58 protein-coding genes, 1 tRNA gene, 1 pseudogene and 1 riboswitch are annotated in these 54470 nt (G+C 66.2%); of the genes and pseudogenes, 44 read left to right on the forward strand and 16 right to left on the reverse strand.

What is annotated here, in order from left to right:
- Positions 1-95 precede the first annotated feature (95 nt).
- The 4 genes from pncA to AC5JLE_RS07620 all read right to left on the reverse strand — a co-directional run bounded on the left by pncA (position 96) and on the right by AC5JLE_RS07620 (position 4512).
- On the reverse strand, positions 96-722 hold the full coding sequence (gene pncA, locus AC5JLE_RS07605) for a bifunctional nicotinamidase/pyrazinamidase (protein WP_014645585.1): 627 nt from the start codon (positions 720-722) through the stop codon (positions 96-98).
- Positions 723-777: 55 nt separating this feature from the next.
- Positions 778-1464, reverse strand: coding sequence for an epoxyqueuosine reductase QueH (locus tag AC5JLE_RS07610; RefSeq protein ID WP_080281917.1), 687 nt, complete (start codon positions 1462-1464; stop codon positions 778-780).
- 161 nt (positions 1465-1625) lie between these two features.
- Positions 1626-1855: riboswitch (cobalamin riboswitch) on the reverse strand.
- 133 nt (positions 1856-1988) lie between these two features.
- Positions 1989-3398: a nicotinate phosphoribosyltransferase gene (locus AC5JLE_RS07615; RefSeq protein WP_197561817.1), complete on the reverse strand. Its 1410-nt coding sequence runs from the start codon at positions 3396-3398 to the stop codon at positions 1989-1991.
- A 64-nt stretch (positions 3399-3462) separates the two neighbouring features.
- Entirely contained in the window at positions 3463-4512 is a 1050-nt protein-coding gene (locus AC5JLE_RS07620; RefSeq protein WP_014645588.1) for a bifunctional nicotinamide-nucleotide adenylyltransferase/Nudix hydroxylase, read from the reverse strand.
- A 193-nt stretch (positions 4513-4705) separates the two neighbouring features.
- Here AC5JLE_RS07620 and AC5JLE_RS07625 point away from each other — a divergent pair, with 193 nt between their 5' ends.
- The gene (locus AC5JLE_RS07625; RefSeq protein ID WP_241884580.1) at positions 4706-6598 is read left to right on the forward strand and encodes a patatin-like phospholipase family protein; all 1893 of its coding nucleotides are present in this window, start codon (positions 4706-4708) and stop codon (positions 6596-6598) included.
- Positions 6599-6730: 132 nt separating this feature from the next.
- Here the strand turns inward: AC5JLE_RS07625 and AC5JLE_RS07630 are convergent, their stop codons facing one another.
- Positions 6731-8098: a helix-turn-helix domain-containing protein gene (locus tag AC5JLE_RS07630; RefSeq protein ID WP_241884579.1), complete on the reverse strand. Its 1368-nt coding sequence runs from the start codon at positions 8096-8098 to the stop codon at positions 6731-6733.
- 115 nt (positions 8099-8213) lie between these two features.
- Here AC5JLE_RS07630 and AC5JLE_RS07635 point away from each other — a divergent pair, with 115 nt between their 5' ends.
- From AC5JLE_RS07635 to mmsB, 5 genes are read left to right on the forward strand one after another with little or no spacing between them, the layout of a single operon-like run.
- Positions 8214-9719, forward strand: a complete 1506-nt coding sequence (locus tag AC5JLE_RS07635; protein ID WP_014645591.1) for a CoA-acylating methylmalonate-semialdehyde dehydrogenase — start codon at positions 8214-8216, stop codon at positions 9717-9719.
- A 14-nt stretch (positions 9720-9733) separates the two neighbouring features.
- A complete protein-coding gene (locus tag AC5JLE_RS07640; protein WP_014645592.1) occupies positions 9734-10900 on the forward strand; it encodes an acyl-CoA dehydrogenase family protein in 1167 nt (388 codons plus the stop codon).
- Positions 10897-11694, forward strand: a complete 798-nt coding sequence (locus tag AC5JLE_RS07645) for an enoyl-CoA hydratase (RefSeq protein WP_005407685.1) — start codon at positions 10897-10899, stop codon at positions 11692-11694. The genes AC5JLE_RS07640 and AC5JLE_RS07645 overlap by 4 nt, the downstream gene beginning before the upstream one ends.
- Complete coding sequence (locus AC5JLE_RS07650; protein WP_197561482.1) at positions 11691-12866, forward strand: enoyl-CoA hydratase/isomerase family protein; 1176 nt, start codon at positions 11691-11693, stop codon at positions 12864-12866. Before AC5JLE_RS07645 ends, AC5JLE_RS07650 begins: the two co-directional genes overlap by 4 nt.
- Positions 12863-13753 carry a 3-hydroxyisobutyrate dehydrogenase gene (mmsB, locus tag AC5JLE_RS07655; RefSeq protein ID WP_032962101.1) on the forward strand — a complete coding sequence of 297 codons (891 nt, stop codon included), beginning with the start codon at positions 12863-12865 and terminating at the stop codon, positions 13751-13753. Before AC5JLE_RS07650 ends, mmsB begins: the two co-directional genes overlap by 4 nt.
- A gap of 302 nt (positions 13754-14055) precedes the next feature.
- Here the strand turns inward: mmsB and AC5JLE_RS07660 are convergent, their stop codons facing one another.
- Together AC5JLE_RS07660 and AC5JLE_RS07665 are read right to left on the reverse strand one after the other, a co-directional pair.
- On the reverse strand, positions 14056-14481 hold the full coding sequence (locus tag AC5JLE_RS07660) for an organic hydroperoxide resistance protein (protein ID WP_004153735.1): 426 nt from the start codon (positions 14479-14481) through the stop codon (positions 14056-14058).
- A gap of 111 nt (positions 14482-14592) precedes the next feature.
- Positions 14593-15549, reverse strand: coding sequence for a cation diffusion facilitator family transporter (locus AC5JLE_RS07665; protein WP_197561481.1), 957 nt, complete (start codon positions 15547-15549; stop codon positions 14593-14595).
- A gap of 378 nt (positions 15550-15927) precedes the next feature.
- Here AC5JLE_RS07665 and AC5JLE_RS07670 point away from each other — a divergent pair, with 378 nt between their 5' ends.
- The 26 genes from AC5JLE_RS07670 to AC5JLE_RS07795 all read left to right on the forward strand — a co-directional run bounded on the left by AC5JLE_RS07670 (position 15928) and on the right by AC5JLE_RS07795 (position 40464).
- Entirely contained in the window at positions 15928-16440 is a 513-nt protein-coding gene (locus tag AC5JLE_RS07670; RefSeq protein WP_014645595.1) for a head-tail connector protein, read from the forward strand.
- Positions 16437-16787, forward strand: coding sequence for a head-tail adaptor protein (locus tag AC5JLE_RS07675; protein ID WP_014645596.1), 351 nt, complete (start codon positions 16437-16439; stop codon positions 16785-16787). The genes AC5JLE_RS07670 and AC5JLE_RS07675 overlap by 4 nt, the downstream gene beginning before the upstream one ends.
- A gap of 23 nt (positions 16788-16810) precedes the next feature.
- A complete protein-coding gene (gene gp17 / locus AC5JLE_RS07680) occupies positions 16811-17167 on the forward strand; it encodes a tail completion protein gp17 (RefSeq protein ID WP_014645597.1) in 357 nt (118 codons plus the stop codon).
- 71 nt (positions 17168-17238) lie between these two features.
- A complete protein-coding gene (locus AC5JLE_RS07685; RefSeq protein WP_014645598.1) occupies positions 17239-17898 on the forward strand; it encodes a phage tail protein in 660 nt (219 codons plus the stop codon).
- Positions 17898-18206 (forward strand): phage tail assembly chaperone, encoded by a 309-nt coding sequence (locus AC5JLE_RS07690; protein WP_014645599.1) that lies wholly within the window; start codon positions 17898-17900, stop codon positions 18204-18206. Before AC5JLE_RS07685 ends, AC5JLE_RS07690 begins: the two co-directional genes overlap by 1 nt.
- Positions 18207-18256: 50 nt before the next feature.
- Complete coding sequence (locus tag AC5JLE_RS07695) at positions 18257-18514, forward strand: DUF1799 domain-containing protein (RefSeq protein ID WP_014645600.1); 258 nt, start codon at positions 18257-18259, stop codon at positions 18512-18514.
- Between the two features lie 75 nt (positions 18515-18589).
- Complete coding sequence (locus tag AC5JLE_RS07700) at positions 18590-19954, forward strand: phage tail tape measure C-terminal domain-containing protein (protein ID WP_197561479.1); 1365 nt, start codon at positions 18590-18592, stop codon at positions 19952-19954.
- On the forward strand, positions 19951-20280 hold the full coding sequence (locus AC5JLE_RS07705) for a phage tail protein (protein ID WP_049441818.1): 330 nt from the start codon (positions 19951-19953) through the stop codon (positions 20278-20280). The genes AC5JLE_RS07700 and AC5JLE_RS07705 overlap by 4 nt, the downstream gene beginning before the upstream one ends.
- Before the next feature lie 2 nt (positions 20281-20282).
- Positions 20283-21449: a hypothetical protein gene (locus tag AC5JLE_RS07710; RefSeq protein WP_241884578.1), complete on the forward strand. Its 1167-nt coding sequence runs from the start codon at positions 20283-20285 to the stop codon at positions 21447-21449.
- A gap of 61 nt (positions 21450-21510) precedes the next feature.
- Complete coding sequence (locus AC5JLE_RS07715; protein WP_197561478.1) at positions 21511-22662, forward strand: hypothetical protein; 1152 nt, start codon at positions 21511-21513, stop codon at positions 22660-22662.
- Positions 22663-22693: 31 nt separating this feature from the next.
- On the forward strand, positions 22694-23815 hold the full coding sequence (locus AC5JLE_RS07720) for a hypothetical protein (RefSeq protein ID WP_146257713.1): 1122 nt from the start codon (positions 22694-22696) through the stop codon (positions 23813-23815).
- Position 23816: 1 nt separating this feature from the next.
- Positions 23817-24269 carry a hypothetical protein gene (locus AC5JLE_RS07725; protein WP_075076396.1) on the forward strand — a complete coding sequence of 151 codons (453 nt, stop codon included), beginning with the start codon at positions 23817-23819 and terminating at the stop codon, positions 24267-24269.
- 12 nt (positions 24270-24281) lie between these two features.
- On the forward strand, positions 24282-25421 hold the full coding sequence (locus AC5JLE_RS07730) for a hypothetical protein (RefSeq protein ID WP_053494634.1): 1140 nt from the start codon (positions 24282-24284) through the stop codon (positions 25419-25421).
- Positions 25422-25461: 40 nt separating this feature from the next.
- Positions 25462-26598 carry a hypothetical protein gene (locus tag AC5JLE_RS07735; protein WP_496065176.1) on the forward strand — a complete coding sequence of 379 codons (1137 nt, stop codon included), beginning with the start codon at positions 25462-25464 and terminating at the stop codon, positions 26596-26598.
- 152 nt (positions 26599-26750) lie between these two features.
- Positions 26751-27446: a phage minor tail protein L gene (locus tag AC5JLE_RS07740; protein ID WP_014645608.1), complete on the forward strand. Its 696-nt coding sequence runs from the start codon at positions 26751-26753 to the stop codon at positions 27444-27446.
- A gap of 63 nt (positions 27447-27509) precedes the next feature.
- Positions 27510-28250: a C40 family peptidase gene (locus AC5JLE_RS07745; RefSeq protein WP_032956266.1), complete on the forward strand. Its 741-nt coding sequence runs from the start codon at positions 27510-27512 to the stop codon at positions 28248-28250.
- On the forward strand, positions 28243-28848 hold the full coding sequence (locus AC5JLE_RS07750; protein ID WP_041862966.1) for a tail assembly protein: 606 nt from the start codon (positions 28243-28245) through the stop codon (positions 28846-28848). The genes AC5JLE_RS07745 and AC5JLE_RS07750 overlap by 8 nt, the downstream gene beginning before the upstream one ends.
- The gene (locus AC5JLE_RS07755; protein WP_241884577.1) at positions 28845-32333 is read left to right on the forward strand and encodes a TipJ family phage tail tip protein; all 3489 of its coding nucleotides are present in this window, start codon (positions 28845-28847) and stop codon (positions 32331-32333) included. Before AC5JLE_RS07750 ends, AC5JLE_RS07755 begins: the two co-directional genes overlap by 4 nt.
- The gene (locus AC5JLE_RS07760) at positions 32333-32611 is read left to right on the forward strand and encodes a hypothetical protein (RefSeq protein ID WP_049405458.1); all 279 of its coding nucleotides are present in this window, start codon (positions 32333-32335) and stop codon (positions 32609-32611) included. The genes AC5JLE_RS07755 and AC5JLE_RS07760 overlap by 1 nt, the downstream gene beginning before the upstream one ends.
- Before the next feature lies 1 nt (position 32612).
- Positions 32613-33290 carry a hypothetical protein gene (locus AC5JLE_RS07765; RefSeq protein ID WP_032956264.1) on the forward strand — a complete coding sequence of 226 codons (678 nt, stop codon included), beginning with the start codon at positions 32613-32615 and terminating at the stop codon, positions 33288-33290.
- 465 nt (positions 33291-33755) lie between these two features.
- Positions 33756-34112, forward strand: a complete 357-nt coding sequence (locus AC5JLE_RS07770; protein ID WP_065428057.1) for a lysozyme inhibitor LprI family protein — start codon at positions 33756-33758, stop codon at positions 34110-34112.
- A 25-nt stretch (positions 34113-34137) separates the two neighbouring features.
- Positions 34138-36543 carry a VgrG-related protein gene (locus tag AC5JLE_RS07775; protein ID WP_496065177.1) on the forward strand — a complete coding sequence of 802 codons (2406 nt, stop codon included), beginning with the start codon at positions 34138-34140 and terminating at the stop codon, positions 36541-36543.
- A 94-nt stretch (positions 36544-36637) separates the two neighbouring features.
- Positions 36638-37669, forward strand: coding sequence for a tRNA dihydrouridine(20/20a) synthase DusA (gene dusA / locus AC5JLE_RS07780; protein ID WP_496065178.1), 1032 nt, complete (start codon positions 36638-36640; stop codon positions 37667-37669).
- A gap of 213 nt (positions 37670-37882) precedes the next feature.
- Positions 37883-38257: a hypothetical protein gene (locus AC5JLE_RS07785; RefSeq protein WP_014645619.1), complete on the forward strand. Its 375-nt coding sequence runs from the start codon at positions 37883-37885 to the stop codon at positions 38255-38257.
- A 73-nt stretch (positions 38258-38330) separates the two neighbouring features.
- Positions 38331-39014, forward strand: coding sequence for a response regulator transcription factor (locus AC5JLE_RS07790; RefSeq protein WP_004136763.1), 684 nt, complete (start codon positions 38331-38333; stop codon positions 39012-39014).
- A 25-nt stretch (positions 39015-39039) separates the two neighbouring features.
- Positions 39040-40464 (forward strand): ATP-binding protein, encoded by a 1425-nt coding sequence (locus tag AC5JLE_RS07795; RefSeq protein ID WP_014645620.1) that lies wholly within the window; start codon positions 39040-39042, stop codon positions 40462-40464.
- Between the two features lie 85 nt (positions 40465-40549).
- Here the strand turns inward: AC5JLE_RS07795 and AC5JLE_RS07800 are convergent, their stop codons facing one another.
- Both AC5JLE_RS07800 and AC5JLE_RS07805 read right to left on the reverse strand, forming a co-directional pair.
- A complete protein-coding gene (locus AC5JLE_RS07800) occupies positions 40550-41341 on the reverse strand; it encodes a M90 family metallopeptidase (RefSeq protein WP_195840011.1) in 792 nt (263 codons plus the stop codon).
- On the reverse strand, positions 41308-41592 hold the full coding sequence (locus tag AC5JLE_RS07805; protein ID WP_046428091.1) for a hypothetical protein: 285 nt from the start codon (positions 41590-41592) through the stop codon (positions 41308-41310). The genes AC5JLE_RS07800 and AC5JLE_RS07805 overlap by 34 nt, the downstream gene beginning before the upstream one ends.
- Before the next feature lie 144 nt (positions 41593-41736).
- Between AC5JLE_RS07805 and birA the strand changes: the two genes are divergently transcribed.
- From birA to AC5JLE_RS07835, 6 genes and pseudogenes are all read left to right on the forward strand, one after another.
- Complete coding sequence (birA, locus tag AC5JLE_RS07810; RefSeq protein ID WP_046428093.1) at positions 41737-42705, forward strand: bifunctional biotin--[acetyl-CoA-carboxylase] ligase/biotin operon repressor BirA; 969 nt, start codon at positions 41737-41739, stop codon at positions 42703-42705.
- Entirely contained in the window at positions 42702-43433 is a 732-nt protein-coding gene (locus AC5JLE_RS07815; protein WP_496065179.1) for a type III pantothenate kinase, read from the forward strand. Before birA ends, AC5JLE_RS07815 begins: the two co-directional genes overlap by 4 nt.
- A 9-nt stretch (positions 43434-43442) precedes the next feature.
- On the forward strand, positions 43443-44297 hold the full coding sequence (locus AC5JLE_RS07820) for an SPOR domain-containing protein (protein ID WP_496065180.1): 855 nt from the start codon (positions 43443-43445) through the stop codon (positions 44295-44297).
- A gap of 40 nt (positions 44298-44337) precedes the next feature.
- A tRNA-Thr gene (locus tag AC5JLE_RS07825) sits at positions 44338-44413 on the forward strand.
- A 207-nt stretch (positions 44414-44620) separates the two neighbouring features.
- Positions 44621-44907 (forward strand): annotated as a pseudogene (locus tag AC5JLE_RS07830) (type II toxin-antitoxin system RelE/ParE family toxin).
- A 58-nt stretch (positions 44908-44965) separates the two neighbouring features.
- On the forward strand, positions 44966-45268 hold the full coding sequence (locus AC5JLE_RS07835) for an addiction module antidote protein (protein ID WP_197557639.1): 303 nt from the start codon (positions 44966-44968) through the stop codon (positions 45266-45268).
- 57 nt (positions 45269-45325) lie between these two features.
- Here the strand turns inward: AC5JLE_RS07835 and AC5JLE_RS07840 are convergent, their stop codons facing one another.
- Positions 45326-45730, reverse strand: a complete 405-nt coding sequence (locus AC5JLE_RS07840) for a hypothetical protein (RefSeq protein ID WP_496065181.1) — start codon at positions 45728-45730, stop codon at positions 45326-45328.
- Positions 45730-46137 (reverse strand): hypothetical protein, encoded by a 408-nt coding sequence (locus AC5JLE_RS07845; RefSeq protein WP_197557638.1) that lies wholly within the window; start codon positions 46135-46137, stop codon positions 45730-45732. Before AC5JLE_RS07845 ends, AC5JLE_RS07840 begins: the two co-directional genes overlap by 1 nt.
- Before the next feature lie 595 nt (positions 46138-46732).
- On the opposite strand from AC5JLE_RS07845, the gene AC5JLE_RS07850 reads away from it, so the two are divergent.
- The gene (locus tag AC5JLE_RS07850; RefSeq protein ID WP_197557637.1) at positions 46733-47503 is read left to right on the forward strand and encodes a DUF3011 domain-containing protein; all 771 of its coding nucleotides are present in this window, start codon (positions 46733-46735) and stop codon (positions 47501-47503) included.
- Positions 47504-47527: 24 nt separating this feature from the next.
- On the opposite strand, the gene AC5JLE_RS07855 is transcribed toward AC5JLE_RS07850, so the two are convergent.
- The 4 genes from AC5JLE_RS07855 to AC5JLE_RS07870 form a co-directional block, all read right to left on the reverse strand.
- Positions 47528-47875: a hypothetical protein gene (locus tag AC5JLE_RS07855; RefSeq protein ID WP_197557636.1), complete on the reverse strand. Its 348-nt coding sequence runs from the start codon at positions 47873-47875 to the stop codon at positions 47528-47530.
- Between the two features lie 88 nt (positions 47876-47963).
- Positions 47964-48203 carry a hypothetical protein gene (locus AC5JLE_RS07860; RefSeq protein WP_496065182.1) on the reverse strand — a complete coding sequence of 80 codons (240 nt, stop codon included), beginning with the start codon at positions 48201-48203 and terminating at the stop codon, positions 47964-47966.
- A 152-nt stretch (positions 48204-48355) separates the two neighbouring features.
- On the reverse strand, positions 48356-49111 hold the full coding sequence (locus AC5JLE_RS07865) for an SGNH/GDSL hydrolase family protein (RefSeq protein ID WP_134967398.1): 756 nt from the start codon (positions 49109-49111) through the stop codon (positions 48356-48358).
- Between the two features lie 179 nt (positions 49112-49290).
- Positions 49291-49740, reverse strand: coding sequence for a hypothetical protein (locus AC5JLE_RS07870; protein WP_032956250.1), 450 nt, complete (start codon positions 49738-49740; stop codon positions 49291-49293).
- Between the two features lie 274 nt (positions 49741-50014).
- Here AC5JLE_RS07870 and rocF point away from each other — a divergent pair, with 274 nt between their 5' ends.
- The 3 genes from rocF to AC5JLE_RS07885 all read left to right on the forward strand — a co-directional run bounded on the left by rocF (position 50015) and on the right by AC5JLE_RS07885 (position 51658).
- The gene (gene rocF, locus AC5JLE_RS07875) at positions 50015-50935 is read left to right on the forward strand and encodes an arginase (protein ID WP_241884572.1); all 921 of its coding nucleotides are present in this window, start codon (positions 50015-50017) and stop codon (positions 50933-50935) included.
- A gap of 160 nt (positions 50936-51095) precedes the next feature.
- Positions 51096-51233 carry an entericidin A/B family lipoprotein gene (locus tag AC5JLE_RS07880; RefSeq protein ID WP_014035659.1) on the forward strand — a complete coding sequence of 46 codons (138 nt, stop codon included), beginning with the start codon at positions 51096-51098 and terminating at the stop codon, positions 51231-51233.
- 203 nt (positions 51234-51436) lie between these two features.
- Positions 51437-51658 carry a CsbD family protein gene (locus AC5JLE_RS07885; RefSeq protein ID WP_004153772.1) on the forward strand — a complete coding sequence of 74 codons (222 nt, stop codon included), beginning with the start codon at positions 51437-51439 and terminating at the stop codon, positions 51656-51658.
- 73 nt (positions 51659-51731) lie between these two features.
- Here AC5JLE_RS07885 and AC5JLE_RS07890 read toward each other — a convergent pair whose 3' ends face one another.
- Positions 51732-52538, reverse strand: a complete 807-nt coding sequence (locus AC5JLE_RS07890) for a hypothetical protein (RefSeq protein ID WP_241884571.1) — start codon at positions 52536-52538, stop codon at positions 51732-51734.
- Between the two features lie 108 nt (positions 52539-52646).
- On the opposite strand from AC5JLE_RS07890, the gene AC5JLE_RS07895 reads away from it, so the two are divergent.
- Positions 52647-53942, forward strand: coding sequence for a tryptophan--tRNA ligase (locus tag AC5JLE_RS07895; RefSeq protein WP_014645631.1), 1296 nt, complete (start codon positions 52647-52649; stop codon positions 53940-53942).
- A 204-nt stretch (positions 53943-54146) separates the two neighbouring features.
- Entirely contained in the window at positions 54147-54443 is a 297-nt protein-coding gene (locus AC5JLE_RS07900; protein WP_014645632.1) for a hypothetical protein, read from the forward strand.
- Positions 54444-54470: the final 27 nt, after the last annotated feature.

A 54470-nucleotide genomic window follows, 5' to 3' on the forward strand; every position in this document is an offset into this window, starting at 1 on the left:
GCAACGCACGGATTTTATCCGTTAGTGCCGGCCGTGGGCCGGCAACTGCAGGGATCCAGGCGTTGCCGGCCAGCGGCCGGCACTACCGTCGTGGGTCAGGCGGTCGCGATTCCCGCCTTGCCCAGCGCATCGCGCACCATCGCGTCGTTGGCTTCGGTCACCGGCCGGGTCAGGTCCCACAGGAACTTCACCCGGAAGCCGGACTTCACCGCATCCTGCGCGCTCCACAGCACGCAGTAGTCGCGGGCCAGGCCGCACACGTGCACTTCGCGGATGCGGCGCTCGTGCAGCCAGCCGGCCAGGCCGGTGGCCGGGCGCTCGCCATCTGGGCCATGGTTCTCGCGGAAGGCGCTGTACGAATCCACCTGTTGGCGCGTGCCCTTGCGCAGGATCAGGTCGGCCACGGTCCAGTCCACGCCCGGGTGCAGCGCGGCACCGGCGCTGCCCTGCACGCAGTGGTCCGGCCACAGCGTCTGCGGCTGCGCGTGCAGCAGGATGGTCTCGAAGGGGCGTTGGCCGGGGTGCTGGCTGGCGAACGAGGCATGGTCGGCCGGGTGCCAGTCCTGGGTCGCCACCACGGTGCGGTAGCGGCGCTGCGCCAACAGATCGGCGATCGGTGCCACCAGCGCATCGCCCTGGTCGCAGGCCAAGGCGCCACCGGGCATGAAGTCCGGCTGCAGGTCGATCACCAGCAGGGCGACATCGGCGGGCAGGGCGGTCATGGCAGGTCCGCTACAACAGAAGGGGCGACCAGCGTGGCCGCCCCATGCCTGCACGTCAATCGCCCTGTGGCGTCCCAGCGTCCTGCCCGTAGTACAGCAGGCCGATCCTGATCCGCTCGCGGCCATTCTCGCGGCGATGGCGGTTGGCATCGCGAAGCGAGTACACGCAGCCGCAGTATTCCTGCTGGTAGAACTGCTCGCGCTTGCTGATCTCGATCATGCGGCTGGCGCCGCCGCCCTTGCGCCAGTTGTAGTCCCAGTACTGCAGGCCTTCATAGCGCGACGCCGCACGGATCCCGCAGTCGTTGATCTGCGCCATGTTCTTCCAGCGCGAGATGCCCAGCGACGAACTGATGGTGTCGTAGCCGTGCTCGTGCGCATACAGCGCGGTGCGCTCGAAACGCATGTCGAAGCACATCGTGCAGCGGATACCGCGTTCGGGTTCGTTTTCCATGCCCCGCGCACGGCTGAACCAGTTGTCGGTGTCGTAGTCGCAGTCGATGAAAGGAATGCCGTGCTGCTCGGCGAAGCGGATGTTCTCCTGCTTGCGCAGCTCGTATTCCTTCACCGGGTGGATGTTGGGGTTGTAGAAGAAGATCGCGTAGTCGATCCCGGAGGCGGTGATCGCCTCCATCACTTCGCCGGAACAGGGCGCGCAGCACGAATGCAGCAGCAGGCGCTTGCCGTCGGCGGGCAGGGTCAGGGTGGGGCGTTGGAGCTCGGTCATCGTCAGGTACCGCATGGACCGCCGGCAACGGCGGTGGCCCATGCATCAGCGCGTGGGTGAACGGGTCTGGCCGGATACCGTGAACAGGACGCGCGCGGCCACACCGCCTGCACGCGCAGGACGACGACGGCCCCGGCAACCTCCCCGCGGAGATTCCAGGTCGAGTCAGGGGACGGTCGTGTCCCCCGGCCGGGGCCGGTATTCGGGCTGATGGACACGGGCCGCAGCCCACCTACTACCCGCCGCTTCCCAGGCGCGAGCCCAGTGCTGTTGGCAGGATTCGTTTCCATTCACCGCTGCGGGGCAGCTCCGGAATGGACGCGCGAGGCGCCTTCACCGGATTCCCGTTTAAATCCCTCCCCGCGCCGCAGCGATGGGAGGGATACCTTCGGCGTGTGCAAGGTGGACCTGTTGGTGGCGCCGGTCAAGAGCGCAGGGGTCAGAACCCGCTACGCTGCAACGGGATCCGACCCCAGCGGAAGGAAGGGGTCGGATCCCGCTGCCACGCAGCGGGCTCTGACCCCGGTCGGGATGCACCTTCAATGCCCCACGGCCGCCCGCGTGCGGATGTCGTCCAGCCGCTGGTCGTGCAGCAGGCGGCCGTTCTCCCACACGGTCACCATTGCGTCCTCGAAGCCGTCCGGCAGGGTGTCGTCGCCGTTGGCCGGCAGTGGCACCGTATGCAGGCTGCCATCGTCCAGGCGGCGCAGCAGGCGCATGCGGCCACGCTTGCTGGCCTTGCCGGCGTCGGTGACCGGATCCTTGTAGACGTCGATCCACTCACCCTCGACCCGCGCCGCCGAGCACTTCAGTGCGAACTTCTGCGTATCGCGGTCCAGCCGCTGCAGCAGCGCACCGCCCATGCCGAAGGCTACGTTGTCGGCGGCGTAGCCGTCGTCGGTGATGCGTTGCAGGATGGTGCGGATGGTATCCGGGTTGATGCCATCGCCCTGGATCACCCGCACGTGGTTGAGCACGCGGTAGCCCTTGCCGTTGAGGGTGTGGCCGAACGCTTCATCCAGCCGGCGCAGGCTTTCGGCAACCACCTCCACCGGGTCGCCCGAGTCGGGGCGGATGACCAGGGTGGCGCCCGAGGCGATCACGTCATCGCGCAGGGTGGTACCCCAGTGCTCGCTGATGGCGCGGTAGATGTCATAGCTGTCCGATACCACCGCCACGATCGCACCGGGCGTGCCGAACTGGCGCAGCATGTTGCGGTAGGCGTCCACCTCGCGCTCGCGGCCCCAGCTGGTGATGGTGCTGTGCTCGGCGGCGGGAATCGAATAGCCGGCCATCGGCGCGTGATAGTGCGCGCGCGCCAGGCACAGCGCCGATACGGTATCGGTGCCGAGGAAGTTGACCAGGTGTGCGGCACCGCCCAGCGCGGCCGATTCCAGGCTCGATACACCGCGCGCGCCGAAGTCGTGCAGCTTGAACGGTAGCTGCCCCTGCGGGTCGTCGCTGGTCTGCTGCAGGAACGCGGCGATGGTCTGCCGTGCGTGCCAGCTGATGGTGGCCACGGTGACCGGATACCACACGCGCAGCAGCAGCGTTTCCAGGTACGACGGCACCCAGAACGCGGCCGGATCGGTCGACTCGATGGTCATCAGTGCCTGGTGGGTGGGCACCACGCTGCCCTCGGGAACGGCGCGGATGCGCACCGGCAGGTGGCCGCCAAGCCGGTCGACGATATCGCGCCAGCCGGCCTCGTTGAACGGTTCGCCATGCGCGGCGAATACCGCCGCAGCGTCGTCGATGTCGGCGTGGGTGACCGGTCGTGCCAGCGCGTCCTTGAGGATCGCCTGCAGGCCGAAGAACACCGTGCGATCGTGCAGGCCGCCACGTGATTCGACGTAGAAGAACGTGGCATCGGTACCCGGCGGGTACTGCAGCCAATGGCTGGCCTTGTAGCTGTCGGTGTTGAGGAGAAGATTATCGAGGTAGTGCATGACGGAAGCTCCTTCGCGTCGGGTGGCACCGGCGGTCTATCCGCCAGTGGGAAAGCCGGGCCGGTCAGCCGCGGCCGAGGAAGTACTCCAGGATGTGCAGGTGGTCTTCGAACAGCTGAGGGCCCATGTCCAGTGCTTCACTCACCGGTATCCAGCGTGCCTTGTCGGCATCGTCGCCACCGCGCACCGGCGGCAGCTCGCCGGCCGGAAACTCGAAGTGGAAACCGTGGGTGATGGTGCGGCCACGCTGGCTGCGGTCCGGGTGGTCGAACACCTGCTGGCCCTTCAGCGACCCCTTCAACACCGGCAACGGAATCTTCAGGCGGGTTTCCTCGCGCAGTTCGCGCAGGCAGCTGTCGAGCAGGCTCTGTTCCTGGCCGACGAAGCCGCCGGGCAATGCCCACAGCCCCTTGCCGGGTTCCGAGCGGCGACGCACCAGCAGCACGTGGCCCGAATGCACCACCACCGCATCGGTGGTGACGAAGGTGGGCGCGTAGGGCGCATCCTTCCAGGCGGCCTTGTACTGTTCGATGAAGCGGTACTCGGCCACCAGCTGGCCATACGCAGGCGCACTCTTGCGGAACGCTTCGAGCATGTCGTACACCGGCGCCGGCACATTGCCACGCAGCATCAGCAGCGCGCCGTGGAAGTCGACGTCGCCGGCCTCGAACAGGTAGCGCCGCAGCTCGGTGGCCGACAGGGTGGCGGTGTGCTGCACGTCCACCAGCGGCCACTGCGGGAACTCGCGCAGGTAGTAGCTGGACGCATCCTTGTCCATGCCGATCAGGCCTACCCTGGCATCGGCGGCGGCACCGTCGTTGCGCAGGGCGTCAGCCACCTGGCGCTGCACGTTGGCGATCCACTGTGCTTCGTTGTACAGGTGGTCACGCAGCGGGCGGATCAGCAGACGGTCGGTGTGGCCGTCGAGGGCCGCCTGGATCATCACGGCGCGTTCGGCCACGGTCCAGGGATTGCGCAGGCTGCGGGGGGTATCGGCAGAGCCGACCAGGAAGATCAGCTTGCGGGCCCGGCTCAGGGCCAGGCGGGCAACGGCGGCGTGGCCGTTGTGGAAGGGCTCGAATCGCCCGATGAAGACGAGATAGTCGAATTCCATGAGAATCCCTCATGTCGTTGTGGCAGCCGCGGGTCTGTCCCTTGGCTTGCTGCAGATGCTACGCCGATGGCGGGGCGGGTCAAGCCTGCAGCCGTGCTTTCTGCTGAACGGCGCATTGCGTGCGCGGACTGCGCCGTTGTTCTCAGGCCCTGAGAAGCCCCTGCGCCATACTGCAACCCACGCGGCGGACGGCATGCTCGGGGGCAAGACAGTGGCGGACAAGTACTGCGATCTGGTCATGAAAGGCGGCATCACCAGCGGCATCGTGTACCCCAATGCGGTACTGGCGCTGGCCCGCGAGTATCGCTTCAAGAGCATCGGCGGCACTTCAGCCGGCGCCATTGCGGCAGCGGTGGCGGCTGCAGCGGCCTGTGGCGATCGCCGCCAGCAGGCCGGCGAGCAGCTGCCCGGCGATGCAGGCTATGGCGGGCTGTCGGCGGTGTCGGCACAGCTGTCCCGGCGCGGCTTCATCTACAGCCTGTTCCAGCCGGCGCGCGGCGCGCGCGCGGCCTATCGGCTGCTGGTGGTGCTGACCGGCAATGCCCGCCTGCCGCACAAACTGCTGTGCCTGGCCGTTGCGGTATTCGAGATCGCGCCGCTGGAAGTGCTGGTGTCGCTGGCGCTGCTGCTCGGCCTGGGCTGGTGGGGCGGTGGCTGGAGCGGCGTGGCCGCCACGCTGCTGCCATCACTGCTGTGCGCCTACGGTGCGGGTGTGGCTGGTGCCGCGCTGCGGGTCGCGCGGGTGGCGCGTCGCAACCTGCTGGGCCTGTGCAGCGGCCTCAGCCGCGATCCACGCAGGCCGGCGCTGACCGAGTGGTTGCATGAATGCCTGCAGCAGCTGTCGGGCAAGCCGCTGGATGCACCGTTGACCTTCGCCGACCTGCACGATGCGCCGCGCTACGCCGGTGAGCCGGACAGCCCGCATGCGATCAGCCTGCAGATGATCACCACCTGCATCTCGCACAATGAGCCGCGCACGCTGCCGCTGGGCGGTGCGCAGTTCTGGTTCCTGCGCGAGGAGTTCGAGCAGCTGTTCCCCGCCGGCGTGGTGCAGTGGCTGGTGAGCCAGGCCGGCCCGCCGCTGGAGGTGGACGGGCGGCAGTACTACCACCTGCCACAGGGCCCGAAGCTGCCGGTGCTGGTGGCCACGCGCATGAGCCTGAGCTTCCCGCTGCTGATCAGCGCGGTGCCGCTGCATGAACCCTCACGCCGCGAACGACGCTGCGAACCGACCGCCCCCGCAGCCGACCAGGAGCACAACGTTGCCGACAGCATGGAAGGGCTGACCAGTGCCGGGCAGACCTGCGGCCCGGTGATCACCGCCTTCCGCATCTGCTGGTTCTCCGATGGCGGCATCAGCAGCAACTTCCCGATCCATCTGTTCGACGCCGCGCTGCCGCGCTGGCCGACCTTCGCCATCAACCTGGTCTATCCACAGCACGCCGAAGCGGTGAGCCAGGGCAGCGGTGGCCGCCAGGCGCTGGAACATGCGGTGTTCCTGCCCACCGAAAACCGCCACGGCTGGCAACGGCATTACCAGTCCATCGCCACGCCACTGGCCGCAGCCGAGCTGGGTCGTTTCCTGTTCGCGGTGGTGGCGACCATGCAGAACTGGCGCGACCTGCTGCAGGCGCGCGCACCGGGCTACCGCGACCGCATCGTGCACGTCAGCCTGCAGGGCGACGAAGGCGGCATGAACCTGGACATGCCGCAGGAGGTACTCTCCCGCATCGCCGACAAGGGCAGCCTGGCCGGTGCGCGCTTCTGTTCGTTCTCGTTCGAGAACCACTACTGGATCCGCTGGCGCAACCTGGCCTCGGCCTACCAGCGCTACACGCTGGAAGTGGCGCGCACCGATGATCCGGCGCAGCAGGTGCTGGCCTACCGCGCGGCGTACGCGATGGTCGCCAGCGGTCAGCCGACGCCACCGTCGTACAAGCTGGGCTCGGAAGACAAACGGCTGGCCTCGCAGCAGTTGTGGGGCTTGATGGTCGAGCAGGGCCGCACCTGGGAGGACCTCGGCCCCGACCTCACCGACGGCGCACCGCGTCCGCTGCCGCAGATGAAGGTGACCCCGATCTACTGACCCGATCCTGCGGTCGAATCGGGGTCAGATCCGTTTCCGCAGGAAAACGGATCTGACCCCGCAGTGGTTGCTGCTCTTGCCGGCCAGCGGCCGGCGCTACCACGGGTGCAGGGCGCAGCCCTGCAGAACCCCCTACCGCCCCGGCAACTGCGCGAACGCGCGCTGCATGCAGTCCTCGCGCGGGCATACCCGGCACCCCGGGCCGATCGATACCGAATTGCCCGGGCTCTGCACATCCAGCCCCAGTGAATACACCAGGCGTTCGGCATGCTGCAGGTCGCAGCCCAGCGCCACCGCGAAGGTCTTGCGCGGTTGGCCATGGCCGACCGGGCCACTGCTGACCTGCCGCGCCAGCCAGAAATGACGGCGGCCATCGGGCATGCGCGCGGTCTGGGTGAGGATGCGCCCGGGTTGGTTGAACGCCTCGTAGACGATCCACAGCGGGCACGATCCACCCACCTGCGAGAAGTGGAAATCGGTGGCCGAATGGCGCTTTGAGACGTTGCCCGCCCGATCCACGCGGATGAAGAAGAACGGCAGGCCGGGCGCGCTGCGCCGTGCCAGCGTGCTCAGCCGGTGGCAGACCGCTTCGAAGCCGACGCCGAACTGGTGCGCCAGCAGTTCGATGTCGTAGCTGCTGGTTTCGGCTGCACGCAGGAAGCGCATGTACGGCATCACCAGCGCACCGGCGAAATAGTTGGAGAGACCGATCCGCGCCTGCGCGATGCGTGCCTCATCGGTGAACCCGGCGCGCGCCACCACCGCATCGATCTGCGGCAGGTAGCCGTGCAGGGCCAGCTCGGCCGCCATCTGGAACGCCTGCTGTCCGGGCTCCAGGTAATCGGGCAGCCACAGCCGCCGCGCACCGGCATCGTAGTGCCGCTTTTCGCGCCCGGCCTGCAGTGCGGCCACTTCCACCAGCACGCCATGGCGGTCGGCCAGCAGCTGGCGCAGCCGCGGTGCCACATGCCCGGGCGACAGCCCCCACTCGGCGAACAGGCGTTCGGCCAGTTCGTCCAGTTCGGGAATGTGGTTGTGCATGCGGTTGAAGAACTCGCGCACCTGGTCGCCGGCCGGCAGGGTGCTGCCGGCGCCGGGCTCGCCCAGCTGGAACTCCAGTGCGGCCGCGTGCTCGCGCAGCGCCAGGTGACGACGGTGCAGGTCCAACAGCGCGCGGCTGACCTGCGGCAGGTTGCCGGCCAGGGCGCGCAGTTCGGTCGCGCTGACCTCGGCCAGGCCCAGGTCGCGCAGGGTTTCGCCCAGCGCCTCCTGCAGGGCGGCGGGCTCATCGTCATCGAACAGCGAGGAAACGTCGCCCAGCACCTCTCCCAGCTTCTTCTGCACCGCCGGTGTCAGTGGGCGCTTGTTGCGCTCGATCTGGTTCAGGTAGCTGGCCGACAGCCCCAGCGCACGCGCCAGATCGGCCTGGCTGTAGCCGCGCTGCTCGCGCAGCCGCAGCAGGCGCAGGCCGAGTTGCCGCTGGGGAGCTGAATAATTCACAGAATTAACAGGAATCGTGGGGCGCGTTGGCCAGATTAAGCGGATTCAGCCCGGAAATCGAGCCGGGTGCTGTGAATAATGCCAAGCATCTTTCGCACCCTGTGGGATTGTCGTCATGACTGTTGCAGCGCCCCGTATCCGCATGCTGATCGATGGCCAGTTCGTTGAATCGGCCACTTCCCACTGGCAGGACGTGATCAATCCGGCCACCCAGGACGTGCTGGCCCAGGTGCCGTTCGCCACCACCGGCGAAGTGGACGCCGCCGTCGCCGCCGCCAAGGAAGCCTTCAAGACCTGGCGCAAGACCCCGATCGGCACCCGCGCGCGCATCTTCCTGAAGTACCAGCAGCTGATCCGCGAAAACATGAGTGAGCTGGCCCACATCCTCACCGCCGAACAGGGCAAGACCCTGCCGGACGCCGAAGGTGATGTGTTCCGCGGCCTGGAAGTGGTCGAGCACGCCGCCGCCATCGGCAACCTGCAGCTGGGCGAGCTGGCCAACAACGTGGCCAATGGCGTGGACACCTACACGATCATGCAGCCGCTGGGCGTGTGCGCTGGCATCACCCCGTTCAACTTCCCGGCGATGATTCCGCTGTGGATGTTCCCGATGGCGATTGCAACGGGCAACACCTTCATCCTCAAGCCGTCCGAGCAGGACCCGATGGTCACCATGCGCCTGGTCGAGCTGGCGCTGGAAGCCGGCATTCCCAAGGGCGTGCTGAACGTCGTCCACGGCGGCGAGGAAGTGGTCAACGCGATCTGCGACCACCCGGACATCAAGGCCGTGTCGTTCGTCGGGTCCACCCGCGTCGGCACACACGTCTACAACCGCGCCTCGCTGGCCGGCAAGCGCGTGCAGTGCATGATGGGCGCCAAGAACCACGCCGTGGTGCTGCCGGACGCCAACAAGGAACAGACCCTCAACGCAATGGTCGGTGCCGCCTTCGGTGCCGCTGGCCAGCGCTGCATGGCGGCTTCCACGCTGGTGCTGGTCGGTGAAGCGCGCAACTGGGTGCAGGACCTGGTGGCCAAGGCCCAGACCCTGAAGGTCAGCGCCGGCACCGTGTCCGGTACCGACGTCGGCCCGGTCATCTCCTGCAGCGCCCGCGAGCGCGTGGAAGGCCTGATCGCCTCGGGCGTGGAGCAGGGCGCCAAGCTGGTGCTCGATGGCCGCAAGCCGCAGGTCGATGGCTTCGAGAAGGGCAACTTCGTTGGCCCGACCATCTTTGCCGGTGTCACCACCGACATGCGCATCTACCAGGAAGAAATCTTCGGGCCGGTGCTGGTCATCCTCGAAGCGGAAACGCTGGAAGAGGCCATCGCGATGGTCAACAGCAACCCGAACGGCAACGGCACCGCACTGTTCACCCAGTCCGGCGCTGCCGCGCGCAAGTTCCAGGAAGACATCGACGTCGGCCAGGTCGGCATCAACGTGCCGATCCCGGTGCCGGTGCCGCTGTTCTCGTTCACCGGTTCGCGCGCCTCCAAGCTGGGTGACCTGGGCCCGTATGGCAAGCAGGTGGTGCTGTTCTACACCCAGACCAAGACGGTCACCGCGCGCTGGTTCGATGACGAGACGCTGAGCCACGGCGTCAACACCACGATCAGCCTGAAGTAACGGCAGGAGCAGCCATGAGCCACTCGATGACGACGGAACTGGAAGAAGCGCAGCAGGCGTACCGCGAGGCGGCGCGCGACTTCGCACAGGCCGAACTGGCGCCGCACGCCGCGCGATGGGATGCGGAGGGCATCTTTCCGCGCGAGGCGATCGCCAAGGCCGGTGAGTTGGGCTTCTGCGGTCTGTACATGGACCCGGAAGTGGGCGGCAGCGGCCTGAGCCGACTGGACGCCGCCGTCGTCATCGAGGAGCTCGCCAACGTCGATCCGTCGACCGCGGCGTACATCAGCATCCACAACATGGCCTCGTGGATGGTGTCCAGGTGGGGCCAGCCGGCCCTGCGCGATGCGTGGGGCACCGATCTGTCCTCGGGCAGCAAGCTGGCCTCGTACTGCCTGACCGAACCGGGTGCGGGTTCCGATGCGGCGTCGCTGAAGACCACCGCCGTGCGCGATGGCGACTTCTACGTGCTGAACGGCTCGAAGGCCTTCATTTCCGGCGCCGGTGCCACCGAGCTGCTGGTGGTGATGGCGCGTACCGGCGGTGCCGGTGCCGGCGGTGTCAGCGCCATTGCGGTGCCGGCGGACCTGCCGGGCATCAGCTTCGGCCGCAAGGAAGAGAAGATGGGCTGGAACAGCCAGCCCACCCGTGGCATCACCTTCGAGAACGTCCGCGTGCCGGTCAGCCACCTTCTGGGAGAGGAAGGCGGCGGCTTCAAGCTGGCGATGAAGGGGCTGGACGGCGGCCGCATCAACATCGCCGCCTGCTCGCTGGGTGCCGCACAGGGTGCACTGGATGCTGCGCGCCGCTACATGGGCGAGCGCCGCCAGTTCGGCAAGGCGCTGGCCGAGTTCCAGGCGCTGCAGTTCAAGCTGGCCGACATGGTCACCCAGCTGGTGGCTGCACGGCAGATGGTGCACACCGCGGCACGCAAGCTCGATGCCGGTGCCAGCGATGCCAACGTGTGGTGCGCGATGGCCAAGCGCTTCGCCACCGATGCCGGTTTCAACGTCTGCAATGAAGCGCTGCAGATCCACGGGGGCTACGGCTACATCCGCGAATACCCGATCGAGCGCCTGCTGCGTGACTGCCGCGTGCACCAGATCCTGGAAGGCACCAACGAGATCATGCGGGTGATTGTTGCCCGTCACCTGCTCAACACCGAAGAGGAACTGCGATGAAGGATTGGCGTACCCAGGAGCACGTGGGCCTGAAGGTGGAGGTCGATGGCCACACCGCCGTGGTCACCCTGAACAACCCGCCGGCGCATACCTGGACCGTGCACAGCCTGTCGGCGCTGCGCGACCTGGTCGGCGCGCTCAACGCAGACCGCGACATCTACGCGCTGGTGATCACCGGTGATGGCGAGAAATTCTTCTCCGCCGGTGCCGACCTCAACCAGTTCGCCTCCGGCGACAAGGCCGCTGCACGTGAGGCCGCGCGCCGCTTCGGTGAAGCCTTCGAAGCGCTGTCCGGTTTCCGTGGCGTGTCGATCGCCGCGATCAACGGCTACGCCATGGGCGGTGGCCTGGAGTGCGCGCTGGCCTGCGACCTGCGCATCATTGAAGACCATGCCCAGGTCGCGCTGCCGGAGGCCACCGTCGGCCTGCTGCCGTGTGCCGGCGGTACCCAGAACCTGCCGCGCCTGGTCGGCGAGGGCTGGGCCAAGCGCATGATCCTGCTGGGTGAGCGCATCAACGCCGAGACCGCGCTGCGCATTGGCCTGGCCGAAGAAAAGGTCGGCAAGGGCGAAGCCAAGGCGCTGGCGCTGGAATGGGCGAAGAAGGCCGGCAAGCAGAGCCCGACCAGCATCGCCGCCTGCAAGACCCTGGTGCAGTCCACCCGCACCGGCACCCACGCCTCGGCGCTGGTGGCCGAGCGCGAAGCCTTCGTCGACCTGTTCGACACCGCCGACCAGGTCGAGGGCGTGACTGCCTTCCTGGAAAAGCGCGCCGCGCAGTGGAAGAACGCATGAGCACGGATACCGCTGCCGACGACGCACCGGTGCTGTTCGAAGAGCGCGTGGCCGGCAACGGCACGCGCATCGGCATCGCCACGCTCAATGCGCCGCGTACGCTCAACGGTTTCTCGCTGCCGATGGCGCACCTGCTGCTGAACCAGCTGAATGCCTGGGCCGACGACGATGGCATCGCCATGGTGGTGCTGCAGGGCGCCGGCGAAAAGGCGTTCTGTGCTGGTGGCGACCTGCACAGCCTGTACAAGGCCATGGTCGCCTTCCGTGAGGCCGGCCACAGCGACATCCGCCAGAACGCCTATGCCGCCGAGTTCTTCGACGTCGAATACCGCGTCGATTACCTCATCCACACCTACACCAAGCCGATCCTGTGTTGGGGCCACGGCATCGTGATGGGCGGCGGCATCGGCCTGATGTCCGGCGCCAGCCACCGTGTGGTCAGCGAACGCTCCAAGCTGGCCTTCCCGGAAATCACCGTCGGCCTGTTCCCCGATGTAGGTGGCAGTTGGCTGCTGTCGCGCGTGCCGGGCAAGGGTGGCCTGTTCCTGGCCCTGACCGGCGCACTGCTCAACCCGGGCGATGCCATCTACGCCGGCCTGGCCGACGTGCACGTGGCCGAAGAACGCCGCAGCGCGGTGTTCGATGCGCTGCTGCAGGTGGCCTGGTCCAATGACACCGCACACAACCACGAACGCCTGACCCATCTGCTGCAGTCGCATGCCAGCGATGCCGCCACCGGTCCACTGCTGGCCCACGCGGCGCAGGTCGATGCGTTGTGCGAAGGCGATGACCTTGAAGCCATCGTGGCGCGCATTGCCGGCCTGCAGACCGACGACGCCTGGTTGCAGGCGGCTCAGAAGACCCTTGCTGCCGGTGCACCGGGTTCGGCACGGTTGGCGTACGAACTGCAGCGCCGCAGTGCCGGCCAGGACCTGGCCGCGATCTACCGCCTGGAGTACATCGTCGCCCTGCATTGCGCCGCCCATGGTGATTTCGCCGAAGGCATCCGCGCGCTGCTGGTCGACAAGGACCGCAACCCGCAGTGGAACCCGGCCACCCTGGCCGAGGCCACTGGCGCGTGGGCAGACACCTTCTTCGCTTCCCCCTGGGCCGACGCCGCGCATCCGCTGGCCGACCTGGGCACTCCCCTTGTTGAAAGGAGCCTTGCATGAGCCGCATTGCATTCATCGGGTTGGGCAACATGGGTGGCCCGATGGCCGCCAATCTGGTCAAGAACGGCCACAGCGTGCGCGTATTCGATCTGGTTCCGGCCGCGGTGCAGGCCGCTGTCGACGCCGGCGCCAGCGCTGCATCGTCGGCGCGCGACACCCTGGCCGATGCCGAAGTGGTGATCTCGATGCTGCCGGCCAGCCGTCATGTCGAAGGCGTGTACCTGGGCGACGACGGCATTCTTGCCGCGATCCCGGCCGGTGCACTGGTCATCGACTGCAGCACGATCGCCCCGGCCAGTGCCCGCAAGGTCTCGGAAGCGGCCGCCGCGCGTGGCCTGCAGATGATCGACGCGCCGGTGTCCGGCGGTACCGCCGGCGCCCAGGCCGGCACCCTGACCTTCATCGTCGGCGGCGAGGAAGACGCGCTGGAACGCGCACGCCCGGTGCTGCAGGCGATGGGCAAGAACATCTTCCACGTCGGCGCCAGCGGCGCTGGCCAGGTCGCCAAGCTGTGCAACAACATGGCGCTGGGCGTGATCATGGCGGTGACCGGTGAAGCCATCGCACTGGGCGTGGCGCACGGGCTGGACCCCAAGGTGCTGTCGCAGATGATGGCGGTCAGCACCGGCCGCAGCTGGGCCACCGAAGTGTGCAACCCGTGGCCGGGCGTGCTGGAGAATGCGCCGGCCTCGCGTGGCTACAGCGGCGGTTTCGGCAGCGATCTGATGCTGAAGGACATGGGCCTGGCGGTGGAAGCGGCGATGAGTGTCGGCGCTTCGATTCCGCTGGGCGAAGTGGCCCGCAATCTCTACTCGATGAACCACCAGGCCGGCCGCGGCAAGCTGGATTTCTCCAGCGTCGTGCAGCTCATCACCAGCGACCAGTAACTGGTCGCTGGTCCGCGCATTCCACCTTATCCCCGCGCCGTTGGCGCGCCCCCTTGAACAACAAGGGGGCTCTTCTCCAGAAGGATGGATGCGCGCCGCAGCGAATGCGTCCCCGGCCACGTGCTGGGGCCCACCCGAGGTGGGATGGGCGGATGCCCGGTTTCGACCGGCATCCGCCCATTTTTTTGGGGGTCGGATCCCTTTCGCAACGCGAAAGGGCTCTGACCCCATATAGCCGTGCGGGCCTGGGATGGGGTCAGAGCCCTTTGCCGGTGGCAAAGGGATCCGACCCCGGCACCGCATCAGGCAACGATCAGCGTCACGTCGATGTTGCCGCGGGTGGCGTTGGAGTACGGGCACACGATGTGCGCCTTCTGCACCAGTTCTTCCACCTGCTCGCGCGGCACGCCCGGCACGTTGATGGTCAGCTCTGCCTCGATGCCGAAGCCGGTCGGGATCTGGCCGATGCCGACCTTGCCGGTGACGGTGGTGTCGGCCGGCAGCGCGACCTTGGCCTGGCCGGCCACGAACTTCAGCGCGCCCAGGAAGCAGGCCGAGTAGCCAGCGGCGAACAGCTGTTCCGGGTTGGTGCCCGGGCCGCCGGCACCACCCAGCTCGCGCGGGGTCGACAGCTGGATGTCCAGCACGTTGTCGGACGAGACGGAACGGCCTTCACGGCCGCCGGTGGAGGTGGCCTGGGCGGTATACAGAACCTTTTCGATGGACATCGGGATGCTCCTGATCAGTGGGTGGGTACTGCTATGGAGCCTACTTTGCCCGGTTTCTGCGTACGTTGGGTTGCAGTCCGTACGAAAAACTTGATTGATCGTCCTGTTGGCCTAGATCGTCCACTCGCGGTCGGTGGTGAACATGATGGTCAGCCAGCGGTCCGGCGAGGCCTCGCCCAGCGCATCGCCGATCTCGTCGCGCAGCTGGTCCCATTCCAGCAGGGGCCGCGGCGGGTCGTCCTCGCGTACCACGAAGAACAACTCGATCTGCTCGCCACGCCCCACCTGGGCGACGTAGCTGCGATGCTCGACGAAGCCATGCTTGGCCACGATCGCGCGTGCCACCGCGTCCACGTGCGCCTGCAGTTCCGGCGGGGTGACCAGCAGGATGCCGGCCAGCGCCCGGCGCACCGTCCCGAGCGGGGCGATCATCACCAGCACGCAGACGAAAGCGAGGATGGCCGGGTCGATGTACGGCCCGACCCAGGCCAGCGAGGTGCCGCGCACCAGTACGCCGCCAAGGAAGGCCAGCAGGTAGCAGGCCGACATGCTGGCGGCGATCACCCAGTTCTTCGCGTCCAGCGCGATGAACTCCGAACCGATGCGGCGGTTGACGCGCAGCACGAACCAGGCCAGCGCACCTTCGCCGATGATCGACAACCCGGCGAAGGCGATGGCTGGGCCGAGTGCGATGTGGCGGCCGCCGGACATCAGCGCATCCACCGCATTGACCAGCGCATACAGTGCCGCGCCGATCATCAGCGTGCCGCTCACCCCCAGCACGATGGGCTCCAAGTGCCAGAAGCCCATGGTGAAGCGCTGGTTGAGCCGCGACTGCAGCGCGTCGGTGCTGGTGGACAGTGCGATCAGACGCGCGACCAGCAGTGACAGCCACGTCATCACCACATCGATCAGGCCGTAGATGCCATCGAAGATGATCAGCGAGGAATTGGCCAGAAGACCAAATACCACCGCAGCGGCAGCCAGCAGCAATGAGCCTGCGATGGACAGGCGCAGCACGCCTTGTTCGGTACGCGCATCGAAGAAGCGTTCGGGGGTGGCAGGCATGCGGGAATCCAGCGGGAAATGGGCTGCGGAAGCAGCGCGTTGCCATTCTATCCAGCCTGCGGCACGTCGCCATGACCACGCCCGCACAGCGCCTGGAAAAGTCACCAGACTGGTAACCGTTTGCGGATTGACGGGTGCACACCCCAAGCGTATCGTTTGTACCACGATGACATAGAAGCCTCCGGTGACCCCGGGGGCTTCTTTCGTTTGCGCCGTCGCGCGCTGCGAGGTCACCGCCACCGGCCCTGACGTCCCCGTCGCAGCCGTTCTGTTTTCCGCCCCGATCCTGCCTTTCCCGCGCCGTCCTGGTGATCGCGTGGGGCGCCGCCGTGCGCGCAGGATCGGGGCACTCCACATCCATCAACGAAGGAGGATTCGATGCCCCTGCTGACCCTTGAGCAGTGCCGCGCGCACTGCCGTATCGACGGCGATTTTGACGACGCCATCCTGGGTGACCTGCTGGCCGCAGCCAGCGACGCAGCCGCGGCCTATCTGGGCCGCGAGCTGTACGCCGATCAGGCCGCGCTGGACCAGGCGCTGGACCAGCTGCCGCAGGACATGGCGGCGGCGGTGACCGGGCATGAAGCCGCGGTTGCCGCCGCCAATGCCGAGACCAACGCGGCCAAGGCCAAGGCCATGCGTGATGTGGCCGATCGCCGCCTGGCCGTGGCGACCGCGCGCAGTGCGCGCCTGCTGCAGGGCATGCCGGTCAACGACAGCATCCGTGCAGCGGTGCGCCTGTTGCTGGGCCACCTGTACGCCCATCGCGAAGCCGTGGTCGTCTCTGCGCAGACGTTCGATGCACCGGCAGGCGCCGCTGCCATCGCAATGGAGCTGCCGTTCGGCGTGGCCGCGCTGCTTGATCCGTACCGATCGGCAGCAACGCCATGAACGCCGGCCACTTCAATCGCCGCATCCGCATCGAGCGCCAGGACGGCCAGCTCGATGCGTGGGGGCAGCCGCTGGACGCCTGGCAGCCGGTGGCAGAACTGTGGGCCGCCATCATCGCCGACCGCGCAGACAGCGTGCAGCGGCTGACGCTGGAAAGCCGCCTGCCGGCAACGATCCGGCGCCAGCGCTTCCATGTCCGATTGGCAGCCGCACGACAGGCAGGCATCCAGGCCGGCATGCGCATCGTGCATGACGGTCGTGTTTTCAACATCACCGGCGTTGCGCCCGACTTCAGCCGGCGCCAGACCACGGTGCTGTTCACCGAACAGTCTTCAGGCATCGCCTGAGCGACGCCAACCAGGACACCGCGATGAGTTACGAAGCACAGCTGCACGCGCTGCTGGCCCCGCTGCTGCAGGGCCGGCTGTATCCCGACCTTCCGCCGGAACCGGTCATCTATCCGTGTGCCGTCTACCAGCAGATGGGTGGACAGTCCGTGTGGTTCAACGAAGGTTCCATTCCCGAACAGAAGCACGCTCGCGTGCAGCTGACCGTCTGGGCAGACAGCCGCGCCCAGGCCAACACCCTGATCCGCAACATCGAGGATCAGGTATGCGCAGGATTGCCGACCGCCGAATCGTTCGGCGCTGCAATCGCCGTGCATGAGCCGATGCTGCACAAGTACGGCGCGCGGCTCGATTTCGGCCTGTGGTACGTCGACCCGTAAACCGCATCACCCGTGCAACACCCCAGCCCGGCATTCGCCGGGCTTTTTTTTATCCAACGAGGAAATACACCATGGCACTCAAGCTTCCCAAGGGCACCCAGTTCGGCTTCGCACCGGTCGTCTCCACCGCGATCGCCACCAGCGCGATCTCCAAGGCCGCGCCGGCGCTGGCCAGCGTTGCCGCCAACAGCGTCGACACCGGCGATGTGGTGGTCATCGAACTGCCGGGCTGGCCGGCCCTGAACAACCGCGCCACCCGCGCCGGTGCTGAAGCCACCGGCAGCGTTGAACTGCTGGGCATCGACACCACCGATACCGTGCTGTTCCCCGGCACCAGCGGTGCCGGTGTACTGCGCAAGGCGGGCGCCTTCGTCGACCTGGACCAGCAGGGCGACCCGACCACCGCCGGTGGCGAGCAGCAGTACTGGAGCGGCACGCTGCTCGAAGACCCGACCGGTCGCCAGGTCCAGATGCCGACCTTCAAGAACGCCAAGACCATCACCCTGCCGCTGTTCTACGATCCGAAGAAGCCGTGGTATTCGGCACTGAAGAACGCTGACGCCAAGGGCGAGCCGGTGATCCTGCGGGCCAAGCTGGTCGGTGGCGACGTGCTGTACTGGTACGGCTACCTGAGCTACAACGGCGACCCGACCATGGCCGCCAACACCCCGATGGGCACCACCGCGACCTTCACCGCGCTGGCAGACTCCATCCTGGTCGAGGGCGCCTGATGTTCCAGGTCAAGGCGCCGGAGAGCTTCAAGAGCACCCTGACCATCGTCGGTCACGGCCGCGAGCAGAAGCTCAACCTGACCTACCGGCACCTGTCGGTAGCCGACTACGCCAGCCTGCTGGAGCGTCTGGGCGATGACACGTTGAGCGTGGCCCAGGCCATCCTGGACATCGTGGTGGACTGGGATGCCGATGTGGCGCTGGACACCGCCGGCGTCGAGCTGGCGCTGCAGCAGCAGGCCGGCCTGGATGGCGCCATCATCGGTGGCTACACCCAGGCCCTGCAGGTCGCACGCAAGGGAAACTGATCGAGGCGGTGGGGGCCCTGTACTGGCGGGCCCCCACCGAGTCCGAGCTGATGAAGCTTGGATTGAAGGCAAAGCACTTTCCACCGCCGCAGGTCGAGCTGTGGCCGGAGTGCGTGCTTCCCATCGAACTTTTCTCGCGGGTTGCCACCCAGTGGCGCGTCGGCGCAGGTGGCCCGATCGGGCTGGATTACAACGTGGTCTACCGGGAGCTGGAGCGCGAAGCGCTCGACGGCGACCAGCATGACGAGGTGATGGCGGCCATCCGCATCATCGAACGCGCTGCCTTGGAGCAGATGCAACAGGAATGAGCCGGTCATCGCGGCAATGCCGATGGCCGATCCAGGCTCCGCCGAAGCGGAGCCGACTCTCCCGAGGAACACTCAATGAGCACTACATCGCCTGGCAGCATACGGACCACCGTGGAGGCCAGCAACGCATTGGAAACGGCCATGCAGGCAGCAAGGCGCGGCATGACCGAGATGACCGGCACCACACAGGAGTTCCAGCGGCAGCTGGAGAAGATCAACACGGTGCAGCAGGCCTTCAATGCCGTGCTGACCACCAGCGCATCATTGGTCACCGCACTGTCCACGCAGCTGACCGCCCTGAACACGCAGCTGCAGGCGGCGACGAAGGCAGGAACAACCGCAGCGGGCGCGGACGCCGGCAAGGCTGCAAAGAAGGAAGAGAAGGCCCAACAGGACGACAAGGGCCTGGCAGGCATCCGCAAGGGCCTTGGCGGCGCGCTCGGCGACTATATCGGCAAGACCGAGAACACCGCCACGGCTGCCAAGAAAGCCTTCGACAAAGCATTCACCGGCGCCGACGAAGCGTTGAGGAGCTTCGTGACCACCGGCAAGTCCAAGTACAAGGAACTGGCCCAGTCCATCCTGTCCGACCTCAAGATGATCGCCGCACAGCAGGCACTGGTCTGGGGGGCGAGGAAGATCGCCGGCTTGATGGGGGTCGACCTGACGCCAAAGGATGCAGCGACGGACGCGGCGGCGGTGGCTGCAGGCGTGGCGACTGCCAAGGACGCCAAGGCCGGTGATGCCAAGGCGGGCGAAACCAAGGACGCCAAGGACACCAAGGGCACCACAGGACTTTCGGGGTTCCGCAAGGGCTTCGGCAGCGCGCTCGGCGAGTACATGGAAAAGACCGAGAACTCCGCCAAGTCCACCCAGGATGCCTTTTCCAAGGCGTTCACCGGCGCAGAGGCGGCACTGCAGAGCTTCGTGAAGACGGGCAAGTCCAACTACAAGGATCTGGCCAAGTCGATCATCGCCGATCTCAAGATGATCGCCATCCAACAGGCAATCGTCTGGGGCGTCAAAAAGATCGCGGGCCTGTTCGGATATGGCACGGGGGTGGAGGCCAACGCCAACGGTGGCGTCTACCAGTCGCCGAGCCTGTCGGCCTATTCCGGCGGTGTCTACAACACTCCGCAGCTGTTCGCCTTCGCCAAGGGCGCCGGCGTGTTCGGCGAAGCGGGACCGGAAGCGATCATGCCGCTGCGGCGCGGGCCGGACGGCCGCCTGGGTGTGGCCGCGCACGGTGGCGGCGGTGGCGGCGGAGTGGGAGTCAGCATCCGCATCGACAACAACGGTGGCAAGGAAGTCACCACCAACGAAAGCATGCTGCAGCAGTTCGGCAACGAAATCGGCCAGTTCGTGGAACGCAAGTACCGCGAGCTGCAGAGTCGTGACCTGAAGGCAGGTGGTGTGCTCAGCAGGAGTGCCATGCAATGACCGACACCTTCACCTGGCCGGCAACCAGCCAGAGTACTGGAACAACCACCGCCGCAGTGAAGCGCGCGAAGTTCGGAGATGGCTATGCGCAGGCCGCTGCCGATGGCCTGAACGCCACTTCACGCAGTTACCAGCTGCAGTTCGTCGGCAACCGCAAAACGATCAACGAGATCGTGACCTTCCTGGATGGTCATGCCGGCCGCAGCTTCCTGTGGAAAGGGCCACTGGGGCAGGGGCTGTACATGTGTGATTCCTACACCGACAGCCATCTCGGCGGCCAGGTATCGACCATCACCGCCACCTTCGAGCAGACCTTCCACGCGTAGGCATGAGCATGGATCTTCAACGGATCGACCTGGATACCATCCAGCCCAACGGAAAGCGTGGGGAGACCCAGCGGCCGGCCTTCACCAAGATCAACCAGAACTTCCAGCAGGTTGGCCAGGCAGTCGACGGCCTGCCCGGGCAGCTCGCCGATACCATGATGCGCGCGCCGGCACGGCGCAATCGCCTGATCAATGGCAATCTCGACATCTGGCAGCGCGGCAGCAGCTTCGGCATCTCCGGGAACTACACAGCCGACCGATGGTTCCTGCAGATGGGCAACGTCGAAGACGCCGTGTTCAAGCGCAATCCCGCAGCGGCAGGCGACAACAACTTCCCGTTCAGCACCTTCACGTTGTCGGTCAGTTCGAGTGGCAATACGGATGGCACAAACCACTTCTTTGTCTTCGAGCAGCGCGTGGAAGACGTCCGCAACTTCGCGGGCGTGGAGAGCACCGTTTCGTTCCTGGTGTTCAACGCCGGCGCCGCCGGGCGGAAGATCGCCCTTGAATTCGCCCAGACCTTTGGCGCGGGGGGAAGCACGCCTGTGCTGGGAATCGCGCCGGAGGTGGTCGAGCTGGCCTCCGGCCTGAACCGGATCCGCAGGACGGTGACCCTGCCTTCCATCTCAGGGAAGGTACTGTCCGGTGACGGTGCGGCCGTGGTCTGCATATGGGTGACGGCGGGCACGCAGTTCGCCAGCCGCACCGCAGGACTGGGCGCGCAACAGGGCCAGCTGTACTTCGGAGAGTTCCAGTGGGAGGCGGGCCCGCTCGCGACGCCGTTCGAGTGGAGGCCGAAGGGGGAAGAGCTGCGGCTGTGCCAACGCTACTACCAGGTGGATGCCACTGGCGTGCCGTTCGACGGTGGATCGCGCTTCAACGCGGGCGTGGGCCTGATCCGGGGCGACAACGCGGTGTACCTCACCTACCGATTCAATCAGCGAATGCGGTCGGTACCCGCGGTCGCCTTCTCGAACCCATCGCAATGGCGGCTGCTCACGGGAGACGGTGCAACCAGCCTGACAGCGCTCAGTGCGGCGGAAGTTACGTCGACCCGCATGACCATCATCGGTGCGCTGAACACTGCCGCAGCGGGTCAGGCCGGCATCTTGCAGAGCGGAGATTCGGCAGCGGAGGGCACTGGATTGACCATGGATGCCGAAATCTGAGGTCCGCGGGAGGGCTGGAGAGCGTTCCTTCGCAACCGAAACCATCAAGGAAACAGCACAAATGCCACGAAAGATCATCGACCTCGATTCCGTTCAACCGAACGGAAAGCGGGGTGAAACACAGCGCCCGGCGTTCACCAAGATCAACGACAACTTCGCCGAAGTCTACGACGCGTTGACTGAGGTGGCGAAAATCCCGCAGATCGTGGGGAATGCCATCACCGAGCGCGTTCCAGGCAGGAATCTGCTCATCAATGGTGCCCTGCAGTTCTGGCAGCGCCGTACATCTGGTCGTGTCGGCACTGGGTCGGGGACGCTGGGCGCGGAAGTGTTCTTCGCCGACCGTTTCACGAACTCGGCGCTGGTCTGCAACCACGACGTACAGCGGGTGGCGTACGACGGGCAGGCCGGATTTCCGGAAGATACACGGTCGATTCTGGTCTGCACCGTATCCGAGGCCATCGCCAGAAGTGGCGCCTGGATGGGGCAGAAGATCGAGGGTGTCGGCAGTGCAAGCGGAGACATCACGATCTCGGTATGGGCGAACTCTGATGCGCCCGGTCGCAGTGTGGGCGTGCGTGTCATCCAGGATTTCGGAACCGGCGGCTCACCCTCGCCGCAGGTGGTGCTGGAAGCCGGTGTGCTCACACTGGGCACCACCGCCAAACGTCACAGCATCACGGTGACGTTGCCGAGTACCCGGGGAAAGGTGCTCGGCAGCAACGGCAACGACCACCTCTACGTAGTGTTCGACCTGTGCGGTGCTGGTCAGAAGGGCGAGCTGGTGGCACAGAACGGCTCGTTCGGCTTTACCCAGTTCCAGGTCGAATCGGGCCGCGCAGCGACACGCTTCGACTGGCGGCCGCCAGGTGTGGAACTGGCGTTGTGCCAGCGCTACTACGAGAAGAGCTACAACCTCGACATCGTACCCAACACGGCGCACAACGAAGGGCGCGAGGCATTCTCGATCAACTCACCGGGAATGGCGCATTACCAGAGCGTGCGATTCCAGACGGCAAAGCGCGCTCATCCCTACGTGATGATCATCTCGGCCGACAACATCCAGCAGGATGGACACATCGCGGAAGACAACATCTCCCGCGTGCCCTGCCTGGTCAACTACGCCTCGCCTTCCGGGTACGAAGTCAGCTGGACCAACAATCCAGGCCGCTGGGGCGGCTGGTGGCATTGGTGGGCCGACGCCGAGCTTTGATGGGGCGCCCGCAGGGAACAGGACGACAGCAATGACGAGAAAAATCATCGACCTCGATTCCGTTCAGCCGAACGGAATGCGGGGCGAAACCCAGCGCCCGGCGTTTACCAAGATCAACGACAACTTCGCCGAAGTGTATGGCGCGCTGGATTCGCTGGAAAGCGCTTTGCAGAGCGCGGCTCCAGGCAGGAACCGCCTGATCAACGGCAACTTCGATTTCTGGCAGCGGGCCAGCACTGGCACCACCCAAGGCGGCGAGATCTATGTGGCCGATCGTTGGACCGTGGCAGCGCTGAGCTGCACGCATACCGCAAATCGCGGGGCCAATCTTCCTGCCGGCGGTGCCGCGCCGGAATCGCGCCGTTTCCTCAACAGCGTTGTCTCCAAGGTCAGTGCAGGCAGCAGCGCCTATGTCGCACAGAAGGTCGAAGGGGTCGCCACGCTGTCCGACGGCGAAGTGGTGGTTTCCGGCTTCGCCTATGGCCCGCCAGGAAAACGCATCGGTGTTCGTCTCATCCAGCACTTTGGCACCGGTGGTTCGCCGTCCGCCGCGGTCAGCGTAGAGCTGGGAACCGTAGCGGTCACCGCCGCGTCCTGGACCTATTTCCAGCTCAGTGCGCGATTGCCATCGGTGAAGGGGAAGACGCTGGGCAGCAATGCCGACAGCGATTTCCTGTGGCTGGTGGTGGATCTGTGCGCCGATGCCTATGGCGGTGTCATCTCCGGTCAGAGCGGAGAGTTCGGCCTTGCGATGATGCAGCTGGAGCGCGGCGACAGGGCAACGGCATTCGACCTGCGCCCGCTGGCCCACGAGCTGCAGCTGTGCCAGCGCTACTACGAGAAGAGCTACAACCTGGATGTGCCGCCTGGCACGGCCGATGGCATCGGACGCGACAACCAGTTCTACGACCGCAGTGTCGGCGTTGGCAGCACCTCGCATATCCGGTGTCGCGTGCCCAAGCGGGCCATCCCAGCCTACACGGTCTACAGCGATGTGAACGGGCAGGCAGGGCGCATATCCGGCGCAAGCGGCGGCATCGGCACGGTGACATCCATCGTATATGCCGGCCAGTCCGGCGCACAGGTCAATTACCAATCCGCCGCAGGCAACTGGGGCTCCTCCTTCCATTGGACCGCCGACGCGGAGCTATGACATGTATCAACTGACCGAAGAGATCGACACCATCAAGTGCCTGCAGACCGGCGCCTTCATTCCACGTGGCCACCGTCTGTGGAATGACTATGAAGCCTGGTGTACGGCAGGCAATGAGCCGGAGCCGGTACCGCCGCTGTTCGTACCCGGCTCGGCGCAGTTCCATCGCTTCATCCGCGGAAAGGCGTGGGAGTGGATGGCCCAGTGTGCCCGCGATCGCGGCTATGACAGCATCGAGAGTTGCTGCAGCTACGCGGGCAGTGCGGTGCCGCGCTATGCGCAGGACGCCATCGCCATGATTGCCTGGCGCGACGGGGTCAACCTCGCATTGGAGACTATTGAGTCCACCGCCGAGGAGAACGCGCCGGACTGGCGGCAGGTCCAGGCGCAACTGCCGCAGCCGGATGCATTCGGCTGGCCTGCCGAGCAGGCGCCGGAAATCATCGGCGGCTGAGGAGGACGACGCATGGCACGACGCACAATCGACCTTGATACCGTGCAGCCGAACGGAAAGCGGGGTGAGACGCAACGGCCGGCCTTCACCAAGGTCAATGAGAACTTCGCCGATCTCTACACGGATCTGGATGAACTCGAAACCACGGTGCAGGATCTCCGGCGCAGGCAGAACGGCCGGAACCGGCTGATCAACGGTGACTTCAGGTTCTGGCAACGGGGCAGCAGCCGCACTGTGGTGTCGCCTCTGGCGGTGTATGTTCCCGATCGCTTCCAGGTGGTATGCACCGGGGCGGGGCAGGTCGCGGTGTCACGCCGCAGCTTCGATGCCCCGGCATTCGGGGTCACGGGATTCATGAACTGCGATCTCACCGGATCGACGGCCGCGACCGAGGCGTTCGTCACCCAGCCGGTGGAAGGCGTGCAGACGCTGGCGGGAAGTACCGTGACGCTGAGCATGCAGGCATGGGCCGCGACGCCGGGCTGCCGCATCGGCGTTCGCTTCATCCAGACGTTTGGTACCAATGGGTCTCCGGATGTGACGGTCCGGGCAGGCGTCCAGGAGATCGGCACCGCGGCCGCGCTCAGGTACTTCACCGTCGAGTTGCCATCCATTGCTGGCAAGACCGTGGGAGCCAACAGCAAGCTGCACGTCATCGTCGACTTTGCGACACCCGGTGGTTATGGCGGACAGCTTGTCGGCCAGTCTGGGTCCTTTTCGCTGACCTGCATGCAGTTGGAGAAGGGGGCGACACCTACCGACTACGACATGCGTGATGACGCAACCGAGCTGATGCTGTGCCAGCGGTACTACGAGAAGAGCTTCCCGCTGGAACAGGCACCGCAGCTTGGCATGCCGTCACCGCAGGGCGTCGCCGCTGCGTTCCAGGCAGGCCTGGCGCGCAGTGAGCAGATCTCCTTCAAGGTCGCCAAACGCACTGTGCCCGCACTCACGCTCTACTCCAACAGTGAAGTGGCGCCGGCCCTCGGCTACTGGTCGTTGTTCAACGGCAACGGGTGGTCACGCGGAATGGCTGTCCCGCTGTTCCTTCGTCCCGATGGATTCACGCTTCAGCTTGATTTCGGTTCTGGCCTGACGCCGTTCTATGCCTATCTGGTGGGCGGCAACTGGGCGGCTGACGCCGAGATCTGACCTTGGCCGTCAACACCGGCGCACGCAGCGAGGACTGCACATGACACGAAGAATCATCGACCTGGACACCGTCCAGCCCAATGGCAAACGAGGTGAAACCCAGCGGCCGGCGTTCACCAAGATCAACGACAACTTCGCCGAGATCTACGCTGGTCTGGACGACGCGCAATCGGCGCTCATGCATCTGGAAGGCCGCATGGCCGGAAGGAACCCGCTCATCAACGGCGACTTCCGGTTCTGGCAGCGCGGTGCAGCGTTCCCTGCATCCACGGGCTCTCGCTACATCGCTGACCGCTGGGCGGTCAATGCCATCGGCACCAAGGTGGCTGCCTCACGCGAGGATGTGCCTCCAGGCGGCGGCCAGGGAGGGCGCCTGCTGGCTGGGTCGCGCCACCTGCTTCGGCTGGAGGTGCAGAGCGTTGCCGGTGCCGGCAACATGGCGCTGGTCCAACAGCGCATCGAGGATGTCCGGACACTGGCCGGGCGCACCGTCACGATCAGTTTCAAGGCGCGCGCCTCGGTGGACGACTTCCGCATCGGCGTGGAGTTGCAGCAGTCCTACGGAACGGGTGGGTCTACCGCGCGCGACAGCATCGGCGCCTCGGTCGTGCTCGATACGCTGTGGCGATGGCACCAGGTCACCGTGGAAGTTCCCGGTCTTGCCGGCAAGACGCTGGGCCCGGACAGCTACCTGCAACTGAGCTTCTGGCTGGACGCAGGTGCCGATTTTGGCGGCCGCGCGTTCGCCGCCGGGCAGAAGAGCGGCAGCGTGCAAGTGGCCGAAGTGCAGATCGAAGAAGGCGATACCGCCACCGACTTCGACCGCCGGTCCGAAGCACTGGAGCTGCTGTTGTGCCAGCGCTACTACGAGACGGTGGATGTAAACCGGATCATCGGCATCACCTACACCGCCAACGGCGACACGCGTGCGTGCATCCCGTTCAAGGTGCGCAAACGCTCAGCGCCCAGAATCTCCTCGCCGTCCACCGCGCTGAACCTGGTGGGCTTCGGCAATGCCGGCAACCTGGTCAACTTCGACGGCGGAGCGCCCAGCTGGCAGTCCACGGTTGACGCGGCAGTCATCGCCTCGATGCCGAACAACATGCAGCTCTGGGGCGCGGTGGTGGTGTGGTCGACCACCTCGCAGGTGCTGGTCCAGGCCGATGCGGAGCTCTGAGCCATGACAACCCCCGCTCCGCAGGCGCCAAAGCACGCCTGCTTCACCACCACTGCTTCGCTGCGCCCAGGCCACCACGTCATCGTACCGTGCGGCCAGGAACGGTACCCCGTGCCACCCCCTCTTCCCAATGCCGCACAGGAGAACACCTCATGATCACCGCCGATGCCCAGCAGCTTGAGCCGGGTGGCCGCATCACCGTCTATGAACTCGACGCCAGCAGTTTCGGCGCCGACAAGCTCTTCTTCCACGCGCACCTGCAGAGTGGCCTCATCTGGTGGCAGGGCCAGGAATATGGCCCCTGGCCGATCGAGGCCAGCGGCTTCGAGCGCACCAGCGACCAGCCGCCGAACCCGCGCCTGCGCGTAAGCAACATCGATGGCCGCATCACCGCCATGTGCCTGTTGTTCGATGACCTGGTCGGTGCACGCATCATCCGCCGGCAGACGCTGGCCAAGTACCTGGATGCCGCCAACTTCGAGGAAGGCAATCCCAGCGCGGATCCTGGCGAGCACTTCCCTGATGAAGTCTGGTTCATCGAGCGCAAGATCGGTGAGGACAAGCAGATGGTCGAATTCGAGCTGACCACCGCGATCGATCTCAATGGGCAGCAGCTGCCGGGCAGGCAGATCATCGCCGGCATGTGTGGCTGGCTGGTGCGTGGCGGTTATCGCGGCGCGTACTGCGGCTACAACGGTCCAGCGGTGGCCGACAGCGACGACGTCGCCACCGATGATCCGGCGCGTGACCAGTGCGGCGGTCGGGTACGCAGCTGCAAGCTGCGCTTCGGCCAGGACAAGCCGCTGCCCTATGGCGGCTTCCCCGCCGCGGGCCTGTTGCGCTCCTGATCGATCCCCTCCCGAATTCCACTTTCCAGGCCCGCCCGCGCGGGCCTTTTTCATGGGTGAAACATGCAACCGACAACCCTGCAGGCCATCCAGGCGCACGCCGTGGCCGAGTACCCGCGCGAATGCTGCGGGCTGATCGTGGCCATTGAAGGCCACGAACGCTATCTTCCCTGCCGCAACGTGGCCGCCACGCCCAGCGAGCATTTCCGCCTGCCCGCTGAGGACTATGCCGTGGCCGAGGACAAGGGCGAGGTGCTGGCCCTGGTGCACAGCCATCCCGATGCCGCCGCAACGCCGTCCGACGCCGATAGGGTCATGTGCGAGCGCAGCGGGCTGACCTGGCACATCGTCAGCGTCGGCCAGGTAACAGGCGAGGCACCGCTGTGCGGTGATCTGCAGACCCTGCATCCCACTGGCTACATGGCACCGTTGGTCGGTCGCCAGTTCGCCCATGGTGTGCTGGACTGCTACAGCCTGGTCCGCGATTTCCACGCACGCGAACTGGGCATTCCGCTGTCCGAGTACGAACGCCAGGACGACTGGTGGAGCCACGGCCAGGACCTGTACAGCCTTGAACGGCTGCACGCCGAGGGCTTCGACCTGATCGAGGGCGAGCCGCAGCGGGGCGACATGATCCTGATGCAGATCCGCTCGCCGGTCACCAACCACGCGGGCATCTACCTCGGCGACGGTCAGATGCTGCATCACCTGCATGGGCGCCTGTCCGAGACCGTGCCGTACGGCGGCATGTGGGCCGAGCGCACCCGCTGCATCGTCCGCCATCGCGGGGTGCGCCATGACTGACCGTCTTCGTACGATCCGCCTGTACGGCAAGCTGGGTGCGCGCTTTGGGCGCAGGTTCCGGCTGGCGGTGAACAGCCCGGCCGAGGCGGTGCATGCGCTGTGCACGATGCTGCCAGGATTCCAGCAGTACCTGATGGGCGCAAAGGCCAAGGGCATGGAGTTTGCCGTGTTCAACGGCCGGCAGAACCTGTCGCGGGATCAGCTGCACGACCCGCCGGGACAGGATGACATCCGCATCGCGCCGGTTCTGGTGGGCAGCAAGCGAGGGGGCGTACTGCAGACGATTGTGGGCGTCGTCCTCATCGTTGTTGGCGCCGTGGCATCGGCATGGGGATATGGAGCGATCGGCCAACCGATGATGAAGCTCGGTGTTTCCATGGTGATCGGCGGCATCACCCAGATGCTCTCCCCCCAGCCAAAAGGCCTGGGTGCCAAAGACACACCCGAAAACGCGCCCAGCTACAGCATGAACGGCACCGTCAACACGCAGGCGCAAGGCAACCCGGTGCCGGTCGCCTATGGCGGCCATGACACCAAGGGCATGTTCATCGGCTCGGCCGTGATCAGCGGCGGCATCCTGGCGGAGGACCAGTTTTGAATCAGACCACTCATCCCACGCCGCGCACGCGTGGCGCAGCCACGCCAGTGCTGGCGGGCGCCAAGAAGGGCGCGAGCAACGCCCGAACCCCGGTCGAAACCGCCGACAGCCTGCACTCGATGGCGGTGGCCCGCATCATCGACCTCGCCAGCGAGGGCGAGATCCGTGGCCTGGTCGCCGGGAAGCAGTCGATCTACCTGGACCAGGTGCCGATCGAGAATCCGGACGGCACGCTGAACTTCTCCGGCGTGGACGTGCAGACGCGTTCCGGCACCCAGGACCAGGAGCACATCAGCGGCTTCCCCTCCATCGAGAACGAAGTCGGGGTCAACGTCGAGCTGCGCAGCGATGCGCCGGTGGTGCGCACCGTGTCAGGTGCCGATCTGTCAGCCGTCCGTATCCGCTTTGCGGTGCCGGCGTTGCAGAAGACGAACACCGAGAACGGTGATACCGAAGGCTACCGGATCATGTACGCGGTGGATCTGTCCACCGACGGCGGCCCGTTCAGCACCGTGCTGACCGATGCCTTCAGTGGCAAGACCACCAGCCAGTACGAGCGCAGCCGCCGCATCGATCTGCCTGCCGGCAGCCAGTGGCAGGTGCGCATCCGCCGGCTGACCGCCAACGCCAACAGCAGCACTATCGCCGATACCATCAACGTGCTGTCGATGACCGAGATCATCGATGCCAAGCTGCGCTATCCGAACTGTGCGTTGGCGGCGGTGCAGGTTGATGCCAGCCAGTTCCAGAACATTCCCACCCGGTCCTACCAGCTGTGGGGCCGCATCGTACGCATCCCCTCCAACTACGATCCGCTCAGCCGTCTCTACAGCGGTGTGTGGGACGGTACCTTCAAGAGTGGCTGGACCAACAATCCGGCCTGGGTGTTCTTCGACATCGTCACCAACGATCGCTTCGGCCTGGGCCATCGTGTTCCGCTGGACTGGGTGGACAAGTGGCGGCTGTACCAGATCGCGCGCTACTGCGATGAACTGGTCAGCGATGGCCAGGGCGGCAAGGAGCCGCGCTTCACCTGCAGCCTGTATCTGCAGACCCGCGCCGAGGCCTATCGCGTGTTGCAGGACATCGCCACCATGTTCCGCGGCATCAGCTTCTATGCGGCGGGGCAGGTGATGGCCTCGGCCGACATGCCCAAGGACCCGGTGCTGACCTACAGCCAGGCCAACGTCATCGAAGGGCGTTTCCACTATGCTGGCAGCAGCCGCACGGCGCGGCACACGGTGGCCCTGGTGTCGTGGATCGATCCGGACGACTTCGGTCGGCAGAAGGTCGAAGTGGTCCAGCACCTGCCCGGCGTGGCCCGCTACGGCATCAACCAGACCGAGGTGACGGCGGTGGGTTGCCACTCACGTTCGCAGGCGCAGCGCGTGGGCAACCACATCCTGCATACCGAGATGCTGGAAACCGAGACGATCAGCTTCTCGGTGGGCCTGGATGCGCTGGGCTGCATGCCCGGTGATGTGATCCAGGTGGCCGACCCGAACCGCGCCGGCCGCCGCAATGCGGGTCGCATCCGCAGTGCAGGTGCGCGCAGCCTGGTGCTGGATCGCATGCCGGAACAGATCGCGGCCGGTGACACCCTGCGTGCCACCCTGCCCAGCGGGCAGACCGAAGCACGCACGGTGCAGTCGGTGGACGGCGAGACGGTGACCGTCAGCGCGCCCTGGTCGGCGGTGCCGGTGGCGCAGTCGGTCTGGGCATTGGAATCGCCGGAGCTGGCCCTGCAGCACTATCGCGTGCTGTCGATCAGCGAAGGCGAGGACCTGACCTATCAGATCACCGCGCTCAAGCACGTGCCGGGCAAGTACGCCGCCATCGACGACGGCACGCGCCTGGAGCAGCCGCCGATCAGCATCATCCCGCCCAGCGTGCAGCCGGCACCGGCCAACGTGCGGATGGCCTCGCATGTGGTGGTCGACCAGGGCATCGCTACCTCCGTGCTCACGATCGAGTGGGATGCTGCGGACAAGGCGATCGGTTATGACGTGGAATGGCGCCGTGGCGATCTCAACTGGGTCCGCGCTGGTCGCGTCGGGACGCAGAGCCTGGAAGTGCGGGGCGTCTACGCAGGCGAGTATCTGGCCCGCGTACGCGCGGTCAATGCGCTGGGCGCGGTGTCGCAGCCGACGCTCAGCGCGCTCACCACCATTGAAGGCAAGACGACGCCGCCCCCCTCGCTGGCATCGTTGACCAGCACTGCCCGCCCCTTCGGCATCACACTGTCCTGGGGCTTCCCCGCAGGTGCAACCGATACCGAACGGACCGAACTCTGGTACAGCACTGGCCCCAATCGCGAGAGCGCGATCAAGCTGGGCGACTTCGCCTACCCGCAGGCCCAGCACCAGATGAACGGCCTGGCCGCTGGCGCGCGCTTCTGGTTCTGGGGACGGCTGGTGGATCGAAGTGGCAACATCGGCCCGTGGTATCCGGCGCAAGCCGGGGTGATGGGTGAGTCCAGCAGCAACCCGGATGACTACGACGCCTACTTCGCCGGCCGCATCAACGAAAGCGCGCTGGGTCAACAGCTGAAGGGCAAGATCGAGCGCGTCACCGAAGTGCTGCCGCTGGTCTGGGATGCCTCGGCAATCTACACCCCGGGCCAGACCGTCATCCACGACGGCCGGATCTGGAGCTGGCAGGGCGCCGCTGCAGGCAACGAGACGCCGCCGGGCAGCCACTGGAAGAGCATCGGCGACGCGATCGCCGAGGCGGGCGCCATCGTCGGCCGTGTCGACCAGCTGGAAATGGACGTGACCGACGTCGATGGCAAGGTGGCTGCGCAGGGGCAGAAGGTCGATGGCCTGTTCGCCCAGGTCAGCGACCACAGTGCCGGCGAGGAGGACTACAACGTCGGCGAGAACGATGTCAGCGCCGGCGCCATCACCGTCTACAGCGTGATGGCCGAGAAGGACGCGGCACTGGCCAAGCGCGTGGACACGGTCGAAGCGTCCATCGAAGGTGTCCCAGGCAAGATCGAGGGCGTCAGCGCCGCGGTCCAGCAGGTCTCGCAGGCCGTGGTCAACCTGGATGGCAAGGTCAGCGCGACCTATACGGTCAAGGCGCAGATCACCAGCGCCGGGCAGATCTACATGGCCGGCATGGGTCTGGGCGTGGAGCAGCAGCCAGATGGCAGCTACCAGAGCCAGATCCTGATGCAGGCCGATCGCTTCGCGCTGATCAACGAGAGAAATGGACAGATCACCACGCCCTTCGTGGTCGAGAACGGCCAGACCTTCATCAGTCAGGCATTGATCGGGAACGGCAGGATCCAGAACGCGATGATCGGTGATTTCATCCAGTCCAACGCGGTGGGTGCGAGAGGGCAGCCACGCTGGCGGTTGGACAAGAGCGGCGCGATGACGATGACCGGCCCCGACAATGGTGGCTATCTGACCATCGTCAACAACGTGATCCAGGTATTTGATGCAGCAGGAACGCTGCGCGTGCAGATGGGGGTGTGGTAATGCCAGTCGGAATCCAGGTTTTCAATGCGGATGGCAGTCTGGGCTATGACCCGCAAGGCAGGTTGTTCCGCGTGCTTGCAAGCATCCAGTACAGCACGGTCGACGGCAGCGCAGCCTTCTCCCGGCAACCGGAAGATACCGATCTGACGGCGGTTGCCCGCGGCAGGTATGCCCCGGACTTCTCCATCGACGTGGCCTCCGGCATCGTCAGCTGGCGTCACGTCAATGTTCCCGCCAAGGACCGCTATCCCGGCATCGTCGAAATATGGGCCCGCTGATATGACTGCAGGAATCAAGATCATCAATGACTGGGGCACCGTACTGATCGACGATGCCTTCCCGACACTCGCCATGCTGGCTCAAGGCACTACCACGCTGGATGGCGAAGGAAGCAGGTACATCGGCAACCATGCCGGCATGGTTGCCGTGCGTTCGACCTCGGTGGTTGGAAGCCAGTACTACAATCAGATCGACGGCTATTCGGCTGGGCTGTATCTGTTTGGTCCGCCCGGCGCAGTGGTGCAGTGGTATGTGTACGCGCCACCGCAGGAGCCACCAAGCAATTTTGGACTGATCATCCGTGACGGTGCCGGCCGCCTGATGTTCGACGCAGGCCGGAAAGCCGCGCGGGTGGCTGGCCTTCGTTCTGCGTCGACACGGCCTGGCTGGCAGGGGAGCGCCCAGTTTGATCCTGGACGTGCCTGGGCAGTGATGCCCCTGGTTCACGCGTACGATTCGGCGAACACGTTCCAGCGATGGGGCGATCCGCAGGAATACCTGCAACACGAGGACGTAAGTGTTTCCGGAGGGGCGGTCAACGGTGGAACCATCACGTTCGGGATGACGCAGACGGCGCGGCGTACCTACGGCCCCTACTACGGACTACCTCTACCCACCCGGTTCACCTATACCGGGAACAATGCAGCCCTCGCGGTGCTTGATGTAACCGGCTACTAGTGTCGGCCATGCTGGCCGAGATCGGCCTGCTCGAGTTGATCGAACAGGTGGGCGGGGGCGGCGGCGGGCACTGACGCTTCCGCGTTCGCGTCTGAGACGACGCGCACGCATTCTGAAGCCGGTCAGGCACCTGAAACCGTCGCTGTCGTAGCATTGCCCGCGTGATGGGGCCGATGGACGGCCCCGCGTTGACGGGCCACGTGCCTGGATGCCAAGGAGATGCAAGCAATGCAGGGAACAAACCACCTTCCAGCGGCCCCCCGCGAAACGTTCGGCAGGGCCGGGGCCATCGCGCTTGCGCTGGCCCTGGGCCTCAGCCTGGCAGCATGCCAGGCCAAGAGCCCGGAGGCGGATACGGCAGCTGCCCCCGCGCCCGCCGCGCCCGCCACCGCATCGCCGCCCGCCACTGCAGAGCCTGCACGCGCAGCACCTGCCACGACAGCGGCCGATGCCGATGATCAGGACATGCCGCCGCAGCGCCCGGATGATTCCTACAACAAAGCCACGCTGCGGCCGCAGTACGCCACGTGCGTGAACTCCAGCGGCGGCGAGACCCCCGCACTGCAGGCGTGTGGCGATGAGGAGCTTGCCTGGCAGGAGCAGCGACTCGAGCAGGCCTTCATGAAGATCGTCGACGGTCCCGATGGCAAGGACAAGGACAGGCTGATGGACGAGCAGGCCGCCTACATGTCCGATACCAATCGCTACTGCAGCTGGAACCCTGCCGAAGACGGGCAGGGGCAGATGCTGGACGCGCAGTCCTGCCGGATCAATCGCACCGCCAACCGTGCCGACGTGCTGCAGGCACTGACCTCGAAGTAATTCCCCCGCAAAGGAGTGCAGGAAAATGGATGTTGTGACCCAGGCAAAGCAGGCAATGGACAACTGGCATCGCGGCCAGACGTCGGCGCATTTCGAAACCGGAGGTCGCGGCCCCGGCCACGTTTCCACCGGCAGGGGCGACCATGGCGGCGTGTCGTATGGCAGCTACCAGTACGCCACCAACGTTGGCGGCGTGGATGAGTACGTCGCCGCCTCGCGCTATGGCAACCGCTTCAACGGCCTGCAGGCAGGAACCCCGGCCTTCACCGAACGCTGGAAGGAAGTGGCGGCCGCCGATCCGGCAGGGTTTGCCAGGGACCAGCACGACTTCATCCAGCACAAGTACTACGACGTGCAGATGGGCCGCCTGAAGGATGTGGGCATCGATCTCTCCGGCCGTGGTGCGGCCGTGCAGGATGCGCTGTGGAGTACCTCGGTGCAGTACCGCGGCATGACCCGGTCGGTGTTCCAGAAGGGCCTGCAGCAGGCCTATGGCGAAGACTTCAAGCTGACTGAGCTGAGCGACGAGCAGATTGTCCGCGCGGTGCAGGACTACAAGCACGCCAATGTGCAGGTGCACTTCCAGAGCTCGCCCACCCTGTGGGATTCGCTGCGTGATCGTGCGCTCACCGAGAAGACCGCACTGGTCGGGCTGGCGCGCTACGACCAGGTCAACCACAACCCCGAGGCTTACCGGGGCAAGGATTACCAGCAGGTGTTCGGTGAACCTGAGCCCGGCCAGCGCGGCCAGCGTGCGGCCGCATCGGCGATGGCCGACGGCGTGCTGGCACCCGGCGAGCGCGGTACCGAGGTCCAGGCCCTGCAGGCCAAGCTGATCCAGGCCGGCCATACCGGTCGCAACGGGCAACCGCTGACAGCCGATAGCCACTACGGTGCCAATACCGAGCATGCAGTGCGCGAGTTCCAGCAGGCGCATGGGCTGACCGTCGATGGCAAGGCCGGCCGGCAGACCCTGCAGGCCCTGGATACGGCGGTACGCGAGCACACGCCGGCGCAGCCTGTGGCACCGGCCACGCCTGCACCGGTCACTCCTGCTGCGGCACCCGCGCCCGCGACTGCGCGGGAACCCGATGCCGCCGCCGCGCCCGGTGGCCAGCGCATCGTCGTGGTCGAACCCTTTGGCAACGGCAGCAGCAACCGCACACTGCGCCATGGCACCAGTGGCGAGGATGCCTATCGCGAACTGAAGATCCATCACCCCAACACCAATGCCGAGGCCGTGCGCACCGGCAATGCCGCCAAGGCTGACCGCCCGTCGGCCATGGTCGAGGGCGAACTGGAAACGGTACGGACCCGCGGTGATCGCAACGGCATCCCGCTGGTGCACAAGGATCTGATCCTGAGCAATGCGCGCGGCGACCGGGAGGTGATGATTCCCAATCCGGTCGCCGGGTATGTCCAGGTCAACAATGACAAGTGGAATTCGATCAGCATCTGGAGCCATCCGGCCGGGCATCCGCAGCGCGAACTGGTCGGGCAGGTGCTGCACGGTGCGCGTGGAACCACCCCTTACAAGACCGGTGATTTCGTCGAGTACGGTGCGCCGTTGATCCGCCAGTCCGATGCCGGTACCCCGGGTGCCGTGCACGCGCATATCGAGCTCGAGCCCGATCAGTACCGCAGGTTCCTGGGTGACATGCTCAACGACCGCATCACCCTGGGCGGCAAGGTCCACGCGCAGGGCCCCGAGGCCGCGCAGGCCGCACGCAGTGCACAGCAGGCGCCGATGGCCGATGGCGTGCTGAAGCAGGGCGAGCGCGGCGATGAGGTCAAGGCCCTGCAGGGCAAGCTGGCGGCGCTGGGCTACGCCGGGGCCGACGGCAAGCCGCTGCACGCCGATGGCGTGTATGGCAAGGACACCTTTGCAGCGGTCAAGCAGTTCCAGGCCAACAATGGCCTGGACGACGATGGCAAGGCCGGCCGCAAGACCCTGGCGCAGGTGGATGCGCCCAACGCGGTGAAGGCCGGTATCGCGCCGGCGGCACCGGCCCAGGCCGAACCTGCAGCGCCGGCCAGCATGCGCAACGCCGGGCATGCCGACAACGCGCGCTTCGGCCAGGCTTTGGACAGGCTGCAGGCGCTCGAACAGCAGCGCGCCCAGGCCGGCCTGAAGCCGCTGTTCGCCAACCCGCAGGAAGCCGAACGAGCGGCTGGCCAGCTGGCCTACGAAAGCAAGGTGTCCGGCATGCGCCAGATCGACCATGTCGTGGCCCGCCCGGACGGCACCGGCCTGTTCGCGGTGCAGGGCGAGCTGGGTGACCCGGCAGCGCAGCGGACCTTCGTCGACCGCCAGCAGGCGGTGTCGCACTCGGTCGAGGCCAGCAGCCGGCAGAGCGAAGCGCTGGACAGTCAGTTCAACCAGCGTGCGCAGGAACAGCAGCAGGAACAGGTTCGCAACCGCGGGTTGTAAGCCACGCGGTGTCCCCGGGGCCGGTCGAGCGGCCAGCCCCGGAGCCACCCGCCGCCATTCAGCCGTCCGGTGTAAACTATTGATCTCACTGGCAATGCCAGCCTCCGCGATCAACACCCCGATGACGTCCGCCACCGCCCGTTACGCCGATTCCCTGCGCCTGTCCGTTGCCCCCATGATGGACTGGACCGATCGCCATTGCCGCGTGTTCCATCGCGTGCTGGCACCGGGTGTGCGCCTGTACACGGAAATGGTGCACGCCAACGCGGTCATCCACGGCGATCGCGCGCGCCTGCTCGGCTTCGACCGCAGCGAACAGCCGCTGGCGCTGCAGCTGGGGGGCAGCGATCCCGCGCTGCTGGCGCAGGCTGCGCGCATCGCTGCCGACTGGGGCTACGACGAGGTCAACCTCAACTGCGGCTGCCCGTCCGACCGCGTGCAGGCCGGGCGCTTCGGCGCCTGCCTGATGCGCGAGCCGAGGCTCGTGGCCGAGTGCGTGGCGGCGATGGTCGATGCCGTCGAGATCCCGGTGACGGTGAAGTGCCGCCTGGGCGTGGACGAGGACAACGACTACGACGTGTTCGCCGCCTTCGTCGACCGCCAGGTCGCCGCAGGTGCCGCGATGGTGGTGGTGCACGCGCGCAACGCGTGGCTGAAGGGCCTGTCGCCGAAGGAGAACCGCGAGGTTCCGCCGCTGAAGTACGACTGGGCCTACCGGCTGAAGCAGGAGCGCCCGGCGCTGCCGGTGGTGCTCAACGGCGGCCTGGCCAGCGTCGAGGCGGTGCAGGCGCAGGCCGCGCACGTCGATGGCGTGATGCTGGGCCGCGCGGCCTACCACGACCCCTACCTGCTGCATCAGCTGGAGGCGCTGCAGACCGGCGCCCCGCTGCAGGCCCGCGGCGACCTGCTGCGCGCGCTGCGCCCCTACGTGGAAGCGCGCTTGGGCGAAGGCCTGGCGCTGAAGCACATCACCCGCCACCTGCTCGGCCTGTTCCATGGCCAGCCCGGTGGCCGCGCATTCCGCCAGGTGCTGAGCGAGGGCGCACACCGCCCGGGCGCCGATTGGAGCCTGGTCCAGCAGGCGCTTGCCGCGACCGAACGCGACGCTGATCGCGCCGCAGCGTGACCGCTGTCACATTCCTGACTTGACAAGGCGCGGCGATTCGTTCCGAATGTTCACCTAGCTGAACATCGCGGGGTCGCGGCCGGAAAAGTTCAGACCGGATTCACTGCCCCAAACCAAGAATTTGCAAAGGATTTGTAAAGCGCCGGGCCCCGAACCCAGCATCCGGATTTACGACTTTTGAACGAATCGCCGTGCTCGGCTAGGATCGCATCGATGTCTTCCGCTCCCTTCCATCGCCGCATTGCCCTGGCCACCTGCGTGGTCCTGTCGGCCGTGCCGCTGTCGTCGGCGCTGGCACAGCAGCCGCCGCGGGGTGAGCAGGGGCGTGCGGAGATGATGGAGCGGGGCGAGCGCGGCAACCGTGGCGACGAGCGTTCGCTGTCCGATGCCGTGCGCCGCGTGCAGCGCACCACGGGTGGTCACATCCTCGGTGCCGAGCGCGTGCCGTTCGATGGTCGTGATATCAACCGGGTGAAGTACATGGACGACCGGGGCCGGGTCCGCTACATGGACGACCCCGCCCCGTCGCGTTCACAGCCGCGCACGCCGCGGTCGGATATGTCATCACTACGCGGCGATAACCCCTGAACAGGGATAGTTGTCGCTATCAACCCGTACCCCACAGGCCTCCGGGCCACACCCAGGACACTAGGGAGAGTTCATGCGTATCCTTCTGGTCGAAGACGAAGCCCCGCTGCGTGAGACCCTGGCAGCCCGGCTCAAGCGCGAAGGCTTTGCCGTCGATGCTGCGCAGGACGGCGAGGAAGGCCTCTACATGGGGCGTGAAGTTCCGTTCGATGTCGGCATCATCGACCTGGGCTTGCCCAAGATGTCGGGCATGGAGCTGATCAAGGCCCTGCGTGATGAAGGCAAGAAGTTCCCGGTGCTGATCCTGACCGCGCGTTCGAGCTGGCAGGACAAGGTCGAGGGCCTGAAGCAGGGTGCCGACGATTATTTGGTCAAGCCGTTCCACGTCGAAGAGCTGCTGGCCCGCGTCAACGCGTTGCTGCGCCGCGCCGCCGGCTGGAGCAAGCCGACCCTGGAATGCGGCCCGGTCGCATTGGACCTCGCCGCCCAGACCGTCAGCGTGGCCGGCAGCAATGTCGACCTGACCAGCTACGAGTACAAGGTGCTGGAGTACCTGATGATGCATGCCGGTGAACTGGTCTCCAAGGCCGACCTCACCGAGCACATCTACCAGCAGGACTTCGACCGCGACTCGAACGTGCTGGAAGTGTTCATCGGCCGCCTGCGCAAGAAGCTGGACCCGGATGGCGAACTGAAGCCGATCGAGACCGTGCGCGGTCGCGGCTACCGTTTCGCGATCCCGCGCAACGAGGGCTGAGCCGGCTCACCCTGGCGATAACACGATGTCCGGCCGTCTGTGGTTCTTCCGACGCTGGCGGCCGCGCTCACTGCAGGCGCGCCAGATGCTCGCCGCGTCCGTGGGCCTGGTGGCGTTCCTGGCCCTGGCCGGTTACGCGCTCGACGCCGCCTTCGCCGACACGGCGAAGGCGAACCTGCGTGAGCGCCTGAAGAACTACGCCACCTCCTACGCGGCCGGCATCGACTTCACCCGCGACCGCTCGCTGTACATCCGCGAGCAGCCGCCGGATTCCCGCTTCGACGTGCCCGGCAGTGGCCTGTACCTGCAGGTGGTGATGCCGCACGGCAAGGGCAATTCGATGTCCGCTGAAGGCCCGATGCTGCCCACCGTGGGCGGCGGCCTGCTGGCACCGCGCCAGGAAGTGTTCGAAGGCCCGCTGCCGATGATCCAGATCGACGGCAGCCAGGGCTCGGTGTACCGCTATGGCCTGGGCCTGGTGTGGGGCGCCGATGCCGACCCCGCCACCGAATTCCCGTACACCATCTATGTGATGGAAGACTCGCGCGCGCTGGGTGCCCAGCTGCGCGTGTTCCGTGGCCGCGTCTGGTTCTACCTGGGCGGCATCGGCCTGATCCTGCTGCTGCTGCAGACCGTCATCCTGCAGTGGAGCCTGCGCCCGTTGCGCCGGGTGATCACCGAGTTGACCAAGGTGCAGCGCGGCGAGACCGAGCGCATGAGCGAGCGCCACCCGCGCGAGCTGGAACCGCTGACCGACAGCATCAACGCCTTCATCGAAAGCGAGCGCGAGAACCTCGAGCGCCAGCGCAACACCCTGGCCGACCTGGCGCACAGCCTGAAAACGCCGATTGCCGTGTTGCGCACGCAGATGGACAGCGGTGCCGGCGACGGCGCGCTGCGCGAAGAACTGGACGTGCAGTTGCAGCGCATGAACAACCTGGTTTCGTACCAGCTGGCGCGCGCGGCCTCCTCGGGCCACAAGCTGTTCTCCGCGCCGCTGCCGATCGAGTCCAATGCCGAGGAAATCGTGCGTGGGCTGGAAAAGGTCTACGCTTCCAAGGGCGTGCTGTGCGAATTCGATATCGATCCGGCCGCACGCTTCCACGGCGAACCGGGCGACCTGCAGGAACTGCTCGGCAACCTGCTGGAGAACGCCTTCAAGTGGGCCAACCGCCGCGTGCTGCTGACCGCGCAGCCGCTGCCGGCCCCGAACGCGCGCCGCGCCGGCCTGCTGCTGGCGGTGGATGACGACGGCCCGGGCATTGCCCCGGACGACATCGGCAAGGTGCTGCAGCGTGGCGTGCGTGGCGACGAGCGCGTGCAGGGCCACGGCATCGGCCTGTCGATCGTGCAGGACCTGATCAAGGATTACCGCGGCGAACTGACCGTGGGCCGTTCGGCCGAACTGGGCGGCGCCCGCTTCGAAGTGCGCCTGCCGCCAGGGCCGTAAGCCTCGTTGATCGGTAGTGCTGGCCGCTGGCCGGCAACCAAGCAATGCCATCGAAGATCATGAGGTTGCCGGCCAGCGGCCGGCACTACCGCATTGCGATCCTGGGCGGCTCGCCGTAGAACCGTCGCAGCTGCGCCGCCACCTCCGGCAACGCCTGCTGCAGCAGATCCGGTGCCGAGAAGTGGTACTCGCTGGCCACCGCGAAGAACTCTTCCGGCGCCTCGGCCGCATACGGATCGATCAGCGTCTCTTCGCCTGCGTCCACCTGCGCACAGAACGCGTCGTAGGCGCGCTGGAACGTGCCCGCCCACTCGCGCTGCCATTCGCGCGGCAGCGGCGGCGTACCATCCATCGCACCATCGAGCGCATCCAGCTTGTGCACCATCTCGTGCACCGCCACGCAGTAGCCCTCGTGCGGCGCCGCCAGGTCGGCCTGCACATCGGCCCAGGACAGGATCAACGGACCGCTGTCCCACGACTCGCCGATCAGCTCGTCATCCCACTCGTGCAGCACGCCAGCCGCATCCATGTGGCTGCGGTGCACGCGGAAGGCATCGGGGTAGACGATCAGCTGCGACCAGCCCTCCAGCCCCACCTCACCGAACGCCAGCAGCGGCAGGCAGCACAGCGCGGCCAGCAGCACGCCGTCACCGGCCTGCAGCTGCAGCTCACCGATCGGGGTGATGGTCTTCTCGTGCAGGAAGCGCGTGGCCAGTACGCGCAGGCGCGCGCGGCGTTCGTCGTCCAGTCCGTGCAGCCAGGCCGCGCGGCGGCAGGCATGTTCCCACAGTGCATCGTCGATCGGCCGCGGCGTAGGCCGCAGCCACTGCAGCAACGACTTGATCAGCGGAACATTCCCGGCAGGTAGCTGTGCCACTTCGGCGCACGGATGCGCTGCAGCACGTCATCGTCGCTGCCGCCGCCCCCGGTGCTGGTGGCACTGCTGGCCGCAGGGCGTACCGGTGTCGGCTTGGTGGTCGCAGCCGAGGCAGTCGCGGTCGGCGCGCGCTGCGAGGCGGCATCACCGTTGGAGGACACGCAGGCGCCGCGGCTGTCGTCCAGCGCTGCCGTCGCAGACGCCGCGAAGGGCATCATCAGCAGGATCAGGCAATGGGCATAACGGCGCATTGACGACATCCACGTTAAGGGAGGGTGAGTTCCCGATTCTAGCCCGAACCCGGCGCCCCGTTGGAAGCCCCCGCGGAACCCAGCGTGGCGGGCGTCGCTGGCGGCTTTCCCGCATAATTCCTGCCTGACTTCGTGGAAGCTGCCGTGGACGATCGCCAATTGCTGGCCAAACTCGCTGCCGGTCGCCTGTCCGGCGACGCCCTGGCCCGTGAGCTGGGCCAGACCCGTGCGGCTATTTGGAAGCGTATTCAAGGGCTTAGGGCCGCCGGTGTGGATGTCGAGGGCCGTGCCGGCGAGGGCTATGGCCTGACCCGCCCGGTTGACCTGCTGGACCCGGCGGCGATCCGTGGTGGCCTGCCGGCCGGGGTCCTGCCGCTGCTGCACGACCTGCAGGTGGCCTGGACGGTGGACTCCACCAACGCTGAATTGCTGCGGTGCAGCGCGCCCCAGCGCGGGGTCAGCGTGCTGCTGGCCGAACGCCAGACCGGTGGCCGTGGCCGTCGTGGCCGCACCTGGGCCTCGCCGCTGGCCGCGCATATCTACCTGTCGGTGCTGCGCCTGTACTCCGGTGGCCTCGGCCGCCTGGCCGGGCTGAGCCTGGTGGCCGGCATCGCCGTGGCTGAAGCGCTGCACGACCTGGGCTATGCCCAGGCACAGCTGAAGTGGCCGAACGACCTGATCGTCGATGGCAAGCGCAAGCTGGTCGGCCTGCTCGCAGAGGGCGGTGGCGAATACGCCGGCCCGGCGCGCGCGGTGATCGGCATCGGCATCAACACGCACATGCCGCCGTCGTTCGCCGAGCAGATCAGCCAGCCGTGGGTGGACCTGGACACCCTGGCCGGGAAGCCGGTGGACCGCAACGTGGTCGTTGCCGCCGTGCTGGCCCGTCTGCTGCCGGCGCTGGAGGAATTCGATCGCGAAGGCCTCGCTCCGTTCCTGCCGCGCTACGCCGCCTTCGACATGCTGGCCGGCCGCGAAGTACGGGTGGAACTGGACGGGCAGTGGCAGCACGGTACCGCGCTTGGCCTGGCCGATGACGGCGCATTGCGCGTGCGCATCGATGGCCAGGAGCGCCTGCTGCACGCCGGCGAAGTCAGCGTGAGGGCAGCATGAGCGATTGGTTGTTCGACCTCGGCAACTCGCGCTTCAAGTTCGCGCCGTTGCAGGGTGACCGTGCCGGTGACGTGCAGGCCTGGGCGCATGGCGCCGAAGGCATGGCCGGGCAGCCACCGCACAGCCTGCCCAGCGGCCGCACCGCGTTCGTGGCCAGCGTGGCCGCACCGTCGCTGACCAGCGCCATGCTGGACCAGCTGCAGCGCCGCTTCGAGCATGTGCATGTGGTGCGAACCAGCGCCGAATGCGCCGGCGTCCGCATTGCCTATGCCAAGCCGGAAAAGTTCGGCGTCGACCGCTTCCTGGCCCTGCTGGCCGCAGCCCAGGCGCAGCGCCCGGTGCTGGTGGTCGGCGTGGGCACCGCACTGACGATTGACCTGCTTGACGCCGACGGCCAGCACCACGGTGGCCGCATTTCCGCATCGCCCACCACCATGCGCGAGGCATTGCACGCCCGTGCGGTGCAGCTGCCGGCCACTGGCGGCGACTACAGCGAGTTCGCCAACGACACCGCCGATGCGTTGGCCTCCGGTTGCGATGGCGCCGCGGTGGCGCTGATTGAACGCAGTACGCAGCAGGCGCACGCGCTGCTGGGCGTAGCGCCCTCGCTGCTGGTGCACGGTGGCGGCGCACCGGCACTGATGCCGTTGCTGCCGGGTGCCGACTACCACCCCTCGCTGGTGCTGGATGGACTCGCCCGCTGGGCGGTGCACCAGCCCGCAGGCTAGTATCCGCGCATGCTGACCCGTGCCCTGATCGTCGTACTGGCCGTTCTCAATCTTGGCGTCGCCTGCTGGTGGCTGCTGCGCGATGCACCGCAGAAGCCTGCGCCGCCGCCGCAACCCGCTGGTGTGGCCGAGCTGCGCTGGGTGCCCGGTGGCGCGGATGCCAATGCCGCAGCCGAGGCCACCGCCGCCGCCCCGACCGCACCGCTGATGGAGCGCGAACCGGCCGCGAAGACCGCAGTGGCTGCGACGCCCGCACCCGCGCCGGCCGTGCCGGCCAAGCCGGAAATTCCCAAGCCGCAGACGGCTGACGCTACGCCGGTTGCTGCCGCCGCCAAGCCGGCAACACCGCCTGCCCCCGTTCCGGCACCGGAAAAGCCCGTAACCCCGCCCGCGGCCGCCGAGCCGCCGCGCTGCGTCGCGCTGGGTCCGTTCGCCGACCGCGCCGCCGCGACCACTGCGCAAGGCAAGGCCGGCGCGCTGCTCAGCCAGGCGCGCCTGCGCGAACAGCCCGCTGCCAGCGGCAGCGCCCGTTACCGGGTGATGCTGCCGGCCGCCGCCAACCGTGATGAAGCGCAGGCCACCGTGAAACGTATCGTCGCCGCCGGCCTGAGCGACTACTACATCATCAGCCAGGGGGAGGAGGCCAACGCCGTGGCGCTGGGCCAGTACCGCAATCGCGAAGGCGCCGAGCGCCGCATGGCAGCGGTGCAGGCCGCCGGCTTCCAGCCGCGCCTGGTGGCCAGCGGCGACGCCGGCCAATGGTGGCTGGAAGGACAACTGGCGGCGGGCACGCAGCCGGCCCAGGCCCAGCAGCGCAGCGGGGCGGCACAGAGCCGGTCGCTGGACTGCACGCGGTTGCGCTAGAATCCCCGGACCGCGGCACTGCCGCCGGTGCACCACCCATGCCGCTTTAGCTCAGTTGGTAGAGCAACTGTCTTGTAAACAGTAGGTCATCCGTTCGATTCGGATAAGCGGCACCATCAAACTCCAGTTGTGCAGCTCGACACGGCGGCGCAGTAATCGGTCGAGCACTGCTCCCTGCTGCGTCTCTCCCCTTCTTTTCCTTCCTTGCTGTTATCTCATCTTGCACCTGACGAGGCGCGTCCCACCTGCCTGTGCGCGTGCTTCGTGGTTGATGCGCGTTTCTCGTAGTTGAAAATGTGTAGCCAGTAGGCTACATTTTTTCCATGAAGATCCAGCGTACCCGTCAGTTCGCGACATGGATTGACGCTCTCAAGGACGTAACTGCACGCGCTCGCATCTTGGCCCGCATCGGTCGGCTCGCCGAAGGCCATCCGGGTGATCACCGCTATCTGGGGGACGGTATTTCCGAACTGCGTATCGATGCAGGGCCGGGCTACCGCCTGTACTACACCCAGCGCGGCAGGCAGTGGGTGATTCTTCTGGTTGGAGGCGACAAGGTTCGCAGCGGCGCGATATAGAGACGGCCAAGGAGATTGCACGTGCCCTGTGAGCGTCGAACCGGCTGTAGTCGAAACGAATCAATACCGAAGTACTGGAGCTGTTCCATCATGGCCACTAAGAAAAAAGTCGAACTCAAAGCAATTGATGTGGCCGAACATCTTCGGACACCCGAAGAAATGGCCGCCTATCTCGACGCCTGCATCGACGAAAGCGACGGCGATTCGGCATTCATCGCTAAGGCGCTGGGCGATATCGCCCGTGCCCAAGGGATGAGCAAGGTCGCACGTGCGGCGGGTCTGTCGCGGGAGAGCCTGTATCGCGCACTGTCCGGCGAGCGCAGCCCCGATTTTTCGACCATCCTGAAGGTGACCCGGGCACTTGGTGTGCGATTGCACGCCAGAGCTGTGTAAAGCATCAGGGCATTTCGCTCAAGCTTGGCCATCTCAGAAAGTCTGGCGCGAACAGGTTCAATCAAACCGGATGATGCGGATCAACCCCTTTGTCGAGGATCCGTCTCCGAAGGCGGCCACCGTGCCACAGGGGAATACCTCTTTCGCACCGTCGTGGTTGATGAATGAGATCGTGCAGTGTGCCCGCGTTCCCGGCGTGATCCGGGTGATGCCGCAGTCATTCAAGACGAAGCCGTACCATATAAGTTCAGGGCTTATCGAAAGCGCCATGGGGCGCGCGGTGGAGGCGATCATCTCGGCAACAGCGCCGCCGCGCGAATCCACTTCGTCCAGCCGCAGCTCAACGAGAACAGGCTTCAGGTTTGGATAGGGTGTGCTCATTCCAGCAGCGGGTCTGCCTGATTCGCTAGCCTGGGCAGTGACGTTGTGAACCTGTGCATTGGGGATCTCAATGTTCTGCATTACTGAGCCCCACCCACCTGCAGCGCCACATACTCCGCCAGCCCCCGGCAGGCCAGCATCAGCCCCTCGCGCACACCGTCGCCGATATCGTCTTTCTCTTCCCCGTCCACGCGCACGCGTTCGGCGGCGTGATATAGCTCCAACAGCGACACCAGACCCACCGCAGCGCGATCCCGGCGTGCGGCGGCCACGGCCTGGCCGGGTGTGCTGGCGGGCCCCGTCCACGGCTGTCCATCGGCGGTGTCCCCGGCCTGGATGCGCTGCAGGCAGCCGGGCAGGTTGATTGGCGCGGGCGCCTCGTTGGCGGCAGCGAAAGCGGCTTCCAACGGCTGCGCCAGTTCGGGTGGCAGGCGCAGCGCGGCCTCGCCCAGGGTGGCGGTCAGGTACGGGTGATGGATCTTGGGCATGCGGGCGTCCTCGTCGGCAACAGAGGTGCCACCCGAAGAGGGTGGCGGGCGATGCGTGGCTTCCAAGACCGGAAATCGATGAGCCGGTGGGCACGGGGCCCCCACGCACCGCCCGCCGTCGATCGGCGAACGGATTGCCAGCCGGCGCCGCTCTGGGAAGACGGCGCCGGCTGGCAAGCGTATACAGCTTCGATTAAACGGGCTTGGAAGTCCCGGCCACCCTTGCAGGTGGCGATTCATCATGCGCACGTGAAATCACCGCCTGCCAGTCGTTTGTTTCGATGACATCGGGTGATCTGAAAGGAAAAATGAATTATCGCGATTGGCCCGTTTCGAGCATCGCAATGCCAGAAGCGACATTTCGCGCGGGGCTGCAACCAACGATGAATCCTGGTGCGTCATTGCTGTCGCACGGCCTTTCATGACCCAGGAAGTAAAGCTGGCTTAACTTCCCCGGCAGGGCTTCCAGAACACCCTACCAGACATGAATCCCCACGCGCGCTACCCGGAAATTGATATTCCTCACGGACAGCCCGCAACGCTCCGCCGCATACTGCCGCCACACGCCCATCCTGGGCCCCTTCGGGATCCGCACATGCGTCGCCATGCCTTGTCGCTCACCGTCGCACTGTTGTCCACCGCCTTCGTGGCCCCGGCCATGGCCGCAGTGCCGTTCTTCAACGCCAGCTGCCCGGGCGGCATCGATGTGCACGCCGACGATGGTGGGCCGGTCTACGTGCAGGGCCGCGAGGCCGCGCTGAAGCGCTTCAACGACCGCTATTTCGAAGCACGCGATGCCAACAGTGGCATCACGCTGTCGATCAGCAGCAACGAGGACGGCACGCCGCAGATCAGCTACACCGGCCGTGGCGGCGCCAATGGCATCTGCCAGGTCAGTGCCAGCGGAACGCCCGCGCCGGCAGAGCATCGCGACCGCCGCCACCACGATGACGACAACGATGCGGCGCTGCCACGCGAGGTGACCTGCGAATCCACCGACCAGCAGCAGGTGTCGTGCGACATGGATACGCGCGGCAACGTGGAGATGGTGCGCCAGCTGAGCCACACCCGCTGCGAACAAGGGCAGAACTGGGGCCTGTCGCGGCACTCGGTATGGGTGAACGGCGGGTGCCGGGCGGTGTTCCGCAATGTGTCCAAAGTGGCGTACAGCGCGCCGGCGGGTGATACCGCGCTGGGCTCCTGCAATATGCGCAAGGGCGCGCAGGGCACGCTGGTGACCCGGATGCCGGTGGGCAGCGATTACCAGGAACTGATCATCGATTATCCCGATGGCCGCTTCCTGTGCATGATGCGCAACAACGGCCAAGTGCAGAGCCTGACGCCGGTTCGTCGCCGCGGCGGTTGAGTTCGCCGTGGGCGGGGGCCTCCGTCAGCCGCCTGATGTTCGCAGCAGCACCCATGGCAGTATCAGGGTGAACACACCAATGACGGTCAGGCCGAACCACAGCGCGGCCACCGTAACGTTGCCGATCAACGCCGCCAACATACGGTCCAGTTCGCTTGTCAGAATCGGATACTCAGCGTGCGCCTTGCGCAGACGCTGCCAACCGAACGCCAAGAACAGCAGAAGCGAGAATGGCGTCAGCAGCAGTGCCGCCTGCATCAGCCAGCCGTTCGGCGACGCATCGATCAAGCTGTTCAACAGAACCGCAAAAAAAGCGATGGGCAGCGCGACGATGAAGAAGCGTGGCCAGGCGGTGTTGATAAAGGGCGACATCACAATCTTCCATGAAAGGCGGCAGGTCCGTGCGGCATCATGCCATGCCGTTTCACTGCTGCACCGCTGCGGCACGCCAGGACGGAGGTCAGCGCAGGTTTACCGGGTCATTGCCCTTCTTGTAGGTGTACCCGGTGACATCCCAGCCGCCGCCATGGCCGGACGAGGGTTCCACCCAGGTGAATTCCCACGTCTGCAGGGAGCCGTCGGGAAGCAGGTTCTCCACCCGGTAGATCTCACCGGGAATGCCCTGCTCCGGCAGCTTGCCGGGAATCGATTCATCCGAGCGTGCAGACGCGCGCCCTACGGAGAACGCGCGCCGTTCCACCTGTACGTCGTCGTAACCCCCAACACGTTCCCGGTCGGCGGCGTAACGATGGGGCCGCGAACCACCGCTATCTTCATTGTGGACTTGACGGAGGTTGCGCTCAGGTTCGGTTGAAACCTGGGACTTACAGCATTCTCCGATTGCACAGGATGTCAGCTGGCGTCGATGATCTGCTTCACGATTGGTCGAAGCACCTTGTACGCGTTCTCACCTTTCAGCTGGTAGAGCTCGGGAGTAGGGTGTGTACAGTCAGACAGCAGCTCTCGCCAATTGGGCGTGGCAAGCAATGCCCAGAATTGGGAAGCCATTGGTATGTTCATCTCGTGGCCCAACTGATCGAGATGCATCACGTAGTACGGCATCCCTGTTTCTCGGGCGGGGTGGCACGATGGATTGGGCTCGTAGATCACCACGGTTTTGCCATGTTCTCTTGCAATACGAACCAGCTCGCCCATCACGCGCTTGTATTCCTGTGGTGATGCGGAGATCTTCCCAGACTCTGGACGGGAGAACAGATAGGCATCGCCAAGCCCAAAGTTCAGAGTCACGATCTGGGCATGGGATTTCGCCATGACAGACTCCCACGACTGGTGAATTCCGTCGGTCCCGTTCAGCGCATCTGAGGATTGAATTCCGCCAATCCCTTCGTTCTTCACAACGACACGATCACCGTACTCTGTCCGCAGCAAACGCTGCAGTGTGTTGGGCTGATTCATCGCGGCGATGATCGTTCCGGAAGGCGTGGCGGTGTAGCCTACGGTCGTGGAGTCGCCATATTCCTCGATGAGGATCTGCTTCGTTGTCGCATCAACCGGAGCCGCAGCATCTGCAGTAGTGACGGGCGCAGAGCAGGCGACAAGGAGGGGCGAAACGGCGGCCAGTCGTGCTAGTCGGAGTATGAAGATCATGGACGGATTCTACCCCTCCCGAATGCCGCTATCGGTACCGATTCGTTCCTGATCGGTCGTCAAGCCACAGGCTGCAGCAGGTCCTCGCGATTGTTCGGGGGCCTGCTTGTCGCGCGCCTGACGCCGATTTGCCGAGATTCCGCGGCGTCGTGCCTGGGGCGGGGCAGGGCAGCGTCCCGCTACTGCTGGTTTACCGGGTCATTTCCCTTCTTGTAGGTGTACCCGGTGACATCCCAGCCGCCGCCATGGCCGGACGAGGGTTCCACCCAGGTGAATTCCCACGTCTGCAGGGAGCCGTCGGGAAGCAGGTTCTCCACCCGGTAGATCTCACCGGGAATGCCCTGCTCCGGCAGCTTGCCGGGAATCGATTCATCCGAGCGTGCAGACGCGCGCCCTACGGAGAACGCACGCCGTTCCACCTGTACGTTGCCGTAGCCCTGTGGGGCGAACGACGGCTTTACCCGCTGCGCCACCCAGTCGAGCACCTGGCGTGCGCTCGCCGTCTGCATGGGATACGCGTCGGTGGTCACCGTATGCGTGATGCGTTGCGAGGAGGCATTGGCAGCTGCCGGAAACAGTCCGCCCAGGGCAATTGCCAGTACCGCAAATCCATTGAGTGCATGTTTCATGCGCGTCGTTCTCCAGGGTTGGGGAAATGAAGCCGCACCGTCCGGGTGCCGACGCAGGGTGGACACAAGGACCGCCGTGGGTAAGAGGCGATGCCGACTCGGGTGTGAAGTGGATCAAGGAAGGGCGGGTTCCTGACCGCTCAGCGCTGGAATGCCTGACGGGGGCGCCTTTGTGCTCGCGGCGATCCGGGCATTGCCCTGCTGCACCGCCGCGAGTGGTGTCACACAGCTCTGGCTAGACTGTGCTTCTTTTTCCCCACCGCAGGAGGCACCCATGGCCCATCCCATCTCCGTATCCCTGATTGGCGTTCCCACCGACGTCGGTGCGGGCCATCGCGGTGCACGGCTGGGGCCGGAGGCGCTGCGCGTGGCGGGCCTGCCGGAGGCGCTGGAAGCGCGTGGTGTGGACGTGCGTGACGTGGGCAATCTGGATGGCCCGCGCAACCCGTGGACCGTGCCGGTGGAAGGCTACCGCCATCTGGATGAAGTGGTGGCGTGGAACCATGCACTGATGGAAGCCAGCTACGCCGAGCTGCAGGCCGGCCGCATGCCCATCATGCTCGGCGGCGACCACTGCCTGGGGATCGGTTCGATCACCGCCGTCGCGCGCTGGTGCCGCGAGCAGGGCAAGACCCTGCGCGTGCTGTGGCTGGATGCGCACTCGGATTTCAACACCAGCGATGTCACCCCGTCGGGCAACATCCACGGCATGCCGGTGGCCTGCCTGTGCGGCCTCGGCCCGGAGGCGCTGACCCACCTGGGCGGCAGCGCACCGGCGATCACCCCGGCGCAGATGCACCAGATCGGCATCCGCTCGGTGGACCCTGAGGAGAAGCGCCTGATCAAGACCCACAAGGTGGATGTGTACGACATGCGCTACATCGATGAGAACGGCATGAAGCGCGCGGTGGAGGCAGCGCTGGCCGGCATCGATGAGAACACCCACCTGCATGTCAGCTTCGATGTGGACTTCCTCGACCCGAGCATCGCACCGGGCGTGGGCACCACGGTGCCGGGTGGGGTGAACTACCGCGAGGCGCAGCTGGTGATGGAGATGATCGCCGACACCGGGCGCATGGGATCGCTGGACATCGTCGAGCTCAACCCCTTGCTGGACAAGCAGAATGCCACCGCCGAACTGGCCGTGGACCTGGTCGAAAGCCTGTTCGGCAAGTCCACCCTGATGCGCGACTGAGGGCCTGGCCTGAACGGATCGCCGATCCGTTCACACCCGCTCCACGCCGCTGCCGCCAGATTGCACTTCACGCGGCGGCGGTGGCAGTGTGCCCTCCCGCCGAGCGACAGAACCCCATCCGCGAATGAAGCGGTGTAGCGGCGAACCCAAGGAGAAGCCCATGAAGCGCGTAGTTGCCCTGATGCTGTTGTCGATGTTCTCGGTGGCCCTGCTGGCCGGTTGCAATACCGTTGCCGGTGCCGGCAAGGACGTGCAGAAGGCCGGTGAAAAAGTTGAGGACGCCGCCAAGGGCAAGTGAGCCCGGCGCGGATTGGAAAGCGAAAAGGCCGGGAATCTTCCCGGCCTTTTTTGTGCGCGCTGTTTGCCGCGTGGCTGTCGAAGCGGAGTGAACCATTCAAGCAGGTGAGCATGTATTTCATTGCCGGTTGACCGGTACTCAACAGCCGCTGCGCGAAGCTGGAGCCACGGTAAGAACGCCGTTGCAACCAAGGACTCCCAGCAATGAACAAAGACATCATTTCCGGCAAGTGGTCGCAGCTGAAGGGCAAGGCCCAGGCCAAGTGGGGCGATCTGACCAACGACGACTTCGATGTGGCCGAAGGCAATGCCGAGTATCTGGCCGGCCGCCTGCAGGAACGTTATGGCTGGGCCAAGGACCGCGCGGAGAAGGAAGTGCGCGAGTTCCAGGACGCGGTGAGCAAGGACTATCCGGACTACAAGTAAGCGCTTCGGTTTCCCCCACAACACGACGCCCGCACCGTGAGGTTGCGGGCGTCGTGTTGTCTGCGCGGGACGATCAGCGCGCCGGCGGGTCCGGCACGTAGCGGTTGGGGAACGCCTGCGGTTCGCGCGGCAGGCGCGAGGGCGAATCCACCAGGATGCCGCGCGCACGCAGGTTGCGGGCGCTGTCGTAGCGCAGCTGCAATACCTGTGCGGGGCTGCGGCTGGCGCGCTCGAAGTCGGTATCGCGCACCGAGGACTGCTCGCGCGCACCGTGGCCGGTACCCAGCGCTGGGGCCTGCGACTTGCTGGCGTAGCCTTCGATGCGGCTGGCTTTGGCACTGGCACTGGCATCGGCCGCCGCTTCGGCCGCCGGGGCCGGCAGCGGCAGGCCACGGCGCAGGATCGGCTCAGGGCGCCAGCGACGTGCCTCTTCGAACACCGCCACGCCCACAACGCCGATGTTGTCCGGGCGGCCGGTGCGGCTGGCATAGCTGCCGCTGGGGCTGCTGAACACGAACTGCGCCACTTCGTCCTGGCTCTTGCGCCAGCCGGTGATGTCGGCGCGCTGGCCGGGGTTGAGCACGTAGCCGGTCTGCGAGGGATCGGCATCCTCGCCGGAGATGGCGTTGACGCCGTCCACCGACAGCACCACCAGCACCCGGCGCGGGCTGTCGTTGTACAGGCGCACGGCGTAGCGGTGGCCGCGCTCGCCGGCCACCCAGCGCTGGCCCTCGGCGGGGTAGCTGCGCAGTTCGGTGCCACGGTCGCGGTCGACCAGGGTCATGCGCACCGGGCCGCCTTCGTAGGCCGGTGGCGGAGGTGGCGCCGGGCGGAAGCCGGCCAGGGGCAGGATCAGCAGCAGGGGCAGCAGGCGTTTCATCGGGCGTCTCCAGCGGGGTTGGGTGAATGAACGCGCCGCAGGCCCTGACGGGGTTGGTGGCGTGCAAGGTAAACTGGCCCCGTTCATCGAAGGTTACCCCACGCAGTCATGACGACCCGAGTCCTTACCGGCATCACCCCCTCCGGCACGCCCCACCTGGGCAACTACGTTGGCGCCATCCGTCCGGCCATCGCCGCCAGCCGCGCGCCGGGGATCGAGAGCTTCTTCTTCCTGGCCGACCTGCACAGCCTGATCAAGTCGCAGGACCCGCAGCGCACCCAGCGCGCGACCCTGGAGATCGCGGCCAGCTGGCTGGCCTGCGGCCTGGACCCGGAGCATGTGTGGTTCTACCGCCAGAGCGACATCCGCGAGACCACCGAGCTGATGTGGTTCCTGACCGCCATCGCCAGCAAGGGCATCCTCAACCGGGCGCACGCCTACAAGGCGGCAGTGGACAAGAACCGCGAGGAAGGCGTGGACGAGGACGCAGGCGTCAGCGCCGGCCTGTTCATGTACCCGGTGCTGATGGCCGCCGACATCCTGATCTTCAAGGCCAACCAGGTACCGGTGGGCCGTGACCAGATCCAGCACATCGAGATGGCGCGCGATTTCGCCCAGCGCTTCAACCACGTGTACGGCAAGGAGTACTTCCCGCTGCCGGACGTGGTGATCGATGAGCAGGTGGCGACGCTGGCCGGCCTGGATGGCCGCAAGATGAGCAAGAGCTACCACAACACCATTCCGCTGTTCGTGCCGCGCGAGGAGCTGAAGAAGCTGGTGTTTTCGATCCTGACCGACTCGCGCGCACCGGGTGAGCCGAAGGACACCGAAGGCTCGGCGCTGTTCCAGATGTACCAGGCGTTCGCCACGCCGGAACAGACCGCGGAATTCGCCAAGGCGTTCGCTGCCGGCATCAGCTGGGGCGACGCCAAGCAGCAGTTGTTCGAGCGCATCGACAGTGAACTGTCGCCGCTGCGCGAGCGCTACAACGCGCTGATGGCCGAGCCGGAGAAGATCGAAGCGCTGCTCAAGCGCCGTGGGCAGCAGCTGCGCGAGCAGTTGGCGGCACCGCTGCTGGAAGAACTGCGCCACGCCGTGGGCCTGCGCGACCTGTCCACGGCGGGCAACATCGCCAGCGAAGATGCCGGCGTGGCCCGCGTGGCGCCGCCGCAGTTCAAGCAGTACCGCGAGAAGGACGGCCGGTTCTACTTCAAGCTGACCGCCGGCGACGGCACGCTGCTGATCCAGAGCGAAGGCTTCGATTCGCCGCGTGATGCCGGCCAGCTGATTGCCGTGATCAAGCAGGCCGAGCAGGGCGACCAGCTGCAGAGCGAGCTGTTCAAGCTGGACGCCGAGGTGGACGCCGTGCTGGCCGCGCTGGCCGTGCTGCGCGAAGCGGCCTGATCGCCGGGCCTGCCTGCCCTTTGTAGAGTCGAGCCATGCTCGACTTTGCTCCGCCCCTGTAGAGCCGAGCCCGTGCTCGGCTGGGTAGCAAAGCAGCCGAGCATGGGCTCGGCTCTACAGGGAAGCCCCCCGCCGGCACGACCGTGGCACAGCAGCCATGGCATGATGTCCACGCGCCGCCGGCGCGATGACATGGAGTCTGCGATGGCCTGGTTGTCGCTGCTGCTGTTCCTGCCCTGGTTCCTGCTGCTGGGCAGCCTGTACTGGCTGTTCCCGCGCCAGCCGCGTAGCGCGCGGCGGCGCCTGTTCGATGGCACCACCCTGGTACTGGCGTTCGCGCTGAGCATCGTGTCGATGCTGTGGGGCTACCGCATCGGCGTGGTGCAACCCGGCGCCGGCCCGATCTGGCCGCAGGTGCTGGCGGTGCTGTACGCCTACGGCGCGTTCCTGGCGGTGCTGGTGCTGGCGTTGCTGCTGCGACCGCGCTGGCTGGACCGGTAGTGCCGGCCGCTGGCCGGCAACTGCATT

Source organism: Stenotrophomonas sp. (genome assembly GCF_059505245.1).

What these genes read in the sequence shown, in the direction of transcription:
- pncA (WP_014645585.1), bottom strand. Translation starts at nt 722, where the DNA reads ATGACCGCCCTGCCCGCCGATGTCGCCCTGCTGGTGATCGACCTGCAG.
- AC5JLE_RS07610 (WP_080281917.1), bottom strand. Translation starts at nt 1,464, where the DNA reads ATGCGGTACCTGACGATGACCGAGCTCCAACGCCCCACCCTGACCCTG.
- AC5JLE_RS07615 (WP_197561817.1), bottom strand. Translation starts at nt 3,398, where the DNA reads ATGCACTACCTCGATAATCTTCTCCTCAACACCGACAGCTACAAGGCC.
- AC5JLE_RS07620 (WP_014645588.1), bottom strand. Translation starts at nt 4,512, where the DNA reads ATGGAATTCGACTATCTCGTCTTCATCGGGCGATTCGAGCCCTTCCAC.
- AC5JLE_RS07625 (WP_241884580.1), top strand. Translation starts at nt 4,706, where the DNA reads ATGCTCGGGGGCAAGACAGTGGCGGACAAGTACTGCGATCTGGTCATG.
- AC5JLE_RS07635 (WP_014645591.1), top strand. Translation starts at nt 8,214, where the DNA reads ATGACTGTTGCAGCGCCCCGTATCCGCATGCTGATCGATGGCCAGTTC.
- AC5JLE_RS07640 (WP_014645592.1), top strand. Translation starts at nt 9,734, where the DNA reads ATGAGCCACTCGATGACGACGGAACTGGAAGAAGCGCAGCAGGCGTAC.
- AC5JLE_RS07645 (WP_005407685.1), top strand. Translation starts at nt 10,897, where the DNA reads ATGAAGGATTGGCGTACCCAGGAGCACGTGGGCCTGAAGGTGGAGGTC.
- AC5JLE_RS07650 (WP_197561482.1), top strand. Translation starts at nt 11,691, where the DNA reads ATGAGCACGGATACCGCTGCCGACGACGCACCGGTGCTGTTCGAAGAG.
- mmsB (WP_032962101.1), top strand. Translation starts at nt 12,863, where the DNA reads ATGAGCCGCATTGCATTCATCGGGTTGGGCAACATGGGTGGCCCGATG.
- AC5JLE_RS07660 (WP_004153735.1), bottom strand. Translation starts at nt 14,481, where the DNA reads ATGTCCATCGAAAAGGTTCTGTATACCGCCCAGGCCACCTCCACCGGC.
- AC5JLE_RS07665 (WP_197561481.1), bottom strand. Translation starts at nt 15,549, where the DNA reads ATGCCTGCCACCCCCGAACGCTTCTTCGATGCGCGTACCGAACAAGGC.
- AC5JLE_RS07670 (WP_014645595.1), top strand. Translation starts at nt 15,928, where the DNA reads ATGCCCCTGCTGACCCTTGAGCAGTGCCGCGCGCACTGCCGTATCGAC.
- AC5JLE_RS07675 (WP_014645596.1), top strand. Translation starts at nt 16,437, where the DNA reads ATGAACGCCGGCCACTTCAATCGCCGCATCCGCATCGAGCGCCAGGAC.
- gp17 (WP_014645597.1), top strand. Translation starts at nt 16,811, where the DNA reads ATGAGTTACGAAGCACAGCTGCACGCGCTGCTGGCCCCGCTGCTGCAG.
- AC5JLE_RS07685 (WP_014645598.1), top strand. Translation starts at nt 17,239, where the DNA reads ATGGCACTCAAGCTTCCCAAGGGCACCCAGTTCGGCTTCGCACCGGTC.
- AC5JLE_RS07690 (WP_014645599.1), top strand. Translation starts at nt 17,898, where the DNA reads ATGTTCCAGGTCAAGGCGCCGGAGAGCTTCAAGAGCACCCTGACCATC.
- AC5JLE_RS07695 (WP_014645600.1), top strand. Translation starts at nt 18,257, where the DNA reads ATGAAGCTTGGATTGAAGGCAAAGCACTTTCCACCGCCGCAGGTCGAG.
- AC5JLE_RS07700 (WP_197561479.1), top strand. Translation starts at nt 18,590, where the DNA reads ATGAGCACTACATCGCCTGGCAGCATACGGACCACCGTGGAGGCCAGC.
- AC5JLE_RS07705 (WP_049441818.1), top strand. Translation starts at nt 19,951, where the DNA reads ATGACCGACACCTTCACCTGGCCGGCAACCAGCCAGAGTACTGGAACA.
- AC5JLE_RS07710 (WP_241884578.1), top strand. Translation starts at nt 20,283, where the DNA reads ATGAGCATGGATCTTCAACGGATCGACCTGGATACCATCCAGCCCAAC.
- AC5JLE_RS07715 (WP_197561478.1), top strand. Translation starts at nt 21,511, where the DNA reads ATGCCACGAAAGATCATCGACCTCGATTCCGTTCAACCGAACGGAAAG.
- AC5JLE_RS07720 (WP_146257713.1), top strand. Translation starts at nt 22,694, where the DNA reads ATGACGAGAAAAATCATCGACCTCGATTCCGTTCAGCCGAACGGAATG.
- AC5JLE_RS07725 (WP_075076396.1), top strand. Translation starts at nt 23,817, where the DNA reads ATGTATCAACTGACCGAAGAGATCGACACCATCAAGTGCCTGCAGACC.
- AC5JLE_RS07730 (WP_053494634.1), top strand. Translation starts at nt 24,282, where the DNA reads ATGGCACGACGCACAATCGACCTTGATACCGTGCAGCCGAACGGAAAG.
- AC5JLE_RS07735 (WP_496065176.1), top strand. Translation starts at nt 25,462, where the DNA reads ATGACACGAAGAATCATCGACCTGGACACCGTCCAGCCCAATGGCAAA.
- AC5JLE_RS07740 (WP_014645608.1), top strand. Translation starts at nt 26,751, where the DNA reads ATGATCACCGCCGATGCCCAGCAGCTTGAGCCGGGTGGCCGCATCACC.
- AC5JLE_RS07745 (WP_032956266.1), top strand. Translation starts at nt 27,510, where the DNA reads ATGCAACCGACAACCCTGCAGGCCATCCAGGCGCACGCCGTGGCCGAG.
- AC5JLE_RS07750 (WP_041862966.1), top strand. Translation starts at nt 28,243, where the DNA reads ATGACTGACCGTCTTCGTACGATCCGCCTGTACGGCAAGCTGGGTGCG.
- AC5JLE_RS07760 (WP_049405458.1), top strand. Translation starts at nt 32,333, where the DNA reads ATGCCAGTCGGAATCCAGGTTTTCAATGCGGATGGCAGTCTGGGCTAT.
- AC5JLE_RS07765 (WP_032956264.1), top strand. Translation starts at nt 32,613, where the DNA reads ATGACTGCAGGAATCAAGATCATCAATGACTGGGGCACCGTACTGATC.
- AC5JLE_RS07770 (WP_065428057.1), top strand. Translation starts at nt 33,756, where the DNA reads ATGCCGCCGCAGCGCCCGGATGATTCCTACAACAAAGCCACGCTGCGG.
- AC5JLE_RS07775 (WP_496065177.1), top strand. Translation starts at nt 34,138, where the DNA reads ATGGATGTTGTGACCCAGGCAAAGCAGGCAATGGACAACTGGCATCGC.
- dusA (WP_496065178.1), top strand. Translation starts at nt 36,638, where the DNA reads ATGCCAGCCTCCGCGATCAACACCCCGATGACGTCCGCCACCGCCCGT.
- AC5JLE_RS07785 (WP_014645619.1), top strand. Translation starts at nt 37,883, where the DNA reads ATGTCTTCCGCTCCCTTCCATCGCCGCATTGCCCTGGCCACCTGCGTG.
- AC5JLE_RS07790 (WP_004136763.1), top strand. Translation starts at nt 38,331, where the DNA reads ATGCGTATCCTTCTGGTCGAAGACGAAGCCCCGCTGCGTGAGACCCTG.
- AC5JLE_RS07795 (WP_014645620.1), top strand. Translation starts at nt 39,040, where the DNA reads ATGTCCGGCCGTCTGTGGTTCTTCCGACGCTGGCGGCCGCGCTCACTG.
- AC5JLE_RS07805 (WP_046428091.1), bottom strand. Translation starts at nt 41,592, where the DNA reads ATGCGCCGTTATGCCCATTGCCTGATCCTGCTGATGATGCCCTTCGCG.
- AC5JLE_RS07815 (WP_496065179.1), top strand. Translation starts at nt 42,702, where the DNA reads ATGAGCGATTGGTTGTTCGACCTCGGCAACTCGCGCTTCAAGTTCGCG.
- AC5JLE_RS07820 (WP_496065180.1), top strand. Translation starts at nt 43,443, where the DNA reads ATGCTGACCCGTGCCCTGATCGTCGTACTGGCCGTTCTCAATCTTGGC.
- AC5JLE_RS07835 (WP_197557639.1), top strand. Translation starts at nt 44,966, where the DNA reads ATGGCCACTAAGAAAAAAGTCGAACTCAAAGCAATTGATGTGGCCGAA.
- AC5JLE_RS07840 (WP_496065181.1), bottom strand. Translation starts at nt 45,730, where the DNA reads ATGCAGAACATTGAGATCCCCAATGCACAGGTTCACAACGTCACTGCC.
- AC5JLE_RS07845 (WP_197557638.1), bottom strand. Translation starts at nt 46,137, where the DNA reads ATGCCCAAGATCCATCACCCGTACCTGACCGCCACCCTGGGCGAGGCC.
- AC5JLE_RS07850 (WP_197557637.1), top strand. Translation starts at nt 46,733, where the DNA reads ATGCGTCGCCATGCCTTGTCGCTCACCGTCGCACTGTTGTCCACCGCC.
- AC5JLE_RS07855 (WP_197557636.1), bottom strand. Translation starts at nt 47,875, where the DNA reads ATGTCGCCCTTTATCAACACCGCCTGGCCACGCTTCTTCATCGTCGCG.
- AC5JLE_RS07865 (WP_134967398.1), bottom strand. Translation starts at nt 49,111, where the DNA reads ATGATCTTCATACTCCGACTAGCACGACTGGCCGCCGTTTCGCCCCTC.
- AC5JLE_RS07870 (WP_032956250.1), bottom strand. Translation starts at nt 49,740, where the DNA reads ATGAAACATGCACTCAATGGATTTGCGGTACTGGCAATTGCCCTGGGC.
- rocF (WP_241884572.1), top strand. Translation starts at nt 50,015, where the DNA reads ATGGCCCATCCCATCTCCGTATCCCTGATTGGCGTTCCCACCGACGTC.
- AC5JLE_RS07880 (WP_014035659.1), top strand. Translation starts at nt 51,096, where the DNA reads ATGAAGCGCGTAGTTGCCCTGATGCTGTTGTCGATGTTCTCGGTGGCC.
- AC5JLE_RS07885 (WP_004153772.1), top strand. Translation starts at nt 51,437, where the DNA reads ATGAACAAAGACATCATTTCCGGCAAGTGGTCGCAGCTGAAGGGCAAG.
- AC5JLE_RS07890 (WP_241884571.1), bottom strand. Translation starts at nt 52,538, where the DNA reads ATGAAACGCCTGCTGCCCCTGCTGCTGATCCTGCCCCTGGCCGGCTTC.
- AC5JLE_RS07895 (WP_014645631.1), top strand. Translation starts at nt 52,647, where the DNA reads ATGACGACCCGAGTCCTTACCGGCATCACCCCCTCCGGCACGCCCCAC.
- AC5JLE_RS07900 (WP_014645632.1), top strand. Translation starts at nt 54,147, where the DNA reads ATGGCCTGGTTGTCGCTGCTGCTGTTCCTGCCCTGGTTCCTGCTGCTG.